This is a genomic window from Oceanisphaera avium (assembly GCF_002157875.1).
In the GTDB taxonomy this organism is placed as follows: Bacteria; Pseudomonadota; Gammaproteobacteria; order Enterobacterales; family Aeromonadaceae; genus Oceanimonas; species Oceanimonas avium.
The window spans coordinates 2,813,186-2,870,856 of the sequence record NZ_CP021376.1; the positions used below are offsets into that span (position 1 = coordinate 2,813,186).

At 47.8% G+C, this 57,671-nt stretch carries 54 protein-coding genes and 1 pseudogene (2 of these 55 running past the window's edge); 39 read left to right on the plus strand and 16 right to left on the minus strand.

The features are described 5' to 3' along the window. From CBP12_RS13800 to CBP12_RS13070, 17 genes and pseudogenes are all read left to right on the plus strand, one after another. On the plus strand, positions 1–712 hold the 3' portion of the coding sequence (locus tag CBP12_RS13800) for an SPOR domain-containing protein (RefSeq protein ID WP_232455086.1). Its footprint begins 68 nt before the window's first position; the window shows 712 of its 780 coding nt (coding positions 69–780); the start codon falls outside the window, past its left edge; its stop codon occupies positions 710–712. 61 nt (positions 713–773) lie between these two features. Then, positions 774–1,604, plus strand: a complete 831-nt coding sequence (locus tag CBP12_RS13000) for a Dam family site-specific DNA-(adenine-N6)-methyltransferase (RefSeq protein ID WP_086965072.1) — start codon at positions 774–776, stop codon at positions 1,602–1,604. Between the two features lie 114 nt (positions 1,605–1,718). After that, positions 1,719–2,393 carry a ribulose-phosphate 3-epimerase gene (gene rpe / locus CBP12_RS13005; protein WP_086965074.1) on the plus strand — a complete coding sequence of 225 codons (675 nt, stop codon included), beginning with the start codon at positions 1,719–1,721 and terminating at the stop codon, positions 2,391–2,393. Next, positions 2,386–3,087, plus strand: a complete 702-nt coding sequence (locus tag CBP12_RS13010; RefSeq protein WP_086965076.1) for a phosphoglycolate phosphatase — start codon at positions 2,386–2,388, stop codon at positions 3,085–3,087. The genes rpe and CBP12_RS13010 overlap by 8 nt, the downstream gene beginning before the upstream one ends. A gap of 94 nt (positions 3,088–3,181) precedes the next feature. Beyond that, the gene (gene trpS, locus CBP12_RS13015) at positions 3,182–4,213 is read left to right on the plus strand and encodes a tryptophan--tRNA ligase (protein WP_086965078.1); all 1,032 of its coding nucleotides are present in this window, start codon (positions 3,182–3,184) and stop codon (positions 4,211–4,213) included. Between the two features lie 57 nt (positions 4,214–4,270). Continuing rightward, the gene (locus tag CBP12_RS13020) at positions 4,271–4,483 is read left to right on the plus strand and encodes a hypothetical protein (protein ID WP_086965080.1); all 213 of its coding nucleotides are present in this window, start codon (positions 4,271–4,273) and stop codon (positions 4,481–4,483) included. Positions 4,484–4,741: 258 nt separating this feature from the next. Then, a complete protein-coding gene (locus CBP12_RS13025) occupies positions 4,742–5,935 on the plus strand; it encodes a CehA/McbA family metallohydrolase domain-containing protein (protein ID WP_086965082.1) in 1,194 nt (397 codons plus the stop codon). A 267-nt stretch (positions 5,936–6,202) separates the two neighbouring features. Beyond that, positions 6,203–6,667 carry a bacterioferritin gene (bfr, locus tag CBP12_RS13030; RefSeq protein ID WP_086965084.1) on the plus strand — a complete coding sequence of 155 codons (465 nt, stop codon included), beginning with the start codon at positions 6,203–6,205 and terminating at the stop codon, positions 6,665–6,667. A 12-nt stretch (positions 6,668–6,679) separates the two neighbouring features. Further along, positions 6,680–7,147 (plus strand): bacterioferritin, encoded by a 468-nt coding sequence (bfr, locus tag CBP12_RS13035; RefSeq protein WP_086965086.1) that lies wholly within the window; start codon positions 6,680–6,682, stop codon positions 7,145–7,147. Between the two features lie 271 nt (positions 7,148–7,418). After that, positions 7,419–8,542, plus strand: a pseudogene (locus CBP12_RS13040) (S-(hydroxymethyl)glutathione dehydrogenase/class III alcohol dehydrogenase). Positions 8,543–8,591: 49 nt separating this feature from the next. After that, a complete protein-coding gene (gene fghA / locus CBP12_RS13045) occupies positions 8,592–9,425 on the plus strand; it encodes an S-formylglutathione hydrolase (RefSeq protein WP_086965088.1) in 834 nt (277 codons plus the stop codon). Between the two features lie 285 nt (positions 9,426–9,710). Then, on the plus strand, positions 9,711–11,729 hold the full coding sequence (locus CBP12_RS13050; RefSeq protein WP_086965594.1) for a UvrD-helicase domain-containing protein: 2,019 nt from the start codon (positions 9,711–9,713) through the stop codon (positions 11,727–11,729). A gap of 165 nt (positions 11,730–11,894) precedes the next feature. Continuing rightward, positions 11,895–13,334 carry a sodium-dependent transporter gene (locus CBP12_RS13055; RefSeq protein WP_232455087.1) on the plus strand — a complete coding sequence of 480 codons (1,440 nt, stop codon included), beginning with the start codon at positions 11,895–11,897 and terminating at the stop codon, positions 13,332–13,334. A gap of 187 nt (positions 13,335–13,521) precedes the next feature. Beyond that, positions 13,522–14,928, plus strand: coding sequence for a cytochrome ubiquinol oxidase subunit I (locus CBP12_RS13060; protein WP_086965090.1), 1,407 nt, complete (start codon positions 13,522–13,524; stop codon positions 14,926–14,928). A gap of 1 nt (position 14,929) precedes the next feature. Beyond that, positions 14,930–15,919, plus strand: coding sequence for a cytochrome d ubiquinol oxidase subunit II (gene cydB / locus CBP12_RS13065; protein ID WP_086965092.1), 990 nt, complete (start codon positions 14,930–14,932; stop codon positions 15,917–15,919). Beyond that, complete coding sequence (locus CBP12_RS13475; protein ID WP_198341820.1) at positions 15,903–16,040, plus strand: hypothetical protein; 138 nt, start codon at positions 15,903–15,905, stop codon at positions 16,038–16,040. The genes cydB and CBP12_RS13475 overlap by 17 nt, the downstream gene beginning before the upstream one ends. A 218-nt stretch (positions 16,041–16,258) precedes the next feature. Beyond that, entirely contained in the window at positions 16,259–17,248 is a 990-nt protein-coding gene (locus CBP12_RS13070) for an META domain-containing protein (RefSeq protein ID WP_086965095.1), read from the plus strand. 70 nt (positions 17,249–17,318) lie between these two features. Here CBP12_RS13070 and CBP12_RS13075 read toward each other — a convergent pair whose 3' ends face one another. From CBP12_RS13075 to CBP12_RS13085, 3 genes are all read right to left on the minus strand, one after another. Further along, positions 17,319–17,654 carry a 4a-hydroxytetrahydrobiopterin dehydratase gene (locus CBP12_RS13075; protein ID WP_086965097.1) on the minus strand — a complete coding sequence of 112 codons (336 nt, stop codon included), beginning with the start codon at positions 17,652–17,654 and terminating at the stop codon, positions 17,319–17,321. 164 nt (positions 17,655–17,818) lie between these two features. Continuing rightward, positions 17,819–19,039: a nicotinate phosphoribosyltransferase gene (gene pncB, locus CBP12_RS13080; RefSeq protein ID WP_086965099.1), complete on the minus strand. Its 1,221-nt coding sequence runs from the start codon at positions 19,037–19,039 to the stop codon at positions 17,819–17,821. A 12-nt stretch (positions 19,040–19,051) separates the two neighbouring features. After that, positions 19,052–19,690, minus strand: coding sequence for an isochorismatase family protein (locus CBP12_RS13085; RefSeq protein ID WP_086965101.1), 639 nt, complete (start codon positions 19,688–19,690; stop codon positions 19,052–19,054). 291 nt (positions 19,691–19,981) lie between these two features. On the opposite strand from CBP12_RS13085, the gene CBP12_RS13090 reads away from it, so the two are divergent. Beyond that, entirely contained in the window at positions 19,982–20,323 is a 342-nt protein-coding gene (locus CBP12_RS13090; RefSeq protein ID WP_086965103.1) for a DUF2750 domain-containing protein, read from the plus strand. Between the two features lie 324 nt (positions 20,324–20,647). Continuing rightward, positions 20,648–21,577: a cell division protein ZapE gene (zapE, locus tag CBP12_RS13095; protein ID WP_232455088.1), complete on the plus strand. Its 930-nt coding sequence runs from the start codon at positions 20,648–20,650 to the stop codon at positions 21,575–21,577. An 8-nt stretch (positions 21,578–21,585) separates the two neighbouring features. Here the strand turns inward: zapE and CBP12_RS13100 are convergent, their stop codons facing one another. Next, a complete protein-coding gene (locus CBP12_RS13100; protein ID WP_086965105.1) occupies positions 21,586–22,056 on the minus strand; it encodes a DeoR family transcriptional regulator in 471 nt (156 codons plus the stop codon). 223 nt (positions 22,057–22,279) lie between these two features. Here CBP12_RS13100 and CBP12_RS13105 point away from each other — a divergent pair, with 223 nt between their 5' ends. The 7 genes from CBP12_RS13105 to astD all read left to right on the plus strand — a co-directional run bounded on the left by CBP12_RS13105 (position 22,280) and on the right by astD (position 33,017). Then, a complete protein-coding gene (locus CBP12_RS13105; RefSeq protein ID WP_232455089.1) occupies positions 22,280–23,338 on the plus strand; it encodes an efflux RND transporter periplasmic adaptor subunit in 1,059 nt (352 codons plus the stop codon). Between the two features lie 198 nt (positions 23,339–23,536). Beyond that, positions 23,537–26,584 carry an efflux RND transporter permease subunit gene (locus CBP12_RS13110; RefSeq protein ID WP_086965110.1) on the plus strand — a complete coding sequence of 1,016 codons (3,048 nt, stop codon included), beginning with the start codon at positions 23,537–23,539 and terminating at the stop codon, positions 26,582–26,584. A 414-nt stretch (positions 26,585–26,998) separates the two neighbouring features. Next, complete coding sequence (locus CBP12_RS13115) at positions 26,999–27,952, plus strand: NAD(P)-dependent oxidoreductase (protein WP_086965112.1); 954 nt, start codon at positions 26,999–27,001, stop codon at positions 27,950–27,952. 315 nt (positions 27,953–28,267) lie between these two features. Beyond that, the gene (locus CBP12_RS13120) at positions 28,268–28,879 is read left to right on the plus strand and encodes an anthranilate synthase component II (RefSeq protein WP_086965114.1); all 612 of its coding nucleotides are present in this window, start codon (positions 28,268–28,270) and stop codon (positions 28,877–28,879) included. 270 nt (positions 28,880–29,149) lie between these two features. Next, the gene (locus CBP12_RS13125) at positions 29,150–30,364 is read left to right on the plus strand and encodes an aspartate aminotransferase family protein (protein ID WP_086965116.1); all 1,215 of its coding nucleotides are present in this window, start codon (positions 29,150–29,152) and stop codon (positions 30,362–30,364) included. 96 nt (positions 30,365–30,460) lie between these two features. Beyond that, complete coding sequence (gene astA / locus CBP12_RS13130) at positions 30,461–31,507, plus strand: arginine N-succinyltransferase (protein WP_086965118.1); 1,047 nt, start codon at positions 30,461–30,463, stop codon at positions 31,505–31,507. Between the two features lie 40 nt (positions 31,508–31,547). Then, the gene (gene astD / locus CBP12_RS13135; protein ID WP_086965120.1) at positions 31,548–33,017 is read left to right on the plus strand and encodes a succinylglutamate-semialdehyde dehydrogenase; all 1,470 of its coding nucleotides are present in this window, start codon (positions 31,548–31,550) and stop codon (positions 33,015–33,017) included. 78 nt (positions 33,018–33,095) lie between these two features. Here the strand turns inward: astD and CBP12_RS13140 are convergent, their stop codons facing one another. Beyond that, positions 33,096–35,102 carry a TonB-dependent copper receptor gene (locus CBP12_RS13140; protein WP_086965122.1) on the minus strand — a complete coding sequence of 669 codons (2,007 nt, stop codon included), beginning with the start codon at positions 35,100–35,102 and terminating at the stop codon, positions 33,096–33,098. Positions 35,103–35,305: 203 nt separating this feature from the next. Here CBP12_RS13140 and CBP12_RS13145 point away from each other — a divergent pair, with 203 nt between their 5' ends. From CBP12_RS13145 to CBP12_RS13175, 7 genes are all read left to right on the plus strand, one after another. Then, a complete protein-coding gene (locus CBP12_RS13145) occupies positions 35,306–36,640 on the plus strand; it encodes a histidine kinase (RefSeq protein ID WP_086965125.1) in 1,335 nt (444 codons plus the stop codon). A gap of 3 nt (positions 36,641–36,643) precedes the next feature. Then, positions 36,644–37,201 carry a response regulator transcription factor gene (locus CBP12_RS13150; protein WP_086965127.1) on the plus strand — a complete coding sequence of 186 codons (558 nt, stop codon included), beginning with the start codon at positions 36,644–36,646 and terminating at the stop codon, positions 37,199–37,201. A gap of 128 nt (positions 37,202–37,329) precedes the next feature. Continuing rightward, entirely contained in the window at positions 37,330–38,202 is an 873-nt protein-coding gene (locus CBP12_RS13155) for an NAD(P)-dependent oxidoreductase (protein ID WP_086965129.1), read from the plus strand. A 355-nt stretch (positions 38,203–38,557) separates the two neighbouring features. After that, positions 38,558–38,830: a nucleoid-associated protein HU-alpha gene (gene hupA, locus CBP12_RS13160; RefSeq protein WP_086965131.1), complete on the plus strand. Its 273-nt coding sequence runs from the start codon at positions 38,558–38,560 to the stop codon at positions 38,828–38,830. Positions 38,831–38,953: 123 nt separating this feature from the next. Then, a complete protein-coding gene (locus CBP12_RS13165) occupies positions 38,954–39,379 on the plus strand; it encodes a hypothetical protein (protein WP_086965133.1) in 426 nt (141 codons plus the stop codon). A gap of 48 nt (positions 39,380–39,427) precedes the next feature. Then, a complete protein-coding gene (locus CBP12_RS13170) occupies positions 39,428–39,784 on the plus strand; it encodes a sirohydrochlorin chelatase (RefSeq protein ID WP_086965136.1) in 357 nt (118 codons plus the stop codon). 129 nt (positions 39,785–39,913) lie between these two features. Beyond that, a complete protein-coding gene (locus CBP12_RS13175) occupies positions 39,914–41,629 on the plus strand; it encodes a thiamine pyrophosphate-dependent enzyme (RefSeq protein ID WP_198341822.1) in 1,716 nt (571 codons plus the stop codon). 56 nt (positions 41,630–41,685) lie between these two features. Here the strand turns inward: CBP12_RS13175 and CBP12_RS13180 are convergent, their stop codons facing one another. The 3 genes from CBP12_RS13180 to purH form a co-directional block, all read right to left on the minus strand. Continuing rightward, positions 41,686–42,078: a COG4315 family predicted lipoprotein gene (locus CBP12_RS13180; protein WP_086965140.1), complete on the minus strand. Its 393-nt coding sequence runs from the start codon at positions 42,076–42,078 to the stop codon at positions 41,686–41,688. 160 nt (positions 42,079–42,238) lie between these two features. Beyond that, on the minus strand, positions 42,239–43,531 hold the full coding sequence (purD, locus tag CBP12_RS13185) for a phosphoribosylamine--glycine ligase (protein ID WP_086965142.1): 1,293 nt from the start codon (positions 43,529–43,531) through the stop codon (positions 42,239–42,241). A gap of 77 nt (positions 43,532–43,608) precedes the next feature. Continuing rightward, positions 43,609–45,192, minus strand: a complete 1,584-nt coding sequence (gene purH, locus CBP12_RS13190) for a bifunctional phosphoribosylaminoimidazolecarboxamide formyltransferase/IMP cyclohydrolase (protein ID WP_086965144.1) — start codon at positions 45,190–45,192, stop codon at positions 43,609–43,611. Positions 45,193–45,486: 294 nt separating this feature from the next. Here purH and CBP12_RS13195 point away from each other — a divergent pair, with 294 nt between their 5' ends. The 4 genes from CBP12_RS13195 (at position 45,487) to CBP12_RS13210 (ending at position 50,332) form a co-directional block, all read left to right on the plus strand. Then, positions 45,487–46,788: a purine/pyrimidine permease gene (locus CBP12_RS13195; RefSeq protein WP_086965146.1), complete on the plus strand. Its 1,302-nt coding sequence runs from the start codon at positions 45,487–45,489 to the stop codon at positions 46,786–46,788. Positions 46,789–46,838: 50 nt separating this feature from the next. Next, positions 46,839–47,042, plus strand: coding sequence for a heavy-metal-associated domain-containing protein (locus CBP12_RS13200; protein WP_086965148.1), 204 nt, complete (start codon positions 46,839–46,841; stop codon positions 47,040–47,042). A gap of 23 nt (positions 47,043–47,065) precedes the next feature. Further along, positions 47,066–47,545 (plus strand): Cu(I)-responsive transcriptional regulator, encoded by a 480-nt coding sequence (cueR, locus tag CBP12_RS13205; protein WP_232455090.1) that lies wholly within the window; start codon positions 47,066–47,068, stop codon positions 47,543–47,545. A gap of 303 nt (positions 47,546–47,848) precedes the next feature. Next, on the plus strand, positions 47,849–50,332 hold the full coding sequence (locus CBP12_RS13210; protein ID WP_086965150.1) for a heavy metal translocating P-type ATPase: 2,484 nt from the start codon (positions 47,849–47,851) through the stop codon (positions 50,330–50,332). 78 nt (positions 50,333–50,410) lie between these two features. Here the strand turns inward: CBP12_RS13210 and chrA are convergent, their stop codons facing one another. Further along, positions 50,411–51,547 carry a chromate efflux transporter gene (gene chrA / locus CBP12_RS13215; protein WP_086965601.1) on the minus strand — a complete coding sequence of 379 codons (1,137 nt, stop codon included), beginning with the start codon at positions 51,545–51,547 and terminating at the stop codon, positions 50,411–50,413. A 209-nt stretch (positions 51,548–51,756) separates the two neighbouring features. Here chrA and CBP12_RS13220 point away from each other — a divergent pair, with 209 nt between their 5' ends. Further along, on the plus strand, positions 51,757–51,921 hold the full coding sequence (locus CBP12_RS13220; RefSeq protein ID WP_232455091.1) for an entericidin A/B family lipoprotein: 165 nt from the start codon (positions 51,757–51,759) through the stop codon (positions 51,919–51,921). 114 nt (positions 51,922–52,035) lie between these two features. On the opposite strand, the gene CBP12_RS13225 is transcribed toward CBP12_RS13220, so the two are convergent. The 3 genes from CBP12_RS13225 to hmpA all read right to left on the minus strand — a co-directional run bounded on the left by CBP12_RS13225 (position 52,036) and on the right by hmpA (position 54,695). Next, complete coding sequence (locus CBP12_RS13225) at positions 52,036–52,410, minus strand: glutathione S-transferase N-terminal domain-containing protein (RefSeq protein WP_086965152.1); 375 nt, start codon at positions 52,408–52,410, stop codon at positions 52,036–52,038. A 133-nt stretch (positions 52,411–52,543) separates the two neighbouring features. Further along, the gene (locus CBP12_RS13230) at positions 52,544–53,374 is read right to left on the minus strand and encodes an HpcH/HpaI aldolase/citrate lyase family protein (protein WP_086965154.1); all 831 of its coding nucleotides are present in this window, start codon (positions 53,372–53,374) and stop codon (positions 52,544–52,546) included. 124 nt (positions 53,375–53,498) lie between these two features. Then, on the minus strand, positions 53,499–54,695 hold the full coding sequence (hmpA, locus tag CBP12_RS13235) for an NO-inducible flavohemoprotein (protein ID WP_086965156.1): 1,197 nt from the start codon (positions 54,693–54,695) through the stop codon (positions 53,499–53,501). Between the two features lie 250 nt (positions 54,696–54,945). Here hmpA and CBP12_RS13240 point away from each other — a divergent pair, with 250 nt between their 5' ends. Then, positions 54,946–55,551, plus strand: coding sequence for a DUF4202 domain-containing protein (locus CBP12_RS13240; RefSeq protein ID WP_086965158.1), 606 nt, complete (start codon positions 54,946–54,948; stop codon positions 55,549–55,551). 60 nt (positions 55,552–55,611) lie between these two features. On the opposite strand, the gene CBP12_RS13245 is transcribed toward CBP12_RS13240, so the two are convergent. The 4 genes from CBP12_RS13245 to ettA all read right to left on the minus strand — a co-directional run. Further along, the gene (locus tag CBP12_RS13245) at positions 55,612–55,929 is read right to left on the minus strand and encodes an AzlD family protein (protein WP_086965160.1); all 318 of its coding nucleotides are present in this window, start codon (positions 55,927–55,929) and stop codon (positions 55,612–55,614) included. Next, a complete protein-coding gene (locus CBP12_RS13250; protein ID WP_232455092.1) occupies positions 55,926–56,687 on the minus strand; it encodes an AzlC family ABC transporter permease in 762 nt (253 codons plus the stop codon). The genes CBP12_RS13245 and CBP12_RS13250 overlap by 4 nt, the downstream gene beginning before the upstream one ends. Before the next feature lie 140 nt (positions 56,688–56,827). Beyond that, on the minus strand, positions 56,828–57,346 hold the full coding sequence (locus tag CBP12_RS13255; RefSeq protein ID WP_086965163.1) for a porin family protein: 519 nt from the start codon (positions 57,344–57,346) through the stop codon (positions 56,828–56,830). Between the two features lie 165 nt (positions 57,347–57,511). Further along, positions 57,512–57,671, minus strand: the end of a protein-coding gene (gene ettA, locus CBP12_RS13260) for an energy-dependent translational throttle protein EttA (protein WP_086965165.1). It continues 1,508 nt past the right edge of the window; only the last 160 of its 1,668 coding nucleotides appear in the window; its start codon lies off the right edge, out of view; its stop codon occupies positions 57,512–57,514.

The window sequence follows — 57,671 nt, forward strand, 5'->3', positions numbered from 1 at the left end:
TGTGGTGGTGTTATTAATTGTGATTGTAAGTTTAACGCCAGGCACAGATAAGCCTGAGCAGCTGCCCGCCACGCCAGAGCAAGTAAATACTTTGCCTAACGCCGTGCCCAATCAGCCTGCGATAACGGCTGAGCCCAACTCTGAAACGCCAGCTAATACTGAAGACGTTGTGCAAGACTGGCCAGCGGTCGCCCTTCCAGAGTCGCCCACCATAGCTGCCACAGATACCCAAACCTTAGATGACAGTGATAAAGAGCGGGTGGTTATTGAAGATGATGTAGTGTCGCAACTTATGGAGCGAGAGTCAGACGCTTCTGCTGCTGTGCCCGCGCCACCCGCTCCCAAAGCACCTGCCCCCAGTAAAGAACACGCTCAGCCAGTCGCCCCTAAAGCGAGTCCAAAGGCTGCGACTGCTGCTCACTTAGGTAGTGTGGAAAACTTAAAGCAACGATCAGCCCAGCGTTATACTTTACAATTATTAGCGGGGCGTAATAAGGCCGTGTTAGAGGCGTTAGTTAGCCAGCATAAACTGGATCCGGCTTGGATTTACCCTCGTACCATAGATGGTCAGCCGTGGTTTATTTTGGTGCAAGGGGATTACGTTTCTGCCAAGCATGCAAGAGACGCCATTAAAGATTTCGCGCCAGAAATACAAGCCGCTAAGCCTTGGCCCAAGCCCTTTGGCCAAGTGCAAAAAGAAATCCAGCCCTAGTCATGAGAGGGGCTAATGGTTACAATGCGCGCCCTTTATTGGTTCGGTTTTAGTGGTAAAAATGACAAAGACGCGGGCGTTTTTAAAATGGGCTGGTGGCAAATACGGCCTAGTAGAGAATATTAATGCCCGCCTGCCTGAGGCTCGCCAATTAGTAGAGCCCTTTATGGGCGCAGGCTCCGTCTTTCTTAACTCAAATTTTGAGTCTTACTTACTGGCTGATATTAACGCCGATCTTATCCATCTGTATAACCTATTAAAAAGCCAACCTGATATTTTTATTCGAGAAGCGGCGCAGTTATTTGTACCGATGAATAATGATAAAAGCGCTTATTACGACTTTCGGATTGCTTTTAATCAAGAGCGCGATCAATTTCGCCGCGCATTATTATTTTTATATTTAAATCGCCACGGTTATAACGGTTTATGCCGCTATAACAAAAGTGGTGGTTTTAATGTGCCTTTTGGCGCCTATAAAAAACCGTATTTTCCCGAGCGAGAGTTGTGGTTTTTTGCCGAAAAAGCACAATTAGCCACTTTTGTGTGTAAAAGCTACGCAGAGATGTTTGCTAGTGCCAGCGCTGAGCAAGTTTTTTACTGCGATCCGCCTTATGCCCCTTTATCCAGCAGTGCCAGCTTTACTACCTATGCCGCAAATGGTTTTACGTTAGATGATCAAGCGATATTGGCGCGCTTGGCGCGGGAAACCGCGGCCCAAGGGGTGCCAGTATTAGTCAGCAATCACGACATCCCCTTAACTCGAGAGCTGTATCGCGGTGCTGATCTACAGGTGGTGTCGGTTAAGCGCACCATTAGTCGCCATGCTCATACCCGTAAACGAGTGGATGAACTGCTCGCCTTATTTACGCCCACAAATTCTGTGCAAACCTAAAAAGAACGCGCTTCTCAAACGCCATCTTCCCCGCCTGCGGGGTACGACAGAGCTTGGTGCTAACGCGTAATTTAAGATAGAATTAGGGCGTTTTTGTGTCTAAAGGGAACGCCCATGAGCGAATATCTGATTGCCCCCTCAATATTATCGGCTAACTTTGCCCGCCTAGGCGAAGAGGTCGATAATGTGCTGCAAGCGGGTGCCGATGTGGTGCACTTTGATGTGATGGACAATCACTATGTGCCTAATCTCACTATCGGGCCTATGGTCTGCCAAGCGCTGCGCGATCACGGCATTACGGCTCCCATAGATGTGCACTTAATGGTAAAACCCGTGGATGCCCTAGTCCCACAGTTTGCTAAGGCGGGCGCGTCTATTATCACCTTTCATCCTGAAGCCTCTGAGCACATAGATAGAACCTTAGGGCTTATTAAAGAGCACGGCTGCCAAGCAGGCTTAGTCTTTAACCCCGCCACTCCCTTAAGTTATTTAGATTATGTGCTAGATAAAGTGGACGTTATTTTACTGATGTCGGTCAATCCTGGTTTTGGCGGTCAGTCTTTTATTAGCGGGACGTTAGATAAGTTGCGCCAAGTTCGTCGTCTTATTGATGACAGTGGGCGCAATATTCGCTTAGAAATTGATGGTGGCGTAAAGGTTGATAATATTCGCGCCATTGCCGAAGCGGGCGCCGATATGTTTGTGGCAGGCTCGGCGATTTTTGGCCAAAGCGATTATAAAGCGGTGATTGCACAAATGCGCCGTGAGCTGGCACGCGTTAATGAATAAAGCTCGTTTACCTATTCACTTGGTGCAATTTGATCTAGATGGCACCTTGATCGACAGCCTGCCTCAGCTGTGGCAAGCGATTAATATCATGCGCTCGCAGCTAGGCTTTAGTGAGGTGTCGGCCCAGACAGTCCAATTATGGATTGGTAATGGCGCCGATATCTTAGTACAGCGCGCGCTCGCTGATGCTCAGCAAACGCCACCTAAAGCCAGCCTAATTAAAGAAGGGCGAGTATTATTTGCTGACGCTTACCAAAGTGTGGCACACCAAGAAATCCGTTTATTTCCCGGAGTAATAGAGACCTTAAACGCGCTAAAAGCCGCAGGGCTAACGCTTGCCTTAGTCACTAATAAGCCCTTTCGATTTGTACCCGATATTTTAGCGGCTACCCAGTTAGTACCGTTTTTTTCTCATGCTTTAGGCGGTGATAGTTTAGCGCAAAAAAAACCCGATCCCGCGCCTTTATTACATACCTGTCAGGCGCTTAATATTTTGCCCAGCCACAGCATTATGGTCGGCGACTCAGAAAACGATGTGTTGGCGGCTAAGGCGGCCGGCATGCAAGTTGCGGGTTTGACCTATGGCTATAACTACGGAAAATCTATCGCTACCAGCCAACCTGACTGGGTGCTAGATGATATTCGAGGCTTAATCGAGTTAGTGAAAAATCCGCACCCCTTAAATAAAAATTAGCGCAAGAGCCCATGTCGCTGCTGATTAGCTAGGTGGTTAAAGCGGCGCTAATGATTAACTCTTAATATTAAAAATGCTTACAAGGAATAGCTCAATGGTTGAACAGCAAGCACAGGCTTTTGCTAAACCCGTCGTTTTTAGTGGTGCCCAGCCTTCTGGCCAACTGACGATAGGTAATTATATGGGGGCACTTCGCCACTGGGTAAAGATGCAACAAGACTACGACTGCTTATATTGCATCGTGGATATGCATGCTATTACTGTGCGCCAAGACCCTAAAGCATTGCGCGCCGCTTGCTTAGATGCCGCCGCTCTCTATTTAGCAATTGGCCTTGATCCTGAGCAAAGTACTATTTTTATTCAATCTCATGTGCCAGAGCATGCTGAATTAGCTTGGGTATTAAATTGTTATACTCAATTTGGCGAGCTCTCGCGCATGACGCAATTTAAAGACAAGTCTAGCCGCCATGCGCAAAATATTAATGCCGGCTTATTTACTTATCCCGCGCTAATGGCTGCTGACATTTTACTTTATCAAACAAGCCAAGTGCCGGTGGGCGACGATCAAAAGCAGCATTTAGAGCTAGCACGCGATGTGGCCTTTCGTTTTAACCAACTCTACGGCGATATATTTAGGGTACCTGAGCCATTTATTGCCACCGATGGCGCCCGTATTATGAGCTTGCAAGAGCCGACCAAGAAAATGTCTAAGTCGGATGAAAATTTAAATAACTTTATCGGTTTGCTCGAAGCCCCGAAAGTGATTACTAAAAAGCTTAAACGCGCGGTAACCGACTCTGAAGAGCCGGCGGTGGTGCGATTTGATACCGCGACTAAGCCTGGGGTATCTAATTTGCTTACTTTAATGTCGGGTGCGACAGGACAAAGCATTAAAGAGTTAGAGCACCACTTTACGGGCAAGATGTATGGCCACTTAAAGACAGAAACAGCGGATGCGGTGTTAGGGATGCTCACGCCTATACAAGCGCGCTTTCATGAACTACGGTCAGATGAAGTCGCATTAGGTGAAATATTAGCGCGAGGCAGTGATAAAGCGCGTGCTAAAGCTGCGCGTACTTTGGAAAATGTATATGATGTATTAGGTTTCGTTCCCAGAAATCGCTAATGGTGAGGGGAGTAATTAGGCTCCCTTAACACTACCTATTTGGATCTATACCCTTTGATGACTGAAAACCCGCCTCTTGAGAGCGACTTAATCGATAAATTTTATTGGTTACGTAAGTTTCGCATGGCTAAAAATGAAAAGACCTTGGAGCTTATGGTCTCCAAGGCCATAGATGACTATTTCACTCAAGTGCCAGTCGTGGCTGCTATTTACTTAGCCGAGTGCCAGCGTGAGCGTGAACTAAGCCAAGGTCGCTTTTTGAGCCATTAAGCTCGCTCGCGCTAATAAGACCAAATGCCTTTGGCGTCTTATTGTGTCGTGCCTTGCTGTTAGCGATTTAAAAAGCAAAGCCAGATAAACAGCACTAGACTAAACTCGTTTTGGCTTAAATAAGCCCCCTGCTAACCAGTGATGCGCTAAATGCTAGCCTGGGCTTAGCCAAATATGAGACTGCACAAAACTTGAGTTCTGATTAATTCCTGTCAAAATTCTCACTTTATTATTGTTCCTTAATTCAAGGTTTTTACTATGCGCTTTTATAAAACAGGCCTCACTTTATTGGCCGCTATGGCGTTAACCGCTTGCTCTTCTAAGTCCAATGACATCGCCAGTAAAATTGATGTTAGCCATGGTCCCACTCATATAGTGGATGGGAATGCAAAAGGCGCAGATGACATTACTGTAACTACCCCTTATTTTGCTTTTGCGCTCTCGCAAGGCGCGCTAGTGGATCTCGCTATGGTAAAAGAAGGGGCGTACACCAAAGACTTAGTAAAGTCGGTGGACTTTGTCCCTGGCAGCGGTGATTTTAAATATCAAAACACCAAGATAGTTAAACAAACTGCGGATGAACTAGTTATAGAAGTGACCCGCAGTTGGAATAATCAAGAAGTAGTGAGTCGCTATGAGGTGAGCAAAGACTACCCAGGCGTAAAATTAACCACTACCTTACCCGATGCAGTTGACGACCCATTATTTGCTGGTTATCAGTTAGAGCGTAACCAAGCGATAGATAATAGTGATGTGGCCAATTATAACGACATGACGCGTATGGTGCGTAATCACTGGAGCTCTGCTCAGTTACAGAATAATTTAAATACCTTATATGAAACCGATGATCTGCGCCGCTCTTATAGTGGTAAAAATCGCGAGTTCAGCGCTTGGTTAAGTGCGGGCTCCTTAGGCAGCTTAGAAAGCGAGCAGCAGTTTTATACCAGCAGTAGCCCTCAAGCGGAACTGGGTCTGTTTGATTTAAAGCCCATCGATGGCAATTTTGAAAACTACCTCTCAGTGATGCGCCAACGTTGGGACAGAGGAGAGCGTGTTTATCTGAATGCCGGTCCTTTACTTAAAAATGCCAAGCAACACAGCGGAAAAGTATATGCCTATACGCCTAAAGGTCGTATTACAGCCGACTTCGCCCGCGCTGCTGCCCGAGGCCATAGCTTTGTCAGCTTTGGTCCCGAGGTGTATCCATTAACCACTAACTTTGGCGGTGAAGCTGAGCCGTTTAGTAAAACAGAAGTTGAGTTTCGCTCGGATCTTGGCCTAGCTAAAGCGGAAATTTGGTTAGATGGCGTACAAGTGGCCGGTTGGAAAATTAACGGCGCTAAGCTGTTTAGAACCGGCGTGCCGGTACCGCCTAACCGCACTTGGATGCAGTGGATTGTAGAAGACGTACAAGGCAATAAAGCTTATTCCAATCCTATTTGGGTGAAATAACTCAGTTTAGCCTTAAGCTGTGTGCTATAAGCACTAAGTTAACTCTTATAAAAAGCCGCGATTTTTCGCGGTTTTTTTATGCCAGCGTTTAAGCAAAAGACGTGTGACGTTAAGCGTTAAAAGAGTAAGCTAAAAGAGGTTTGCTAATTACATTCATTCTCATTGCGACTACGTTATCCAAGTAAAATCAAACACTTATCTAGGTGCTGGTTTGTAAACTACGCCATTAACGACTATGCTTAGCCAACAATTTAAGAGGAGGATATTATGAAAGGCGATAAAAAAGTCATTGAGTACCTAAATCAGGTATTGAGCATAGAGCTCACCTCCATTAATCAGTATTTTTTGCATGCCCGCATGTTTAAAAACTGGGGGTTGCACCAGCTTGATGAGCGCGAATATAAAAAGTCCATTAAAGACATGAAGCAGGCCGATAAGCTGATTGAGCGGATATTATTTCTAGAAGGCCTGCCTAATCTGCAGCACTTGAACCGGTTGCGTATTGGGGAAAATGCCCAAGAAATGCTGCACTGCGATCAACTGCAAGTGCAAGAGCAACTGGGAGTATTAAAAGAGGCTATCGCTTATTGCGAGTCCATCCAAGAATACGTATCGCGCGCGTTATTATGCGAAATTGAAGAATATGAAGAACAGCATTTAGACTGGATAGAGACCCAACTAGACTTAATTACTGCGGTTGGCCTTGAGAACTACCTGCAATCGCAAATGTAAGGGGAGATGAATATGAAAGGCAATGTCAAAATTATAGACGCGCTAAATGATTTATTAGCGGGTGAGCTAAGCTCAATGGATCAGTACTTTATTCACTCTCGTATGTATGAAGACTGGGGTTTTCAAAAGCTGTATGAGCGAATTGATCATGAGTTTGATGATGAAAAAGGTCATGCATCTTTGATTATCGAGCGTATTTTATTTTTAGGCGGCACGCCCAATATGGTGGCGCGCGCACCGCTGAATATCGGTAAAGATGTGCCCAGCATGCTGCAAAGTGATCTGGACTTAGAGCTCAAAGTTATTGTGGACTTGCGCAACGTCATGGCGCTATGTGAGCAAGAGCGAGACTATCAAACCCGAGATATGTTACAAGTGCTGTTAGATGACACCGAAAATGATCACACGCACTGGTTAGAGCAACAAGTGGGTCTGATTAATAAAGTGGGCTTACAGAACTACCTGCAATCGCAGATGTAAAAGCAGCAAACAACTAAAAATAAAAAACCGCAAAATGTGCGGTTTTTTTTACGACTAAATGACTTTGTTATAAACGCAGACGATTTTATTGTTACCATTCAGTAAAAATCATTTCCTTATTAGGCCATTGTTCCTTGAAAATGCTGTAATACAATGACAGCCACCAGCGTTACTGTGCTTAAGGAGCTAGGCTTCTTTAAGCTGCGATTAGTAGCCTACTACCTTCTTTGCTTATCCTTTTATTGTTATCGACTCATAACTGGAGTGAACTATGGACATGATTAAAACACGTGCCGCCGTTGCTTGGGCTGCAGGCCAACCACTGTCAATTGAAGAAGTGGATCTGATGCCCCCAAAAAAGGGGAAGTGTTAGTGCGTATCGTAGCGACGGGCGTTTGTCACACCGATGCTTTTACGTTATCCGGTGATGATCCAGAAGGTATTTTCCCAGCGATTTTAGGCCATGAAGGCGGTGGTATCGTAGAAGCCATTGGCGAGGGAGTCACTAGCCTAGCAGTCGGTGATCATGTGATCCCCTTATACACCGCCGAGTGCGGTGAATGTAAATTTTGTACTTCTGGTAAAACCAACCTTTGCCAAGCAGTACGCACTACCCAAGGCCAAGGTTTAATGCCAGATGGCACCACGCGCTTTTATAAAGACGGCCAGCCTATTTTTCATTATATGGGGTGTTCTACTTTTGCGGAGCGCACCGTCGTCCCTGAAATATCTTTAGCCAAAATTAATAAAGAAGCGCCACTTGAAAAAGTCTGTTTGCTTGGCTGTGGCGTGACCACAGGGCTAGGTGCAGTAAAACACACAGCTAAGGTACAAGCGGGCGATACTGTTGCGGTATTTGGCTTAGGCGGCATTGGCTTGGCAGTGATTATTGGTGCTGTGATGGCCAAAGCGAGCCGCATTATTGCTATCGACATTAATGAAGATAAATTTGAAGTGGCCAAACAACTGGGTGCTACAGACTGCATTAATCCCAATAACTTTGATAAACCGATACAAGAAGTCATCGTCGATATGACAGATGGTGGTGTCGATTTTTCTTTTGAGTGTATTGGTAACGTAAAAGTGATGCGCTCCGCCCTAGAAGCCTGTCATAAAGGCTGGGGTGAGTCGGTCATTATTGGGGTAGCAGGCGCGGGTCAAGAAATTTCTACCCGTCCTTTTCAGCTAGTGACGGGTCGCGTATGGCGCGGCTCTGCCTTTGGTGGCGTGAAAGGGCGTTCCCAGTTACCCGGTATTGTTGAGCAGTATTTAAATGGCGATTTTGAGCTGGATACTTTTATTACTCATACCATGGGCTTAGCAGATATTAACCATGCCTTTGAGCTTATGGAGCAGGGTAAGTCTATTCGCTCGGTTATCCACTACGATAAGTAACTGCCGAACTCAGCGCTTAGTGCTTTTCGTTATCTTTTAAGGAGCTCTTATGCAAATTGTGCAAGAACAAATTTGTTTTGGTGGTCGTCAAATTCGCTATCAGCACGACTCTAAAGTGCTTAATTGTAGCATGCAGTTTTCGGTGTTTTTGCCGCCCCAAGCTAAAGAGGGACCGGTGCCTGCGCTTTATTGGTTATCTGGTTTAACTTGTACCGATGAAAACTTCTCTAGCAAAGCCGGTGCCCAGCGCGTGGCTGCTGAGTTAGGGTTAGCGCTGATTATTCCTGATACTAGCCCCAGAGGCGAGGGCGTAGCTGATGATGAACAAGGCGCCTACGATCTAGGCTTGGGGGCAGGCTTTTACGTCAATGCCACTCAAGCGCCTTGGCATCAACACTACCAAATGTATGATTATGTCTTGCATGAGCTACCCAACTTGGTCGAAGCGCAGCTGCCGCTCACTGATAAGCGCGCCATTAGTGGTCATTCTATGGGCGGCCACGGCGCACTGGTGTTGGCGCTAAGAAATCCCGAGCGCTTTGTGTCGATATCGGCCTTTGCGCCCATTAGCAATCCCAGTGATTGCCCTTGGGGACATAAAGCGTTAGGCGCTTATTTAGGCTCAGATCGCCAAATGTGGGCGCATTATGACGCCAGCTTACTGTTAATGAGTAAAGGCTGCTCGCTCCCCATCTTAGTGGATCAAGGCGCTGCTGATAACTTCTTAACAGAACAGCTTAAACCTCATGCGCTTGAACAAGCGGCTCAGCAAGCCCAGGCGCAATTGACCTTACGTATGCAGCCTGGCTACGATCATAGCTATTACTTTATCGCTAGTTTTATTGAAGATCATCTACGCTTTCATGCGGCGCATTTACGCTAAGCCTACGTTTTATAATTTTAAAGCCGCACTTGCGGCTTTTTTTATGCCTATTAAGTAATAACATGCACTACTACTTAAAAATCTCTCAACTTAAAAGACGATAGGTCTGCAGGTAGGTTTTTTATTTATTAAGCACACGCTTACCTGTTAATAACAGCAAACGCATAACCCCTTAATTCTGATATATTAGCGCATAAATAATGCTTAGCTTGGTTCGTAAATAATCTGGATGCAGCGGGTGTTACTTAAATTAATATGCCTATCAAAGGCAGTGTTGAGGCTTTTATGCAGATGTTTCGGGCGCACTGGTTGGCCCCTTGGTTTAATCATCCTTTCTTAGGTTGTGAGATAACACCAGATGGACTGTTGCTGCATCTTAAAAAAGAACGCCACTCCTTAGCCTGGGCTAAGCTGACTGCGCCTGCTCGTTTAGCTCAAGGGCGCAGATTATATCGAGTGCGCTTATATTGTGCTCAAGGGGAGATAGAGCTAGGTTGGTTGCCAGAGGCCACGGCGCATGCCTTGCATAGCGCACTCAACTTAGCTTGGTTTCGTTTTCAAGCCACCCGCGTGCTACCTTTAGCCGAGTCCTGTTTAGCTATTTTAGAGCGAGGATATTTACGCCACTCTCGTTGGCAGCACTTACAAGCCGAGACTAAAAAATTAGCTCATCTTAATTGGTCCAATTTAACGCTGCCTAAAGGGCTCAGTGATCGAGAAGCGGCCGCGTTTGAGCTTATGGCCAGTTTAAGCCGTGCCGATGAAGATTGGCGTGAGCAATGCTGTAGCGATTATTGTCAGCAAATGCTGAATGATTATGCCGACTTATTTAATAGCCTTGAAGCCCACCCATTAACGCAGGCCCAGCGCCTCGCCTGTGTCATAGATGAAGACCATAACCTAGTCCTCGCCGGTGCGGGCTGTGGTAAAACCAGTGTGATGATGGCGCGCGCTGCTTTTTTAGTAGCGTCAAACCAAGCGGATCCCCAAGAGCTGTTGTTACTGGCATTTGGTAACGAGGCCGCCAATGAAATGACTCAGCGCTTAGCCCACTGTGTCTACACCCAAGAGGTGCAAGCCAGTACTTTTCACGCTCTAGGCTTAATGATACTACGTCAAGTCCAGGATCAGGCGCCCATACTTAGCCCTCTTGCGCAACAAGAGCGCAGCCGCTTACAAGCGATGGCTGGGTGGCTGGCCCAACTGTGTGCAGAAGATGCAGATTATAAACAAGGCTTAGATACTTGGTTGCGCCAACACCGCTTTCAAGTTCTGCCCCAACCTGATTACCTACGTGTGGCCAGAGAGTGGGCGCCAATAGTGGCCGCACTTAAGCTCAATGGTGAGCCAGATGCTGATGACTTAACGCCTGAGCTTAACGCGCAGCTGCAATTAGTGCTGCCACTGTTACATCGTTATCAACAAACCTTGGCTGAACAAGAGCACATAGATTTTGACGACATGATAGAGCAGGCCACAGAACTAGTGCGCCAAGGGCGATTTTCGCCGCCATGGCGTTATATCTTAGTGGATGAATTTCAAGATATATCGCCTCCGCGCGCCGCACTGTTACAAGCGCTGCGTGATGCTGCCCACGAGCTCTCCTTATTTTGTGTCGGCGATGATTGGCAAGCTATCTATCGTTTTAGCGGCGCCGATGTAGGCTTAACGCTTAATTTTGCCGAGCACTTTGGTGCCACACGCGTGACCAAATTGGATAAAACGTTTCGCTTTAATAATCAAATTGAGCAAGTAGCCAGTCGCTTTGTCCAGCAAAATCCCGAACAACTCCCAAAAACACTGAATACTCATCATAAAAGCGCCTCGCCAAACGTGCATGTGCTACCCGTTGCGCCAAACAGCCAAATAGATGCTATTAGCCGTCTGCTCGCACAAATAGCAGGTGAAGGAGAGGCAGCGTCTTGTTATCTGTTAGCGCGGTTTCGGTTTACTCTGCCCGACGAGGCACAACTGAGTGCATGGCGAAAGCGCTTTCCCAACCTGGCGCTGCACACGCAAACACTACATGGTGCAAAAGGCAAAGAAGCCGATCATGTCATTTTACTCGGCTTAAGCCGGGGAAAATATGGGTTTCCACCTGAGCAAAATACCACGGCTCTGTTAGATAGCTTACTGGCCAGCGCAGAAACTTTTCCTTATGCAGAAGAGCGGCGCTTGTTATATGTAGGCTTAACCCGGGCGCGCCAACAAGTGTTTTTATTGGCAGATCAGCAAATTCCTTCCTCGTTTATAAAAGAGCTCACCGGAGGCGGCTACCCAGGGGTAAGTAAATGGGCGCGCTAAGCGGCTTAAATTTTCCTATCGGCGCCGTTAATGGCAAAATAGCCGTTCATGCTGTCAGCTGGCTTTTTTGCCGAGCAATCGCTGACTTTTTTAATTCGTGGCCTTTAAACTGCGAACTTTTCGAGCGTATTTACGCTTAGCTCAGTAACAGGAGTGGCTACGTCCGTGCCTAACCATCAGCAATTAGCGTCAACGTCATCTGCGGGTATGCCTACCACTTTATGGTCAAGCCGTTTTGTATTTATTATGGCGGCCGTGGGCTCGGCGGTGGGCTTGGGCAATATTTGGAAGTTTCCTTATATTACCGGTGAAAATGGCGGCGGTGCTTTTGTCTTAGTGTATTTAGCCTGTATTGCCATTATTGGCTTACCCTTGATGATGTCAGAAGTTATGTTGGGGCGGCGTGGCCGAAAAAGCCCAATTGGCACCATGGCCGCGGTAGCAAATGATGAAGGGCGTAGTAAACAGTGGGTGGGGGTGGGTATTATGGCGACGCTGGCCGCCTTTATCATTTTGTCATTTTATAGTGTGATTGCCGGCTGGACCATGCCCTATATTCTCTCGGCGCTAAAGGGAGAATTTAGTGACATTAGTGCCGATAACTCAGGCGCTCTGTTTGGTCAGCTGCTAGCCTCACCTGGCCAGTTATTAGTTTGGCACTCTGCTTTTATGGTGATGACGGTATTAGTATCGGCAGGTGGCGTACGCCATGGCCTAGAGCGCGCCGTTACTAAGTTAATGCCGGCTTTATTTGTGCTGTTATTGATCTTGGTGGGCTATGCCAGCACGACCGGACATTTTGCACAGACCTTAACTTTTTTATTTAAGCCTGACTTTACGGCGCTCACCGCTGAGGGGGTATTAACCGCCTTAGGCCATGCCTTTTTCACTTTGAGCTTAGCCAGTGGCGCCATGATGGCCTATGGCGCTTACTTACCGCAACACGTCTCTATTGCGCGCACAGCAGTGGTGGTCGCCATCATGGACACAGGCGTGGCGTTATTAGCCGGCTTGGCTATTTTCCCGATTGTGTTTGCTAATGGCTTAGCCGCCGGCGAAGGGCCGGGTCTTATCTTTGTGACACTGCCGGTTGCCTTTGGCCAAATGCCTGGCGGTGGCTTTTTTGCGACTTTATTTTTTGTGTTACTGCTGTTTGCCGCTTGGACCTCCTCCATCTCTATGTTGGAGTCTTTGGTTAGCTACTTAAATGAAAAAGGTATTAGCCGAGTTAAGGCCGCCATCGGTGGCGGTATTGCGGCGTGGTTGCTCGGTATCACCACCGTTCTATCTCTTAATGTGTGGAGTGAGGTTACGCCGCTGGCCATGTTTTCGCGTTTTGAAAGTAAAACGCTATTCGACCTTTATGATTATTTAACTGCCAATATTATGATGCCGCTCGGCGCCTTGTTCATCGCTTTATTTGTCGGTTGGAAAATGCAAGCAACCCATTCTCGTACCGAGCTAGGCGCTTGGCATAAGGTGTGGTTCCCGATTGTGCGCTATCTTACTCCTCTCGCTTTATTAACCGTGTTTGCCTTTAATATTTGGGGTTTAGCGGGGCTAGAAGCCGCTTGGCACTGGTTAACAGCCAGCGGGCAGGGGTGATTTAGGGGCGTTTAGTTAGCACGCAATCGAGCAAACACTCAGAGAACTATTGTTAACACCCTTTATTTAGGTGTAATTTAAAAGGCCGTTTATTGTTCTACTCTTAACTAACTATGACGAGATTAACTCGCTATCCTGAGTCAGTCACCCCCGCAGGTGAGTGCTGTCCCACCCCCAAGGAGACATTATGGACTTAGATGCCGCTATGTTGTCGCGGATCCAATTCGCTTTTACCATCAGTTTCCACATTATATTTCCAGCCATTACCATAGGGTTAGCCACGGCCATCGCTATTTGGGAAGGTTTGTGGCTTAAAACACGAAATCCGGTTTACTTTCAACTCGCCAAATTTTGGATCAAACCCTTTGCCATCACCTTTGGTATGGGGGTGGTCAGTGGCATTGTCTTATCTTACGAATTTGGCACTAACTTTTCTAAATTCTCTGAGCTAGTAGGGCCAGTTCTAGGGCCGTTATTGGCTTATGAAGTGCTGACCGCCTTTTTCTTAGAAGCCGGCTTTCTGGGTATTATGCTGTTTGGCTGGCAGCGAGTAGGAGAAAAACTGCATTACTTCGCCACTTGTGTGGTGGCCATCGGCACTTGGATATCGTCATTTTGGATTATTGCCGCTAACTCTTGGATGCAAACGCCTGCTGGGCACAAAATCGTTGATGGTCGCTTTGAAGTGGATAGCTGGTTTGAGGTGATTTTTAACCCCTCTATGCCTTATCGTCTTAGCCATATGCTGCTGGCGGCCATGCTGACTGCGACCTTTTTAATTGGTGGCGTAAGTGCTTGGTATCTTCGCAAAGGGCGCGATACTGAATTTGCTAAAAAAGGTCTGTCTATGGCTTTATGGGCCGCACTGATATTGGCGCCTTTGCAGTTAGTCGTGGGTGATTTTCATGGTATTAACGTTAAAGAGCACCAGCCGGTGAAAGTGGCGGCCATGGAAGGTATTTGGCCAGAAACAGAAGCCAGTGTGCCGTTATTACTGTTTGCGCTGCCCGATATGGAGCAAGAAAAAAACCACTTTGAAATTAAAGTACCCAAGGTGGCTTCTTTAATCTTAACCCACTCCCTAGACGGCGAAGTGCAAGGCTTAAAGTCAGTTGCAGCTGAAGACAGGCCTTATGCGCCATTAGTATTCTTTTCGTTTCGGGTGATGGTGGGCTTAGGTGTATTAATGATAGTGGCCGCGCTGTGGGGATTATGGCTGCGTCGGCGCCAGCCCCAATTTAATAATAAAGTCTTTTTATTGTTAATGAATATGATGATCCCCGCTGGGGTGATTTGTACCTTAGCCGGATGGTGGGTGGCCGAAGTGGGGCGCCAACCTTGGTTAGTTCATGGGCTAGTGCGTACCATGGAAGTGGTCACTCCTTTGCCTGCCGAGCGGGTGATGTTTTCACTGACGTTGTTTGTGCTCACTTACAGTGCCTTATTAGTGGTTTATTTATATTTTATGGCCAAGTTAGTACGAAAAGGCCCCCCCAATTTAGCGCGTTTAGAACAACACATGATGGATGTAAATGCGCCTAGCTTCGCACTGGAGTGGGTGAAAAAACTACAGCATGAAGTGGTGGAGGATTAATATGGACTTGGCGCTGTTTTATTATTTATTACTGGGCTTTGCCGTTCTCATTTATGTGGTACTGGATGGCTTTGATTTAGGCTTAGGTATCTTATATCCCTGGTTTAAAAGCCAAAATGAACGTGACCACATGATGCGCTCTATCTCTCATGTGTGGGATGGTAATGAGACATGGTTAGTATTTGGCGGGGTAGTGTTATTTGCAGCTTTTCCCGCCGCCTACGCGGGCATACTGTCGACTATGTATATCCCCATTTTTTTAATGCTGATAGGGCTTATCTTTCGCGGCGTGGCCTTTGAGTATCGCTTTAAATCTAAGCGCTCTAAACCGCTATGGGACAAAGCGTTTTTCTTAGGCTCAGCGGTAGCCACTTTTTGCCAAGGCACCATTTTGGGCGCTGTGGTACAGGGTGTTGAGGCCGGCGAACAAGGTGCATTGGACTGGCTCTCTCCCTTTAGTATTTTTACCGGTATCTCGCTGATGGTGGCGTATGCACTCTTAGCTTGTTGTTATTTAGTGATGAAAAGCCGCGGTAAAATCGTGGCGCGCTCCGCTCATTTAGGGCGCAAGCTAGTGGTGGCCTTGATGGTGATTTTGGTGATTGTCAGCCTATGGACCTTAATCGCCAATGAAGAAGTGCGCGCTCGCTGGTTAGATGGCATGAACTTTTTCTATCTGCTGCCACTGCCACTATTAAGTGCGTTATTTGGTTGGCTACTATATCGAGACTTAGACGGCGAACCCCATGAAACGCGTCCTTTTTGGTTTGCAGTGGGCCTGTTTATTATGGGCTTTGCGGGATTAGTGGTGGGTTTATTCCCCTTTCTTATTCCCCATCAGCTCACCTTATGGCAAGCCAGTGCGCCGGACTCCAGTTTAGTGTTTTTATTACCGGGCATCTTTATCTTCTTGCCCTTAATTGGCGGTTATACTTTATGGGGCTATCGGATCTTCTCCGGTAAGGTAGAAGATTTTGAAGAAGGATATTAAGTCTCCTCGCGCTAAAAAAAATGCTAAAAGCTGGTTATGGTTTGCTCTGCTTTATATAGCAGGAGTGGTGGCGCTCACTGTGATTGGCGCACTCCTTAAAGGGCTGTTATTAGCGCTATAAATGCTTAACTAAAAAAGACCTCTCTGAGGTCTTTTTTATTGGCTTATCCATAATCGAAAGGCGCTGGCAGTTAATGTCGCATCAATAGCCTTTGCTCAGTGTTGTTAGCGAGTTTTTACTTTATATCGCGTACATTATAAAAAATGGAGCAGATAACCAAGACTTTGTGGTTGAACTCTTATGGCTGAGGATTTAGCGCTAACCTAATTGAGGTAATAATGAAATCATTCACATCTTTCGCATGGCTGTCTGCAGCGGCGGTTACCGTTATTAGTGGTTGTGCAGACCCTAATGCTGCTAGCGAGCAACATCAGCTTACGGGTAGTTTGTCTTATTTATCTCGTATTGCACTGGCACCTGAAAGTGTGGCCCAGGTGCGTATTAAAGACACCAGTGTGGCTAACGGTAAGGTAATTGCCGAGCAAAAAATAGACCTAGATAAGCAACAGTTACCCATTCCTTTTACGCTTGAATTAAAAAATCATAAGTTAGATGCGGGCACTTATAGCTTAAGCGCGCTGATTAAAGAACAAGGCCAAGTGACGTGGCGCAGCTCGCCCATCGGGGTTACGGGAAAGCCCAGTGATATCGCCCTCGGTAACCTAGAGTTGCATCAAGTGCATGAAGGCGAATTTAATGGCTTAATGCAATGTGGCGAGCAACGTATTCATTTAGCCTTTAGTGAGGAGCACCTAGATTTGCGGGTAGGCGAGCAGCGCTTCAACTTAGAGCAAGTGAGAGCCGCGTCTGGCGCTCGTTACCAAGCCAGCGATGATGCTAATACTGAGCTTTGGAATAAAGGCGCTAATGCGCAACTGAAGATAAAAGGTAACGCCTATCCAGAGTGCGTCTCCACAACGCAAGCGCTGTTACAAGGCGGTGAGTGGCAAGTCGTAGACCTTAATGGCGAAGACATGCGGGTGCCCAGTGAGGCCGAGCAAGTAGGCGAGGGCACACTTAATTTTAGTGATGATGGCCGAGTATTTGGCCAAGCCTTTTGTAATAACCTCACTGGTAGCTATCAGCTAACAGGAGATAAGCTAAGTACTTCCCAGTTGGCGGGGACTATGATGCTGTGCGCCGATGCTCAAATGCAAAGTGAACGCACTATGTTAGAGATACTGGGGCAAGCACAGCGCATTGAGTTTAGCGACAGTGGTGAGCTGATTATCTTTGCTAAGGATGGTCGCACTATCACGGCTAAATAAGTACGACTAAAAATAGGCCATTAAACACGGCCAGCCGCTGGTCGTGTGGTTAGTATGGTAACCGATATTATTAAAATAATTTATCGGTGCGCGCTGCCATAATAAAGTCATTATAATGTAAGCCCTTAATGGCATGAGTCCACCAAGTCACGGTCACTTTACCCCATTCCAGCGTAAGAGCAGGATGATGAAACTCACGCTCGGCAAGCTCAGCCACTTTATTACTAAAAGCCCACGCTTGCTTAAAGTTTTTAAAATGAAAAACGCGCTCTAATTGGCGCTCGCCATCTCGAGTTAAACAATGCCACTGCGGTAAAGACTGCATTAAGGTCAGCTGTTGCTCGTCACTCACCTGTGGCGCGCCAGCTTTACAGGCGGTGCAGTCTTGTTGAGCAAGCTCTGTCATATTGACTCCGTTAAGAAAAATAGCCCAAACACCCAGCTAAAAAACCGGTGTTTATGTTAAGGTCGTCAAACTCAGGCACTCGAAAAGATAGCGATATGCTTTGCGCCGAGCGCGGTACGAAGAAGCTAAACCCGTGCCGGCTTTACCTTTAGCTTGGCGCTTTTTTATAAAATATCCACCTCAAATACCTGTGCCAAATAGGCCATATACCCTTCATCGTCGCTCATGGCTTTGCCTGGGCTGTCTGATAATTTAGCCACTGCTTGGCCATTACAGCTGGTCATTTTAAGCACGATATTAATAGGAGTCTCGCTCATAATATCGTTAGTTAAGTGGGTGCCAATGCCAAAGGCGGGCTTACAACGCTTTCGAAAACGCGTATGCAAGTCCAGCGCACTGTGCATGGTGAGGCCATCACTGTAGACCAAGGTTTTACTACGTGGATCAATGTTGAGCTTTTGATAATGAGCCAAGGCCTTTTCTGTCCACTCGACTGGATCTCCCGAGTCTTGGCGCAAGCCATCAAATAACTTAGCAAAGTAAAGATCAAAGTCGCGTAAGAACGCATCCATGCCCACCACATCGGTGAGCGCAATTCCAAGCTGGCCGCGATACTCATGGACCCACGCTTCTAGTGCCATTTTTTGACTATCAATTAGCCGGGGGCCCAGAGCTTGAAAAGCTTGCATAAATTCATGAGCCAAGGTGCCCACGGGTTTTAAATTAAGGCGTCGCGCTAAGTCTAAATTACTGGTGCCAGAAAACTGCTCTGGCAGCTCTTGAGCGAGTGTTTGTACGACTTCTTGTTGCCAATTACGAGAATAACGCCGGCGAGTACCAAAGTCAGAAAAGCGAAAGTCGGCATACTCAGGTTGGCTGCGCACCAAATCAATTTTTTCATGCAAGCGCGCGCGTGCCCCTTTTAAATCTGGCTGCGGATTATGCTTTCGACAATACACTTCGCTAATAATCGACAATAATGGCACTTCAAATAAAATGGTATGTAACCAAGGGCCTTGGATCTTTAAGATTAACTCTCCCTCGTTACCACTTAGGTAAATAAAGCGCTGGTCGAGGCGAAACAAGCGTAAAAAATGAATAAAGTCGGGTTTGATATAATCCAGCTTTCCTAAATAGTTGAGCTCGTCTTCGGTGAGCCGCAACTGACATAGATGCGCAATTTCTTGTTCTATTTCGACTAAACACTCACTAAAGTCAAGTTGTTTATTGCGACTACGAAAGTGGTATTCCACTTCGGCGGCGGGATGCTGATGCAAGACGGTTTGCATCATAGTGAATTTATATAAGTCGGTATCGAGCAACGACTGGATGACATACTCGTGTCCAGAGCTTGATAATTGGTTTGCGCCTTTTTCATCAGTCATGTTTGGCTCCTGCTATTGGGTGAGCGCGGCGGCATTAGCTATTAATTGTGCCCCCGCTTGTGTCATTTCCTCTAATGCCTGAGCCGTTGAGTCTGGCGCTACGCCACGGGTGGCAGCAAGATTAACGATAACTTTAAAACCGGCTTTCAGTAGCTGCAAAGTGGTATGGCGCACACAGTAATCGGTCGCTAAGCCGCCTATTAATACGGTGGTCACTTGCTTCGCTTGTAAAAACTCAATAACGCCGGTGCTCATGCGTTCAGCCAAGTCGTGATAGCAAGCGCCATAGGGATGCATATCTGGCTCCACGCCTTTCCACACAAAAAAATCGTAGTCTGCTGGATGAGGTAGCTCGCTTAATAACTCAAAGCCTTTAGTGCCGGGCACCGCATGGCTGGGCCAGCGAATATCCATGTTTTTTCCGGCAATGGCAGAGAAGGGTGGCGCTTGTTCATGACTAATCCATAACGCATGGGGCGAGTGCGCATCTTTAGAGCCAATCCGATAAGCCCCAAACTGCGCTTGAGCATTAAGCTCTGGGCCTAAGGTATCACCTTCACTCACCGGCAGTTCGTCAGGGCAAGCAGGGGTAAAGGTGTATTGCGCATCCACATCGAAACTGGCGACATAGTGTTTAGCGGGCAGTTGCATTCCTTCTCTCCTGTAACATAAGCTTGGCAGTCGTTGTTAACTTTTATACTTAGCTAACACTGCGGCGCGCGCTCTAAATAAAGCACTATATAGTTTAGCGCGAGTTAGTAAGTGAACAATCACTGATAATGTCTACCGTATCATTAAATAAGCTACTCTGGTTTAGCGAATGACACTTTTGACATTTGGCCAAGCCCTATTACTATTGTTTTGATTGAGTCTAGGGGAGATTTGCTTCAGTATCGCCCCATCTGGGGTATCTTCCCCGTTATCAGCCCTAAGGTGAACAACATGAGCGATAGCCACCAGCAAGATTATCAGCGTTTTCTCGACGAAGTTACCGCCAACCATGTGATGTGGGGCGTGCGTTTTGGCGAGGAGTGGGTCGTTTGTGACTCATCAGAGTTTGAAGATACCGAAGTGATGCCGGTGTGGTCTACTGAGGCCGAAGCTAAGGCGCAGTGTATCGACGAATGGGCTGAGTATATTCCGTTTGAAATTAGCCTAGCGGAGTTTTTAGAAGTTTGGGTTGAAGATATGTCTGAAGATGGCGTGCGCATCGGTCCTAACTGGGATGAAGACTTAGACGGGGTGGAGCTCGATGTTCTTGAGTTAGTGAAAGCGCTCGCTTAACGCCTAATCGCACTAAATTAAGGCCTGTTCGGGTGATCGAGCAGGCTTTTTTATTTAATAGTGATGACAGAGTGCACCATTTTCGCCCGCTTCTCCTTTGCTCTGTAAGATGAAAGCCAATGTATTACGATAATGGAGCAGCCATGCCACTGGTATCACCTCGTCAATTTTATCAACACGCGCTCGCCCAAGGTTTTAGCGATGACGGCGCACAACACCTCGCCGTGGAAGGCTTAGAGCTATGTTACCAGCAGTTATTAGCAGGCAAGTCGCCGGTGCAGGGGTCTATTTATGGGGACGGTAGGGCGGGGAAAGACATGGTTAATGGATGGCTTCTATCACAGTGTGCAAGCGCTAGGCATACCTTGTAAACGGCTGCATTTTCATCATTTTATGCGCTGGGTACATCGGCGACTCTTTGAGCTGACTGGCCATGCGGCGCCATTAACGCAGTTAGCCGCCGATCTTGCCGATGATATTCGCGTCTTATGTTTAGATGAGCTTTTTATTAGTGATATTGGTGACGCCATGTTGGTTGGGCCACTATTACAGCTGTTGTTCGCCCAGCAAATGGTGGTCGTGATTACTTCTAATCAAGCGCCAGAGCAGCTATACGAAAATGGCTTTAACCGCGCGCGTTTATTAGCCGCCATTGCCGATATTAAAAGCCATTTGGTGGTATGCAATATCAACGGTCACCAAGATCATCGTTTGCAGCCAGGAGCCATGCAGTCTCGCTATTGGGTACAACAGCCTCAACAATTAGCTAAGGTGTTTAACACGCTTACCCTTGAGGATGGCGCGCACCTGCCATTAACGCTTGGGCATCGCTCCATCAACACCTTAGGCTTTCGCCAACAGGTGCTCTGGTGTCGTTATCAAGATTTATGTGAAGTGCCACTAAGTAGTAGTGATTTTATTGCATTGTGCGATCACAGCCGCGCCATTTTACTCAGTGACGTACCCAAGCTTAGCGACACCGTGCGCCAACGGGCCATAGCGCGCGGCACCGAAGATGGCGCAACCCAAGTGCACACGGGTGATAGAGTGTTGCCGACCTTATCGCGCCAAGACGATGGTGTGCGCCGCTTTATTGCTTTAGTCGATGAGTGTTACGACCGTCAAATACCACTTTACTTGAGTGCGGCCGTACCGTTAGAGGAGTTATATGCAAGTGGCGCACTGAGCTTTGCATTTCGGCGCACGCTCAGTCGCTTGCAAGAAATGCAGTTTGTGCGCTTTGGGCCAGCTTAGCTTTTAACTTAGAGCGCTTTTGGTGGGCTAGCCTCACGACTGGCGGCTAAATAGGCGTCCCCTAAAGCGGCAAGGTATTGCAGGCTCGCTTCGGTAGAGGTTGATAATTCGCTGGTCGCGTTATTGGTAACGCTAAGCATGCCTTGTTCATCACGTACTACCAAACCTAGCGTCATTAGCTTTTGGATTTTACGACGCACGGTTTCTCGCGCTATGCCACTACACTCAGCAACCGATTGAATATTAATCGCTTGAGCTTGAGTCACCTCTTTGCCGCTATCCATAAACTCCTGATAGGTCATGGCCGTGCTGTGGCGAGCGGGCAGAGTACGTGAGCCAATAATTGCCATAATCAGCATGAGGTCCAGATCACCGTAAAATTGTTTGCGTAACACAATTAATAGCTCACACAGCTCTTCCACGTGAGCCGGAAAAACATGACCAAAGTGAGTGGTAACTTGTTGATAATGAGTAGACATGGTTAAACCCAGCGTAATAAAGAGAAGCAGCGCCCATTTTGGGCATAAGGATCATTGTTCGCAAGCCATCTTTCACCGAGACTGTTAAGTTAAGCATATAAATAACCAATTTAGCCTAGTTTAAGCGCAATTAGCTGCACAGTTAGTCGCGTAGCTAGTCGCATAGTTAGCTTCGTTATGAGTTTGTTTATCGCACTGCATGGTGGATAAAGGGAGAGTAAGTTTGAAAAAATATCTGAGGTTATGGCTGGCGGTAGGACTAGTTAGCGCACTAAGTGGTTGCGGTGAGCCAGAGCCTGAGGCGCAAGCTGAAGCCGTGATCCGCCCAGTGCCAATGATGAAAGTGACAGCCAGTCATGGCCTGTCAGGTTTGCGCTTTCCTGGGCGAGTACGGGCAGTACAACGCGCAGAGTTGGCCTTTAATTTGCCTGGCCGGATGATTGAACTACCGGTTAAAGAGGGCCAGCGCATCGAGAAAGGGGCGCTGGTGGCTCGCCTCGATGATGAAACCGTTAAGCTGCAATTAGCCTCCGCTCAAGCCCAATATAACAAGGCTAGCACCGATTATAACCGGGTTAATAAAATCTGGCAGCAGAGTAAAGCGGTAGCCAAAGCTGAGGTCGATCAAAAGCGCACCGCTATGGAAGTAGCGCGCGCTAGCTTTTTAGCCGCTAAAAAAGACGTGGCAGATACCCGTTTATTGGCGCCTTTTGCCGGTGTTGTGACTAAACGCCAAGTTGAGAATTTCAGTAATGTGCAAGCCAAACAAACCATCGTTAGCCTGCAAGATCCTAATGAGTTGGAGATAGTAATTAATGTCTCGGAACGCATCGTGCGCGCTGAGCCTAAATCCGTAGCGGGAGTGGCGGTGTTTGCCGATTTTCCCAATACCCCGCTGCCGGTGAGCTTAAAGTCTTTTTCCTCACAAGCTGATGCCCAAACCCAAAGTTATGAAGTGGTGCTAGCGCTTGCGCCAGGCTTTAGCCTAAAAGTGCTGCCGGGGATGTCGGTAGAAGTACAGCCCCAAGCCGATGCCAGCGACGTACAATTAGCAAAAATATGGGTGCCATTAACGGCCATCTTGTCCAACGCTAAAGATGAGACTCAAGTTTGGCTATTTGATGAGCAAAGTCAGCGAGTGAGTGCCCACAACATAACCTTAGGCCAAGTACAAGATACCGAGGTGCAAGTGTTAAGTGGCTTAAGTGGTGGCGAGCATATTGTGACCGCCGGTGTTAGTCAGCTGCGTGAGGGCATGCAGGTGCGCCCGCTTGCGCGTTAAGGACACTGCCCGGCGCCTAACACCAAGCTGAACAATGAGCGGTGTTTATGTGTATGCCGTCATCCTGGGTCAGGTCCGGTAAGCCGGCAAAGGGCATAATGCCAACCTGTGCTGGGTTTATATTTAGCTCGGCGCTTAGCGCTATTAATACTCGACGTGTTAGCGACACCAATAGTGAATAAATAAAAGGGCGAATACGTGAATATTGCCAACTATACCCTCACTAAGCGCACCATTGCTTGGCTGGTTTGTGTGCTGCTGTTAGTGGGCGGTTACATGAGCTACCAAAAGTTGGGTCGCTTTGAAGATCCCGAGTTTGTGATCCGCCAAGCGGTGATCTCCACCCCCTATCCCGGTGCATTGCCGAGTCAGGTGGCTGAGGAAGTAACGGACGTTATCGAGGATGCGGTACAACAACTGCAAGAGCTGAAAGAAGTCACCTCTATTTCGCGCATGGGCGACTCGTTAGTCAAAGTTGAAATTAATATGGAGTTTGCTCGCAGTCGCGCTGAGCTAGAGCAGGTGTGGGATAAGTTGCGGCGCAAGATAAACGACGCCCAGCGTCAGTTGCCGCCCGGCGCCGGGCCTTCCGTGGTAAACGATGACTTTGGCGATGTGTATGCGTTATTTTTTGCGGTTACCGGTGACGGTTATAGCCTGCAACAAATCAAAGATTATATTGACGATCTGGAGCGCGAGCTGTTGCTGGTGCCCGGCGTGGCGCGCATTGCCACCTTAGGTGCGCCGCAAGAGGCGATATTTTTGGAGATTTCTGCCAGTAAAGCCAGTCAGCTTGGCATACCGCTGGACAATATCTATCACGTGCTTAAGCAGCAAAATGTTATCACCGATGCGGGTAATTTGCGCATTGGCCCGCAACGAATTTATTTTAGTCCTGAAGGTCAGGCCGACTCTGTTGATGCCCTAGGCAATATTGCGTTGGCCTCAGCAGACGGGGAGCAGGTGATCTTCTTAAAAGACGTGGCCACTATTAGCCGTTCTGAAGTTGAGCCGCCTCGTGCCTTAATGGCTATCGATGGTCGACCGGCCATTGGGTTGGGCATTTCGCAAGTGGCTGGCGGCAACGTGGTGGACATGGGGGATGCAGTTAAAGCGCGCTTAGCCGAGCTAGACTCCCAGCGTCCACTCGGCATAGAGCTGGAGGTAGTGTCGTATCAATCGGACTCGGTACGCGAGTCTGTCGATGGCTTTGTGACGAACTTAGTCGCAGCGGTGGCCATAGTGGTGCTGGTATTAATCCTGTTTATGGGTTGGCGCAGTGGCATTGTGGTAGGAGGCGTATTAGTGCTGACCGTGGCCGGAACCTTAATTGCTATGTTGCTCGATAATATCGCAATGCAACGAGTGTCGTTAGGGGCGCTGATTATTGCGCTTGGCATGTTGGTGGATAACGCCATCGTGGTGACAGATGGCATCTTAGTGCGCATGCAAAAAGGCGAACGGGCTGAGTCGGCAGCGGTGGCGGTGGTAAAAAGCACGCAATGGCCGCTGTTGGGCGGTACTTTAGTGGGTATTTTGGCTTTTAGTGCCATTGGTTTATCACCCACCGATATGGGCGAATATGCAGGCTCACTATTTTGGGTGATCCTATACTCTATGATGCTGAGCTGGTTGTTTGCCGTCACCTTAACGCCCTTGTTATGCGTGTCATTGTTAAAGGTTAACGTCACCGATGCCAGTACCGCAAAAGAATCAGGTATCTTACGCCGTTATCGCAGCGTATTGCAGGCGGCATTAGGTAAGCGCTTGCTTAGCGGTGGTATTTTGTTGGCTTTACTCGCCAGTGCCATAGTGGGCTTTAACTGGGTACAGGTGGGCTTTATGCCTGAGTCGGCGCGCCCGCAGTTTGTGATCGATATGAACTTAGCCCAAGGCAGTGATATTACCGAGACGGAAAAAGAGTTGGCAGAGATGGCTGACTATGTAAAAGACAAAGCCAGTGTAACGCAAGTCACCAGCTTTGTGGGGCAGGGGGGCTTGCGTTTTATGCTGACTTATAGCCCGGAAGATCCTAACACTAGTTATGGTCAGTTATTGGTGGATGTAGACGATGCTAAGGGCATTAGTGCACTGGTGAATGAGCTGCAAGAAGAACTGACCGAACTGCATCCCCAAGCCGAGATCAAGGTATGGAAATTTATGCTAGGTCGCGGCGGCGGTAAAAAAATAGAAGCCGCCTTTATGGGGCCAGAGCCCAGTGTTCTACGCCAATTAGCCGAAGAAGCCAAAGCCATTATGGCTTCGGATCCAGAGGCGATCGCGGTACAAGATGATTGGCGCCAAAAAGTGCCGGTATTACATCCCGTGATCGATGAGGTGGCGGCTCGTCGCGCCGGCTTAGACATTACCGATATTAGCCAAGCCATTAATCGGGCCTTCACCGGCCAGCGTATTGGTGTCTATCGTGAGGCAGATAAACTGATCCCGATCATCGCTCGTTCGCCGCAAACAGAACGGGCGGCGGCACAAGATGTAGGCAACGTGCAAGTTTATAGCCCGACCGCGCAAGACTACTTGCCGGTGAGCCAGCTGGTGAAAGAGCTGAAGGTAGAGTGGAGTGATGCCATTATTCGCCGCGTCGATGGTTTTGCGACGATTAAAGCGCAGGTGGATCCGCTGCCGGGTGAGCAATCTACGCCGCTGTTTGAACGACTACGCCCAGCAGTAGAAGCGATCAAATTACCTCCAGGTTATAAACTGGAATGGCATGGCGAATATAAAGCATCTAATGAAGCCAATGAAGGCTTAGCTATCTCGGCGCCCTATGGCTTTAGCGCCATGATCTTAGCGGTGGTGGTGATGTTTAATGCGCTGCGCCAGCCGTTAGTGATTTGGTTAACCGCACCCTTAGCCATTATTGGTGTGACCGTCGGCTTAGTGTTGTTTCAGGTGCCCTTTGAATTTATGGCGATCCTTGGTTGTTTAAGTTTAATTGGCATGTTGGTGAAAAACTCCATCGTGCTGGTAGACCAAGCTGATGCCGAAATTCAAGAGGGCAAGGCGCGCTATCAAGCGGTGATTGATGCGGCAGTAAGTCGTGCTAGGCCGGTTTTCTTAGGCGCTTTTACTACTATCCTAGGGGTGGCTCCGCTGCTGATGGATCCCTTCTTTAAGAGTATGGCAGTGGTAATCATGTTTGGTCTTACTTTTGCCACGGCCTTAACGCTGGTAGTAGTGCCACTATTGTATGCGGTGTTCTTTAATATTCAGCCACAAGAGCAGTAAAGATCACCACATTTAAATAGTGAAACAACAAGCGCCCTATGGGCGCTTTTTTTTATAGATATATTATGTTATTACCTCTTGCTAGCAAGTGAACTTAATGCTGTTTTATTAATTTTTCTGATTATAAAAATTAATAGTGCTGATTAAAATAAATTCCCCTATGAGAAATAATTAACTGTTGTCGTGTTATTAGATAAACGGTTTGCCATTATTTAATTATTGATAAAAATATTATCAATAATGTTTTATTTAATATTTTTAGCATCATGCCTGTGGTGGAGCTGCTTGCTGCGGCTATCTTAGTAGCACAAAGGGCGAACAAAATCCGGATACAGAGGATTTCACCCTAGATAATGATATGATGCACCCGCTATGTTATTAATTGTAACGATAAATAGGGAGTAAAGGTTAAAAATGAAAATTGTTATCTTAGAATCGTTAGGCATCAGTGATAAAGAATTTAATATCATATCTGCTCCCTTAGTTGAAGGTGGCCATGAATTAGTCGCCTATAACGACGGAAAATTAGATAATGAGACCATTAAAGAAAGAATAAAAGACGCAGAAGTCATAGTGCTGGCTAATACGCCATTAAGCGGTGAGGTGATTGAGGCGGCAGAAAAATTAAAATATATCTCCATTGCCTTCACCGGATATAATCATATCGATCTAGAAAAGTGCCAAGAGAAGGGCATAAAAGTCTCTAATGCTGCAGGCTATAGCACCCACTCGGTTGCTGAGCTCACCTTTGGGCTAATCATTGCTTTATTGCGCAATATTGTCCCGCTTGATGAAGTACTTAGAACCGGTGGCACCAAAAGTGGCTATCGACAAATTGACCTTCATGGCAAAACCTTAGGTGTAGTAGGAACGGGCGACATAGGCAGTGCCGTCGCTAACCTGGGTTTGGCCTATGGTTGCCAAGTTATCGCTTACAATCGCAGCGTTAATACCGAGTTAATCGAGAAGGGCGTAGTCTATAAGTCGCTAGATGAAGTGTTAAAAGAAAGTGATATTGTCACGCTACATGTTCCCCTCACCGATGCCACCCAGCAATTAATTGATAAAGATAAACTGGCGTTAATGAAAGACAGTGCCTTATTAATTAATACGGCGGTGGGCCCCATTGTGGATAATAATGCGCTAGCCCAAGCGTTGCACAATAACGTAATCGCTGGCGCCGGCCTAGACAGAGTAGAGATGGAGCCGCCGGTTCCCGCAGACCATCCTATTCTGGGAGCGCCCAATACGGTGTTAGTGCCCCATATCGGCTTTGCTACAGAGGAAGCCATGGTCAGAAGAGCCAAGATTACCTTTAACAATATTGTTAACTGGGAAAAAGGTGCTCAAGAGAACACCGTTGTTTAAAGCTCTCGATAAACCTACCTTAATGGTAGGTTTATTTTAGGTAGGTAAAACGCTTATTGATTGACTTACTCCGCTCTTAAGTGACCTCTACTAAATCGGTTTTAAGGCGCGTCCCTGTAAAAACCGTCCGTTATTAGTATTTTTGGGTCAGCCTAATCACTTTTTGTGTGCTTATCTCATCTGCTGTTATTTTTCGTCAAACCCTTGGCAAGTCATGGGCAGTCGTGAGTGGCTGGTGTAAAGTGGCGCACTACTCATTGTGCCCTTGTGATACAAACTTTGGTTTGATTTTTAAATTAGATAGATAGGCTGACTATGCTGCTGATGCTCGATAACTATGACTCTTTTACTTATAACCTAGTGCAGTATTTTGCTGAGTTAGGTCAAGAGGTAATGGTACGGCGCAACGATGAAATAAGTGTGGCAGAGATTGCTCAGTTACAACCTGCGGGCTTAGTGATCTCTCCTGGCCCCTGCACACCGAATGAGGCCGGCATTTCACTGGCGGCCATTAAAGAATTTGCTCCTCAATTACCTATCTTAGGGGTGTGCTTAGGCCACCAAGCGATAGCGCAAGCCTTTGGTGGCAAGGTGGTGCGAGCACGCCAAGTGATGCACGGTAAAACCTCAGCCATTGCGCATTGTCATCAAGGGTTATTTAAGGGGCTGCCTTGTCCACTTACCGTGACCCGCTATCATTCCCTTATTGTAGAAGCTGAAAGTCTGCCTGAGTGCTTTAGCGTCACTGCTTGGAGTCAAACGGACAAAGGTGAGCGCGATGAGATCATGGCCATGCAACATAAGACTTTGCCTATTCATAGCGTGCAATTTCATCCAGAAAGCATTATGTCCGAGTGCGGCCATCAGTTATTAGCTAATTTTCTGTCTCTGCTAGCGGCTCCTGCTTCTGCTCTCGCATCGCTCTAAGAGCGGGCGTTTTGCGGCGCAATTTATCTAAAAATTAAGACAATTTATTGCTGCACTTTTTAGAAATTTTATGCAGTATAGGTAAGATGCTTAAGTGAGTTAAAGTAATTTAATTGATTTATTATGCAAAGTTTATGATTAAGTAGTTTTTCGGATTGGTGTTGCTTTGGTGAGATTTCGCTCCAACTCGTAACTTGCTAGTCATAAAGTTCTTATATTCACCTATATTTAACATTTGTCGCCAGTGAGGGCGCAATGTGAGGAGTAAAGATGTCTGAAATGTCCGTCACCCGCGAATTATTCGACCAAGTTATGGTGCCTAATTATGCTCCCGCTTCTATGATTCCGGTGCGAGGATTAGGCGCGCGGGTGTGGGATCAGGAACATCGCGAATATATCGATTTTGCCGGTGGCATTGCGGTTAGCTGTTTAGGCCACTGTCATCCTGTATTAGTAGGAGCCTTGCGCGAGCAAAGTGAAAAGTTATGGCATGTTAGTAATGTGCTTACTAATGAACCTGCGCTGCGCTTAGCGAGTAAAATGGTGGCTGCCACCTTCGCCGATAAAGCCTATTTTTGTAACTCCGGCGCCGAGGCCAATGAAGCGGCCTTTAAATTGGCCCGTCGCTATGCACTTGAGCATTTTGGCGAGCATAAGTCGCAAATTATCGCCTTTAATCAAGGTTTTCATGGCCGTACTTTTTTTACCGTCACCGTCGGTGGCCAAGCCGTTTACTCCGATGGCTTTGGTCCTAAGCCGTCGGCCATTGATCATGTGGATTATAATGACTTAAGCGCATTAGAAGCCATTATGTCAGATAACACCTGTGCCGTGGTGATGGAGCCATTACAAGGCGAGGGCGGCATTATTAGCCCAGATGTAGAATACATTAAAGCGGTGCGCGCACTGTGTGATAAATATAATGCCTTGTTGATTTTTGATGAAGTACAAACCGGAGTAGGGCGCACCGGCGCTTTATATGCATATATGGAATTAGGCGTGGCTCCCGATATTTTAACTAGCGCTAAATCATTAGGGGGCGGCTTTCCTATTGGTGCCATGTTAACGACCAGTGCCATTGCCGCCTCTCTTAAGCCCGGTACCCACGGCTCTACCTATGGCGGTAACCCGCTGGCCTGTGCGGTAGCCGAAGCGGCGTTTGACACAGTCAATACCAGTGCCGTACTGAATGGCGTGAAAGAGCGTGAGGCTTGGTATCGTGAGGGGCTGGCAGCGATCAATGATAAGTATCAGTGCTTTAGTGAAGTGCGTGGTAAGGGATTATTGTTAGGTGCGGTATTAAATAAGCAGTATCAAGGCCAAGCTAAAGCCTTTTTAGATGCCGCCCTTGAAGAGCAACTGATGGTATTAGTCGCGGGCGCTAACGTGGTACGTTTTGCCCCTTCTTTAGTGATTAGCCAAGAAGATGTGACCGAGGGCTTAGCTCGCTTTGAGCGTGCCGTGGCCAAGGTTGTGCAAGGCTAAGTTCTGTGACTAGTGACTAGGGATAGTCTTTCAGCTTAATACCAAAGCGAGACACCCGTCTCGCTTTATCAACCCTCGCTTATTAAGGAGTCTGGTATGTTAGTGATACGACCTATCGCGCAACAAGACTTTCCTACCCTTAAGCAATTCGCTATTGAGTCGGGCCATGGTTTTACTTCCCTGCCTGTTAATGATGCCCTCTTACAACGAAAAATAGATAGCTCATTAGCAGCCTTTAGTGAAGTGAGCATGACAAAACGTGAGGGCTTATATTTTTTTGTAGCCGAGGACAGTGAGACCAGCAAGGTGGTAGGCACTTGTGCCATCGATGCGGCTGTCGGTTTATCGGCCCCTTTTTATAATTATTTGCTCGGTAAGCAAGTTCATAGCTCGGCGCGCTTAGGCATTTATAATGTGGTTGAAACCCTGACTCTTACTAACGATTACACCGGTGTGAGTGAGCTATGTACGCTTTTTTTACAAGAGTCGGCGCGACACGGTCGCAATGGGCGCTTGTTATCTAAGAGCCGTTTTCTTTTTTTAGCTGAATTTTCCACATTATTTGACCACCGTATCTTAGCCGAAATGCGCGGCGTATCCGATGCTAACGGTAATAGTCCGTTTTGGAGCTGGTTACAAGAACACTTCTTTACCATGGACTTTCCTACGGTGGATTATCTCAGTGGCATTGGCCAGCAAGACTTTATTGCTGACTTAATGCCTAAATTTCCTATTTACGCCAATTTATTGTCTAAAGAAGCGCGCGCCGTGATTGGCCATACCCACAGCAATACCCAGCCTGCACTGCGCTTTTTAGAAGAAGAGGGCTTTAGCTGGCGTGGCTATGTCGATATTTTTGATGCTGGGCCCAGTGTGGAATGTGAGCTGTCGCAAATTCATTCTATTCGCAATAGTCGCCATGCTTGGGTAGCTATTAATGACGAGGGTCTATGTGATGTGCACAGTGCTGATTATTACTTGATCAGTAATACCCAGTTTGCCGATTTTAGAGCCACCTTAGCTCAATTAAGTTTATCTGACTCGCCCACCACTACTGGGCTTCCCACAGTGACGTTAAGTGAAAAAGTGGCGCGCTTATTAAAAGTACAAGCAGGCGATAAGGTGCGCATCGTTAAGATATAAGGCGCTAATAAGGAGATATTGAATGACACATCCCCTACAGATGTCAGAGGGCGTTCACTATATTAATGGTCAATGGTTAGCCGGTGAGGGTGAGCACTTTAGCTCAGTCGATGCCGCTAAAAATAGTGAAGTATGGCAAGGAGAAGCCGCCAGCTTTAGCCAAGTTAATGCCGCCGTGCTTGCGGCTCACCAGGCTAAAACCGCGTGGGCTGAGCAAAGCCTCGCTGAGCGCTTAACTATCATTTATCGCTTTGGCGAGTTACTGACTAAGGCCAAAGAAGAGCTGGCCTACACCATTGCCCAAGAAACAGGCAAACCCTTATGGGAAAGTGCTACTGAAGTGGCCGCCATGATGGGTAAAATTGCGCTTTCTGAACAAGCTTATAAAGAGCGTACCGGCTACCAAGAAACGGCGATTGGCCAAGATAAGGCGGTGCTACGCCATAAACCTCATGGTGTGGTGGCGGTATTTGGCCCTTATAATTTTCCAGGACATTTGCCTAATGGTCACATAGTCCCCGCCTTAATGGCCGGTAATACGGTGGTCTTTAAGCCCTCTGAGTTAACTCCTAAGGTGGCACAACTAACGGTGGCGCTATGGCAGCAGGCTGGCTTGCCGGCGGGTGTGTTAAATTTAGTACAAGGCGAGGTAGCCACCGCTAAAGCACTGGCGGCGCACCAAGATATTAATGGCTTGTTTTTTACTGGCTCATCCCACACCGGACAACTATTACATGAACAATTAGCCGGCCAACCCAGTAAAATATTGGCGCTGGAGATGGGCGGTAATAATCCACTCGTGGTGGCTGAAGTGGCTAATATCGATGCCGCCGTATATACCATTATCCAGTCGGCCTTTATTAGTGCTGGTCAGCGTTGTACCTGTGCGCGGCGTTTATTATTACCTAAAGGTGAAGCGGGCGATGCTATTTTAGCGCGCTTAATTGCTGTGACTAAGGCGTTAAAAGTCGGTGTGTACGACGCCGAGCCGCAGCCTTTTATGGGCGCTTTAGTGTCAGTGGCAGCCGCAAAAGCCATGATAGCGGCACAAGCGCATTTATTAGCGCTAGGCGCACAGTCATTATTGATGCTCAAATCGTTGCAAGCGAACACCGGCTTGGTATCGCCTGGCATTATCGAAGTGAGCAATATCAGTGATTTGCCTGATGAAGAATATTTTGGTCCGCTGTTACAGGTGAGTCGCTATGATGACTTGGCACAGGCGGTGATGATGGCTAACCATACTCGTTATGGCTTAGCGGCAGGTTTATTGTCGGATCAGCAAGCAGATTGGGAGTATTTTTTCCGTCATATTCGTGCTGGCATCGTTAACTGGAATAAACCGCTTACCGGTGCCTCTGGTGCGGCACCCTTTGGTGGCGTGGGCGATAGCGGTAATCACAGAGCCAGCGCCTATTACGCCGCCGATTACTGCGCTTATCCGGTGGCATCCATGGAAGAAGATACCGTCAGCATGCCAAGCACCTTAGCGCCAGGGCTGCATTTTTAAGGGTGAGCGCGCGGATAATATTCTTTAACGCTAAAAAAAGGAGCCTAAGTTGGCTCCTTTTGCTGAGTAAGCAAATGATTAAAACGTCAGTTGCACATCGGCCCACCATTGCCGGCCAGGTTCATTAATACGCGCGATTTGCGGATTAATGCCGGCGATATCGGCATCTTGTTTATTAATAAATTCGCTGTATTGCTTATCAAAAATATTATCCACACCGGCAGTGAGTTTTAGCGCGGGTGTGAGTTGCCATCCGCCATTCACCGAAAATACCGTAAAGCCGGAAGCGGCGCCTAAGTCTTGGCCGATAATATTGCCTTGCCCCTCTGCAAAGCGCGATTGCTTAGCTACGTTGCGTATTAACAGTGCCGCTTCTTGAATACCGTTGTCGTAGACTAAGCTAGTGTTCAGCTCCAGTGGTGGCGTTTGACCTAATCCCACGCCATCCGAGTGGTTTTGACCATAGGTATAGGCCAAGTTGCTGCTTAGGCTCCAATCGGGAACAAACTGCCACGCCACTTCCAGCTCTCCACCAGCGCGGCGTGCATTAATGTTACGGGCTCTAGCGGGGTCTAAGTTATCCACTAAAATAAAGTCATCTATGTAGCTGGCAAATAATGAGGCTGAGCCGCTGAGTTTGCCTGCTTTATATAAGACGCCAGTATCAATTTGATAGTTGGTTTCACTGTTTAATTGACTGTTACGGTTACGTTCCCAAAAATCTGGTGCGCGCTCGGCTTGGCCATAACCGCCATACCAGGTCCAAGCTTGTTGGCTGTGCTCAAAGCGCAGGAAACCCGCCTGCAGCTGATAGTCTTGTTCTTTAAGAGTATTACTGGCGGGCATTTTTTCAAAACGAGCTTGAGTATGATCGAGACGTAGCCCGCTAATGAGTCGTTGTTCGGGGTTAAGTTGCCAGTTATCTTCAATAAAAAAGCCCACATTCCTAAAAGACTGAGTGTCTTGATACGCCTTAGTTTGATAGCTATTGGCGGCGTTGGCACTCATGCCCATGGCCATGCGTGAGCTGTGATTATCCGCCAGCCAGTCTACGCCGACCTTAGTGATGTGCTCGCCTAAACTGAGCTCGGCCATAGCGCGGGCGGTGTCGGTACTACGCTTGGGGTTCATGGCGCTAAACATACCACTATTATGATCCCGCAAGTTGTAATTATCCATCACATGATCGATTAAGCTATGACCATATTGCAGCTGCAGTGTGCTTAACCAATGAGTAATGGCATAACGCTCGGCCTTTACACTCCAAGCATCACGGTCAAATTGACTGCCGTCCATGCTTCGGTCGGCATAAGCGGCTTCACCTCGGCTGCGATCCAGCGACACTTCTAACAGGCTCAGTTCATCGGGAGTTAAGCCTAACTGCAGACTTTGGCTGTTTTTATCGTAAGCCGAATGCACTTTGTACCCCGCACCGTCTTTATAGTCATGAGCTTGGTTTTGATTACCATTAAGACGCAGATAGCCAAATTGGTTACCGGCATCTAGCGCTACAAAGCCATCTAAGCGATCTTGACTGCCTGTGGTTAAGCCGGTTTCCAAATTAAATTCTGGCTCAGCGTAATAGCTGGGGTTTCGTAAAAACTGAATCGACCCCGCTACTAAACCTGGGCCTTGAGTCACGGTTTGTGGGCCTTTAGTAATCACCACTTCGTCATAGGAGCGGGGAAATAAATAGGCAGTGGGCGGATCCATGCGCCCACCACAGCCTCCCAATACATAATTGTTGTCGCTGGTAATGCTTAAGCGTGATCCACCTAAACCCCGAAACAGTGGGTCGCCGGCCATGCCGCCTTTGCGGGTGATACTCATATTAGGCACGGTTTTTAATAAACCGGCCCCATCGGCGGTAGGGATCGGCTGCACTGGCGATTTAGGATCTAGACTAATACGATTAGGTTGCGTCAGTGGTGAGCCGGTAACGATAATAGTGGCCATTTGCGAGCTGGATAGAGCGATTTGTTGCTGAACTGACTCATCAGTTTGAGCCTGCAGCTGAGTCGAATGGCTGCCAAGCAGCGGCAGAGTAAGAGAGAATAGCGCAAGCCTAGGATGTTTGGTTATCATAGCCATCGCCTCAATGAAGGTGATTAAACCAAATACGAGGTGGACTTATACGCTTAGGCTCAGCCAATACGGCTGAGCAAAGCCTCACTTGGATAAGACAGCGAGGGTAGCAGCTCCTCGTTTGGTCACAATGTGACAAATTGTCGCAGCTTATGCTCCTTAGCCTGATAAGCTGGCAGAGATAATTTAATCAAGGAACCCCTATGCCAAGGCTGCCCCTCCCTCTCTTTCTTAGTGCACTCCAACAAGTTGAATTAGGCAGTTGGCCCATGGTTGGGCCCTTAACTTTTGTGCTGAGCGTGCGCTGGTTATTTTTTATTGCCTTAAGCTGCGCCTTATTATTTACCGATTGGGTGTTACTACCGATTTTAAGCTGGGAGTTGCTGGGGCTGTTACTGTTGCTGTTACTTAGTAATGGCGTGATCACGGCTCTAGGATACTACCGTCGCCACCTTGCTTATTTGAAAGAAGTGGCATTGGTGAGTGATATTATATTGCTTACCGCCATTATCTATTTTAGTGGTGGCGCCATGAATCCTGCCGTGGCTTTGTATTTATTTCCGCTATTAATCGCTGCCATTACTTGCCGAGCGGCTTTTGCTTGGGGCTGTGTAGCCAGCACCATGCTCAGTTATTTAGGCTTGTTTTATTGGTTTAAACCCATGATCAGCGATCTTCATGTGGCTCATGGCGCGCCTACGGAGTCGGGCTTATTTAACTTACATTTGTTGGGGATGTGGTTAACTTTTAGTTTATCTGCCGTCTTGATCACAGGTACTGTTTCTTGGTTAATGCGCTTATTGGCGACTAAAGAGCAATTATTACAGCAGGCTTATCAAAAGCAGCAAGAGCAGGAGCAATTTTTACTACTGGGCTTGGAGTCGGCAAGTCTTGCTCATCAGTTCTCTACCCCGCTGAGTAATTTATTTTTGTTGAGCGAAGAATTAAGCTGTGAGCCGCACTTAAGTGCACAGGGGCAGCAGCATTTAACGCTGTTACATCAACAGCTGGAGTTGTGTCGCCAAGTGCTATGGCAGTTAAAGCACCAAGCTGAGTCGCGACTGAAGCCCGTTTATTTTTATCAACAGCTGCGGGTGTATTTGGCTCGCTGGACTAACTTGCGCCCCGATGCCGAATTAGCTTGGCAAGCAAACGATGCTGACTGTGATATTTGTGTTTGGTTAGATAATTTATTTTGGTCAGCATTATTGAATATCTTAGATAATGCCGCCGATGCAGGAAATAACAAGGTGGAGTTAGTGACTCGTATTGAGCACCATGAGCTGCAGCCGCAACTGTATTTAGATATTTATAATCGCCAAGGGCATTTAAGTGATGAACAACTTGCCCAAGCGGGCCTCAATCAGCAAGACTCAGAAAAAACCACAGGGCTTGGCATGGGGGTGTGGCTGGCACATGCTACTTTTTCGCGGCTTAAGGGCAGTTTAACGCTGCGTAATAATCCCGCGGGGGTGTACATGCCCATATTCAGTTGCCGCTGTGCATCGCTGAGCCTGCTGATAGGAACAAGGGAATGAGTCATGAGTGAACAACAGCCTAACAGCCAAAATGCAGCGTCTTTTTTATTAATCGATGATAATGCTACCTTTGGCCAGCTGTTAATGCGTGGCTTTGCGCGGCGTGATCTTAATTTACTGTGGGTGCCAGATAGCGCTAGCGCATTGGCCACCACGGCTCCTTTGCAAGGTATTATCTTAGACTTAAATTTAGATGGCGAAAGCGGTTTACAATTGTTGCCTGCGCTATTGGCGCGCTTTCCTAAGGTGCCTATTGTGGTATTAACGGGTTATGCCAGCATTAGTACGGCGGTGAGTGCAGTAAAATTGGGAGCGTCGCAATATTTACCCAAGCCTGCAGATGTGGATACGCTACTGGCGGCCTTTGGTCCTTGGGAGCTTGAGCCACAAGAGGCGCTTGCTTGGGTGGCATTTCAGCCCTCGGTGCGCAAGCAATCTTGGGAGTATGTACAGTTTGTGCTGCAACAGCATGAAGGCAACATTTCTGCTGCTGCACGTGCGCTCAATATGCACCGGCGTACGCTACAGCGGATTTTACAAAAAAAACCGGTATCTCAGTAAAAAGCAGATGTTATTAACCCGTTTTGCATGTCTCTTGCAACCCCCAAGCGTACCCGCCTAATAGACAGTGTTAGCGTTATTAGTTTCAGCTAGGTGCGATATTTTATTTCAATTTAGGAGTGAGAGTAATGAAGTTGGCATTTATTGGCTTAGGCGTAATGGGCTTTCCAATGGCGGCGCATTTACAACAAGCCGGCCATCAAGTGTGTGTTTATAACCGCAGCTTAGAAAAAGCGCAGGCTTGGGCACAAGCGCAAGGTGGCACCTTTGCCGATACGCCAGCGGCGGCGGCCAAAGAGGCAGACATAGTGATGGTGTGTGTGGGCAATGACGATGACGTACGCTCCGTAGTCTACGGCGAGGAGGGTGTGTTTGCCGGTATGAAAAAAGGTGCCCTATTAGTGGATCACACCACCACCTCGGCGAGCTTGGCAGAAGAGCTGTCGGCGGCGGCACAAAAGCTGGGCTTGCGCTTTATTGATGCGCCGGTATCAGGTGGGCAACTAGGGGCAGAAAATGGCGCCTTAACCATTATGATCGGCGGCGATGAAAATGAGGTTAATGAAGCGGCTCCCGTCCTTAGCGCTTATGGTAAGAAAGTTACCCGTTTAGGGCCGGTAGGGGCAGGACAGCGTTGTAAGATGGTGAATCAAATTTGTGTTATCGGCGCGGTGCAAGGCATTGCCGAGGGCTTGATGATTGCAAATAAAGCTGGGCTTGATATACCGACTCTGATTGACGTATTAGCCGGCGGCGCCGCGCAAAGCTGGCAGCTAGAAAATCGTGCGCAAACTATGAGTGATGATAAGTTTGATTTTGGTTTTGCCGCACAATGGATGCATAAAGACTTAGGTATTTGTTTAGATGAAGCCAAGCAGCAAGGCTTAAGCTTGCCGCTGACTGAGCAAGTGTACCAAGTCTATGAGCAGTTACTCGCTCAAGGTTTTGGCCGTTACGACTCTAGTGTGGTGATTAAAGACTTAGTCGCTAAGGCTAAATAAACTCGTCTGGGGGTATTAAGGGGCGCGTAAAGTCGAAAATTGACGGATTTGAATGACACAGCGCATAATTTTGAGCACAGGTTGGCCTGTTCCCTAGTAGCTTATTGTTCGCTCAGTTATGCTGACAGAGGTGCTTATGCAACGCTTAGCCACTGCTTTTTAATTAATTGGCGAGCCCTATCTAGCCCTTATGTCAGCAGCTAGGACGTGATAGCAGGGAATTATGTGACGTTTTTAGTAAGAACTGCACAAAACAACGGCACTTGATGTTAGCCCTTGATACAAAGGCTTTGCTTGAGGCCTAAATTTGAATAGAGTGGGCAACCACTTAATGCCAAGTGAGAAAGGATCCCTTATGAATAAGACTCAGCTTGTAGAAGCAATTGCCGCTAAGGCAGATTTAAATAAGGCACAGGCCAAGGCTGCGCTGGAAGAAGTACTTAGTGGAATTACCCAAAGCCTCAAAGAAGGTGACCCAGTGCAACTGGTGGGCTTTGGTACCTTTAAAGTGAACCATCGTGCTGCGCGCACCGGTCGTAACCCACAAACCGGCGCAGAAATTCAGATTGCGGCGGCGAATGTGCCTGCTTTTGTAGCAGGCAAAGCGTTAAAAGACGCGATTAAGTAAGTTTCTTAAACCCGACTTAGGTCGGGTTTTTTTATGGTTTTACTCCTCGTTACTTACGACTTGCCCCTCTTCATATAAGCTTGTTATAACTAATCCTTGCCTGTTTCCTTTGTAGGAGGCGCTATGGAAGCCAATACCGTTCGACAAATGACCACACCTTGGTCGGGTGCTTGTGGTTTAACCACAGGACTAATGGTGACAGAGGTTTACCAAGATGTGTGGACCGGTAAGCTGCGACTCTCTATGGGTATGCCCGTACAAGTTAATACGCCGCCACTGGTAGTTTATCAGCTGCAATTTGATCATATTTTTGGCTATCGCGTGCTAGAAGGCGCTGAAACGCTAGATTTTATGGCTGACGAAGATGATAGTGACTCCGATATTCAAATTTATTTAGTTACGCCTTCGCGATTTTTAATTTGGTTTCATCAGCAAAGCCAAGGGGTGTATTTAGACGAGGATATTCAACATTATCGTATTGCTAGCTGGGATTACTGCGTTGATGTGCTTGCTGGGCAAGTACCACAGATATTGCACCAGCAAGTTTAGTAAACAATGATATTTTTAGTCAGATTGTCTTTAAGAGGGTAAGAGTAGATGAAAGGCTTTATTTTAGTGGCACATGGCAGCCGTCGTGAGCTTGCTAATCAAGAAATAGCAGATTTTTCTGCGAGTGTGACTCATGCCTTAGGTGAGCGATTTGACATTATGGGGCATGCTTTTTGGGAGTTAGCCGAGCCGTCTTTAGCGCAGGCCATTGATAGCCAAGTGGCAGCAGGGGCCAGTGATATCAAGATTTTTCCCTACTTTTTAGCGCAAGGGCGCCATGTAGTGGAAGACTTACCCTCGGTGGTACATGAAAAGCGCGAGCAATATCCACAGCTTACCTTAACGTTATTACCCCACTTAGGCGCGTTGCCAAACTTTGCTAAGTGGCTAGCTGAACAACTATAAATAAAAGAGCCCTTAGGGGCTCTTTTTACCATTAAGCGCTGATTAGTCAGAACAATCCCGAGAATGACAGAGATACTTTAGGAGTAAAACAGTGCGCTAAGAAGGCGCCTTATTAACCCACAGGAGAAAATGATGAGTGCTAACGTTGCAGAAGTCATGGTAGAGGTCTTGTTAGAAGCCGGTGCTAAGCGCTGTTATGGCGTGGTTGGCGATACTATTAACCACCTCACCGACGCCATTCGGCGAAGCGACATGGAATGGGTGCACGTTCGCCATGAAGAGGTGGGAGGCTTTGCCGCCGGCGGCGAAGCCTGCATGACTCATCATTTAAGTGTGTGCGCCGGCACCTGTGGACCAGGCAGTTTGCACTTTGTAAATGGACTGTTTGAGTCGCACCGCAATGGTGCACCTGTGGTGTTTATTGCCTCCCAAGTGTCTACCGCTGATATGGGCGTAGGATTTCCACAAGATGTGGATCAGCAAAAAATCTTCGAACAATACAGTGTGTTTTGTGAAACCTTGGTCAACCCTGAGCAAGCACAACGTCTCACGGCGATTGCCGCTCAAAAAGCACTGGCTCTCGGGGGAGTGGCGGTAATTATTGTACCCGGAGATATTTTCACCCAAAAACCCGACACTGCTTTGCCGTGGCGCAGTCATGTTTTTAATCCTCGGGTGCTGCCCAGTGAGGCTGAATTAGAGGCGGTGGCCGAGCGTATTAACAAGGGTAAAAAAGTCGCTATTTATGCCGGCTTTGGTTGTCATAATGCCCGCGAGCAAGTGCTGGCAGTGGCAAAAAAGTTAAATGCTCCTGTGGCCTGGACCTCAAGGGCGAAGGACTTTATCGAATATGATAATCCCTATGGTGTGGGCATGACCGGTGTCTTTGGCCTTGAGGGCGGTTTTCATGCGCTCACTAAATGCGATACCTTATTGTTGCTAGGTTGCAGTTTTGCTTGGACCCAGTTTTATCCCGAGGAGGCCACTATTATTCAAGTGGATATAGATCCTGGAAAAATTGGCCTGCGCCATCCCATAGAGTTAGGGGTAGTGGGCAGTGTGCGTGACACCTGCGCGACACTCGTGGATAAACTGGAAGCTAAGCCAGATACAGCCTGGTTAGATAAATGTCGTCACTTATACCAAGACGCCCTTGATAAAGCCTGCCAGCACTCTGATAAAGATACTTTAATTCATCCTCAAGAGCTGACCTATGCGCTAGATCAGATGGCTGCTAAAGACGCCGTTTTTACTGCCGATGGCGGTAGTCCTATGGTCTGGATGCTGCGCCATATTTTTAGTCATGAACACCGCCGTACCTTAGGCAGTTTATTACATGGCACTATGGCCAATGCCTATCCTCAAGCGTTGGGCATTGCCAAGGCGTACCCTCAGCGCCAAGTTATTGCTATGTGTGGTGATGGCGGCCTTAGCATGTTGCTTGGGGATTTATTGACCCTAGTCCAAGAAAATATCCCGGTAAAAATCATTGTCTTTAATAACGCATCATTAGGTTTTGTAGAGCTTGAGCAAAAGGTCGAGGGCTTATTATCTGCTTTTACCGACTTGGTTAATCCTGACTTTGGCGCTATGGCCCAAACCTTGGGCATGTGGGGGCGAAAAATAGAATATAAGCATGAGCTTGAGCAGGGCTTAAGGGAATTATTAGCCCAAGACGGGCCCGCGTTATTAGATGTAAAAGTGAATCCAGTAGAGCTGGTTATGCCGCCAAAAATTGAGGCCGGTCAGGTGGCGGGCACGACCTTATATTCGGCTAAAGCCGTGTTAAGTGGGCGAATGGACGAAGTCGTTAAGCTGGTTAAAAATAATTTTTTAAGTCCTTAACGAAAACGCCGCCCTTAGTGTTGATAGCGGGCGGCGGTGCTTTAGAAGTGTAGTGGTTAAGGGGTGGCTAAATGCCACACATCAAACTTACCATCCCCTGAGATATCGCCGGGGGATTTATCCTCTTTCCATAAATATAAAGGCTGGTCTTGATAGCTCCACTGTAAGCTATCGTCGGCGCGTTTAATAATGTCGTAATCGCCGTCGGCTTTATCTTCTTTACTTGCGGCAAGTGGCGGCCAATTCTCGGCACACTTATCGTTACAGTTACTTACCCCTGCCTCGTCTTTATCAAACACATATAAGCTCATGCCGGCATCGTTGGTAAGGATCTCGCCCTCATCGCTATCACTGGTTTGGATAGGAGCGGCCATCAGCGGCGCACTCAGCACAACACTCAGGCCTAAGCTCAGTAAGGATTGTCGAAATACCTTGTGGCTAGTCGTCATAAAACCTCCTTGATGTAAGCATTTGAAATAACTCACGCTCTTTAGACAAAGCGCGATCGCACTTACAAGCGTAGATGACAGTTCTACATTCTGCTTAAAAGCGCGTATCAGTATCTCTGCTATAAAAAAAGCCGCCTAAGAGGCGGCTTACAAGGTGCGGTTATTGCTTAGCCTGTTCTCGCTCAATAGCGCGATAGGCAATATCGTGGCGATAAAACAGCCCTTGCCCTTTAATTTGACGAGCCACCTGATAGGCATTGGCTTGGGCTTGGGTTACGGTATTGCCAAGCGCGGTAGCACATAATACTCGTCCACCTGAGGTCACCAAGTTTCCCACTTGCATCGCAGTACCTGCGTGAAATGTTTTAGTGAGTGCAGTTTCGGCGGGAATATCGGTGATCACATCAAATTTACGATAGTTATCAGCCGGGTAGCCACCTGCAGCTAACACCACACCGACCGCAGGTCGCGGGTCAAACTCGGCGCTAACGGTGTTCAGCTTACCCTGACAGCCGGCTAAGCACAGCTCAACTAAGTCAGATTGTAAGCGCATTAGGATGGGCTGAGTTTCTGGGTCGCCAAAGCGACAGTTAAACTCAATGACTTTAGGCTGACCCGTGTTATCGATCATTAGCCCCGCATATAAGAAGCCTTTGTAGGTATTACCCTCAGCAGCCATGCCCCGCACGGTGGGCATAATAACTTGTTCCATGATGCGAGCATGAATTTCATCGGTCACCACCGGTGCTGGGCTATAAGCACCCATGCCGCCGGTATTAGGGCCGGTGTCGCCGTCGCCAACGCACTTATGGTCTTGGCTGGTGGCCATGGCCAATACGTGCTCACCATCGACCATGACGATAAAAGAGGCTTCTTCGCCTTCTAAAAATTCCTCAATCACCACGCGATTGCCCGCTTCACCAAAGGCGTTGCCCGATAACATATCGCGCACCGCGGTTTCGGCCTCGCTCAATGTCATGGCGACAATCACGCCTTTACCGGCCGCTAAACCATCGGCTTTTACCACGATAGGTGCGCCTTTTTCTCGCAGGTAAGCGATTGCGGGCTCCACTTCGGTAAAGTTTTGATACTGGGCACTGGGAATACGCTGGCGCGCTAAAAAATCTTTACTAAAGGCCTTTGAGCCTTCCAACTGTGCGGCGTCGGCACTGGGGCCAAAGATGGTTAAGTGTTCGGCTTCAAAAGCATCCACTACACCGGCGACTAACGGCGCTTCTGGGCCAACGATAGTGAGGCCAACTTGCTCTTGCTTAGCAAACGCCAATAAGCCTTGAATATCGGTAGCGCTAAGGTCGACGTTAGTTAAATTTGGCTCAGATGCGGTGCCTGCGTTACCAGGCGCCACAAACACCTGAGTCACCTGTTTTGATTGCGCCGCTTTCCAAGCTAATGCGTGCTCACGACCGCCACCACCTATGATTAATACTTTCATCAATGTTGCTCCTCAAAATTAGTAAAGCACTTGATAGTCGCTAGGGATCTTGTTTGCGGTTAAGCCCTAGCTTCTCATCAATGGCGAAAGTGGCGCATGCCGGTAAAGACCATGGTCATGCCATGCTCGTCGGCGGCTTGGATCACTTCTTCGTCACGCATAGAGCCACCAGGCTGAATAACACAGCTAATACCGGCGGCAGCAGCGGCATCTATGCCATCGCGAAACGGGAAAAAAGCGTCGGAGGCCATTACTGAACCAGCTACTTGTAAGCCTTCATCGGCCGCTTTTATACCTGCGACTTTAGCGGAGTAAACGCGGCTCATTTGGCCGGCACCTACGCCTATGGTTTGTGCGCCTTTGGCGTAAACGATAGCGTTAGATTTCACGTACTTGGCGACTTTCCAGCAGAATAATAAATCTTCTAATTCGGCGGCGGTGGGTTGGCGTTTGCTGACCACTTTTAAGTCATCTAAGCCAATATTACCTTGGTCGCGGTCTTGTACTAAAATGCCGCCATTGACGCGTTTAATATCTAAGGTATTGGTTTTGCTTGTCCACTGGCCACAGACTAATAAACGCACGTTTTTCTTCTCAGCCACTATGGCTTGTGCCGCATCGGATACGCTAGGCGCAATAATGACTTCCACAAACTGGCGATCCACTATGGCTTTTGCGGTGTCAGCATCCAGTTCGCGGTTAAAGGCGATAATGCCGCCAAAGGCTGAGGTGGGGTCGGTTTGAAAGGCGCGCTCATAGGCTTGCAGCAGGCTATCACCCAGTGCCACGCCACAGGGGTTGGCGTGCTTAACAATGACACAGGCAGGTGCCGAAAATTCTTTTACACACTCGAGTGCGGCATCGGTGTCGGCAATATTATTAAATGATAATTCTTTGCCTTGCAGCTGAGTCGCGCTGGCCACCGAGGCTTCATCAAGGATATTTTCTACATAAAAAGCGGCATTCTGGTGGCTATTTTCACCGTAGCGTAAATCCTGCTTTTTAGTGAATTGATAATTAATGGTGCGTGGAAACGCCGAGCCTTCACTGACGCCATGGTAAGCCGGAACCATGGTGCCAAAGTAGTTGGCAATCATGCCATCATATTGGGCGGTGTGCTCAAAGGCGGCGATGGCTAAATCAAAGCGGGTGGCTTGAGTTAGGCTGTTATTACCCGCATCCATTTCACTGAGTAAGCGTGCATAATCTTGGCTGTTAACCACTATCGCGACATCGTTGTGATTTTTAGCAGCGGCACGTACCATAGTCGGTCCGCCAATATCGATATTTTCAATGGCATCTTCTAAGGTGCAATCGGCATTAGCGACGGTATTAGCAAAGGGATAAAGATTAACAACCACCATGTCGATAGGTGCAATCTGGTGCTCGGCCATAATGGTGTCATCTGTACCACGACGCCCCAAGATGCCGCCGTGTACTTTAGGGTGCAAGGTTTTAACTCGGCCATCCATCATTTCAGGAAAGCCTGTATAATCAGACACCTCAGTAACGGGGAGGCCATTCTCAGCCAAAAGTCGGGCGGTGCCTCCGGTTGATAATAATTCAACACCGCGAGCATGTAAGCCTTGGGCAAAATCGATAATGCCGGCTTTGTCAGACACGCTCAGAAGAGCACGGCGAATGGGGCGAGCAGTTTCCATGATTTTTCAATCCTTTACGATCGTTTGGGGGGTTTGGTAAAAGCGACGCTTAGCATCGCCTTTACCAAACCGCCTGCGCCGTCAGGGCGATACTCTAGTGCGCTAGCACCAAGAAGGCGGCGTATTCTACTGTATTTTGCCTAAGCTTGCCCCCTATTTTATTTTGGGATCAAGAGATTGCTCCTTATTAAGGACAGATTATTTTGGGGGCAGCGAGGTGCTTGGTAAGGCATAAGCGAGTTATTTTTTACGTTCGCGAAAGCGAGCCATTATTTTTTTAGTGGGAGTTTAGTTATGCAATCTCGTTTTGGCTGGGGCTTGAGTGTCAGCCAGTGGTTTATTTTTTTATTAGCTAATGCCTTAGCCTTGCCCATTATTTTAGGGCAAGCCTTTGGCTTAGATAGCGCTGAGATTGCCGGTTTAATGCAACGTACTTTGTTATTAGTGGGCTTAAGCTCGTTAGTACAAATCACTCTTGGCCACCGGTATCCGGTGGCAGATGGCCCCGCTGGCTCGTGGGCTATCGTCTTTGTGGTCATGGCGTATATCGGCCGAGATCAAGGCCATGAAGGCGGCGAGATATTGCGCTTACTGGCCGGCGGCGTATTAGTCGCGGGCGTCATTATGTTAGTACTGGGCATTGCTCGCCAAACCCATCGCTTATTGTTTTTATTTACGCCCTTAGTCACGGGCTGCTTTATGCTGCTGTTAGTGATCCAGCTTTCTGGGGTCTTTGTGCGCGGTATGGTTACCGACCCTCAATCTGGCGTGATGACGATACCGGTGGCCCTAATAGGGTTAATGGTGTTTACGGGGGGCTTACTGTGTTCTTTTAGTCGCCATGCGTTAGTGCGTACCTATGCGGTATTAATGGGGATTGTGTTTGGTTGGGGCGCCTTTGCGCTGTTTGGCTTAAACGCCGCGAGTACCCCCAGTCACGACGCTATGATACAGCTACCTGACTTATTTGCTTTTGGTGCGCCTAAGCTAGATTTAGGCATGTTGGTGGTGGCGGTATTATTTTCTCTGCTGTTAATATCTAATCAAGTGGCAGCGGTGACCGCTATTTCTACGGTCGTGAAAGGCCCTCAACCCAGCATGAAGGAGGCACTTAATCGCAGCAGCTTTGCCTCGGGAATTAGTCATATTATGGCCGGCGGTTTGTCGACGATTGCGGTAGTGCCTCTACCGATTACGGCCGGCTTTATCCAATTAACGGGAGATCAAAGGCGGGCGCCGTTTATTTTGGCGTGTGTTTTACTGGCAGTAGTCAGCTTATTTCCAGCGGCGGTGGATTTTTTATCGCTCTTGCCCGCCCCGGTGGCAAACGCGGCCTTGCTCGCAGCCTTTATTAAACTGGTATTACTGGCCTTTCAATTACTCACTAAGTATCCCCTAGATCAACGCTCCGGCACTATTTTAGGAGTGACGGTATTATTAGGTGTAGGCTGTATGTTCTTGCCATCAGAGCTGTATGCTCACTGGCCGGGTTTAGCGCAATATTTGCTGGGTAATGGCTTGCTTACGGGCACCTTAATCGCACTGGTGATGGAGCAGCTATGGCCTAAAAATAGTCAGCTAGATACCTTAGACTAAATTAAGTAAATTCTAGCCATCAATAACCTAACTGATTAAAGGAAAGTGACATGATTGAATTTACCATTCCAGATATGACCTGCGGCCACTGTGTGAGTGCCATCAGTGAAGCGTTAACGGCCGTTGATGAAAACTGTGAGATTGAGTTTGACTTACTTAATCATCAAATCACGGTGAATAGTCATAACACGCCTCAGCAGTTAATTAATGCCCTGACTGAAGCAGGCTACCCACCTACCATTAGCGATAATTAACATGCAGTGAGGTGTGAGCGGCAATGAGTGAGGTAAAGCCCAGCCTGTCAGTGGCTTATATGTGCCTTACTCCTCACCCCTCATTATTATTTAGGGAGCAAGCCATGAACATAGGTGAGGCGGCGCGCTTAAGTGGTTTATCGGCCAAGATGATCCGCCATTATGAAGACATTCAGCTGTTAACGTCGGTAGCGCGTACTGAGGCGGGCTATCGGCAATACGATATGCAGCATATTGAGGTGCTCACCTTTATTCGCCAAGCGCGAGTATTAGGCTTTTCTATGGCCCAAATCCACGACTTACTCAGTCTTTGGCAAAACCCTAAGCGGGCCAGTCGTGCCGTTAAACAGGTAGCCCAGCAACATTTGGCAGAGGTGGAGCATAAGATGACCGAGCTTGCTGCCATGCAAACCACCTTAAAAAATATGATTTTTGCTTGCTCTGGCGATGAAAGCTCCCACTGCGCCATCCTAGAGCAGCTCTCGCAAAAAAATGATGCATAATCCCGCCAAGCCAAAGACTAATGATGGGGTTGCCACAAAACCCACAAAAAATTAAGCCGAGATAAGTTCGACGAGTGATAAACGCTTATTTATTACTAAACGTGTTTAGTATTGGTCTGTGCTTGGCATTAATGACTTAAGCTCCTTTCAAAATTGTTCCTTATTCTTTCCTGTATTTCTTGGCAAATAGTGTTACTTATTTAATGTCGCTCGGCGCTGCTCTGCACACCTTGACCTTACCCCCATGGTAAGCCTTAGGCTTGAGCTATGAATGCCACACCTGTCTTACTAAGGATCTTATCTATGGCGAGCCTTCACCTTTCTCAATCTGCTGAACAACAGCTGCAACTAGCTATTAGTGGCATGAGCTGTGCCTCTTGCGTACGTCGTGTCGAGCAAGCTTTGCTTAAGACCGCGGGCGTGTCGGCGGCCAGCGTTAATTTAGCCAGCGAAAAAGCTCAAGTGACGGCGAGCTTAGCTACTCCAGTGAGTAGCCTAATTGCAGCCATTAACAAGGCTGGCTATAAGGTGGCCACTCAAGAGTATGAGCTAACTATTATTAGCATGAGCTGTGCTTCTTGTGTAGGGCGAGTCGAAAAGGCGCTATTACGCCTGCCCGGCGTAATGACCGCTAGCGTTAATTTAGCCACAGAAAGTGCGCAGGTAAGCGTGTTGAGTGGCAATGTAGACGAAGCGCAGTTAGTGGCGGCCATTAAACAGGCGGGCTATGAAGCTACGCCCATCACTGCTGCTAGTGCTTCCCAGCGTGATGAAGATAATGAGCGCCGAGCAGTGGAGCAGCACCACCTTAAACGCGACTTTAGCTGGGCGCTGATGCTCACGCTGCCGGTATTTATTTTGGAAATGGGCAGTCATCTGATCCCCGGCATGGCGTCGTGGCTTGAGGCAACCTTAGGCCAAACACTGAACTGGAGTATTCAAGGGCTGCTCACTACCTTGGTGTTGCTAGGGCCTGGGCGACGTTTTTTAACCACGGGTATTCCTGCCTTATGGCGTCGAGCGCCAGATATGAACTCTTTGGTAGCCTTGGGTAGTTTATCGGCGTGGGGCTTTTCGATGTTGGTGTTATTTGCCAAAGATCTGTTGCCGCGGGCCAGTCAGCATGTCTATTTTGAGGCGGCGGCGGTGATCGTCACCTTGATCTTATTGGGCCGCTTCTTAGAAGCTAGAGCCAAAGGGCGCACCGGTGAGGCGATTCAAGGCTTAGTAAAGTTACAAGTAAAGAGCGCGCGCTTACAAAAAGACGGTCAAACCACAGAGGTGCCCTTAAATCAGGTGCAGGTGGGAGATTGCTTATTAGTACGCCCTGGGGAGCGAATTCCGCTAGATGGCACAGTGCAAACGGGACAGTCTTATGTGGATGAGTCTATGTTGACCGGCGAGCCGGTGCCGGTAGAAAAAACCGCTGGCGATGCGCTAGTGGGTGGCACTATTAATAAAAACGGCGCCTTAACGATGCTCACCACTAAGGTGGGGCAAGATACCTTATTAGCACAAATAATTCGTATGGTTGAACAAGCCCAAGGCGCTAAATTGCCCATTCAAGCCTTAGTCGATAAGGTGACCGCGGTGTTTGTGCCGATAGTGATGGCGGTGGCCGTGCTGACCTTTGTGGTCTGGTTATGGTTAGGGCCAAGTTTAAGTTATGCCTTAATTAATGGGGTGGCGGTGCTGATTATCGCCTGTCCTTGTGCCATGGGCTTAGCAACACCCACCTCCATTATGGTGGGCACTGGGCGCGCCGCCGAGTTAGGCGTGCTGTTTCGCAAAGGCCAAGCACTGCAAAGCTTACGTGATACCCAAGTGGTGGCGCTGGATAAAACGGGCACGCTCACTAAAGGTCAGCCTGAGCTTACCGACTTACAACTTAGCTCAGCGTTTGCAGACGCGGGTGATGACAGCGTGTTGGCGCTGGTTGCCGCAGTAGAGCAACACTCAGAGCATCCCATTGCCAAGGCCATAGTCGCAGCGGCCAAGGCGCGAGGACTCACTTTAGCAGAGCCCACAGATTTTCAGTCGCTATCGGGCTTGGGCGTAGTGGCTAACGTAGCCGGGCACAAGGTAGAAGTGGGCGCCGATCGCTACCTTAATCAATTAGGCTATGACTTAAGCGTATTTTTTGCTACTGGCGAACAGCTCGCCACTGAAGGTAAGAGCCCCTTGTATGCAGCGATAGATGGCAAGCTGGCAGCCATCATTGCGGTGGCAGATCCTATTAAAGAGGGCACACCCCAAGCCATTGATGCGTTGCATAAGTTGGGCTTAAGCGTGGCCATGATCACCGGTGATAATCGCCATACTGCCCAAGCTATTGCCAAGCAATTAGGCATAGATACCGTAAAAGCCGAGGTCTTGCCTGAGGGGAAGGTGGCGGCAGTGAAAGCCTTGCGTGAGCAATATGGTGCTGTGGCGTTTGTGGGAGATGGCATTAATGACGCGCCGGCGCTGGCCGAAGCCGAGGTAGGCTTAGCAATAGGCACGGGCACCGATATTGCCATTGAGGCCGCGGAAGTGGTGTTAATGAGTGGCGATTTACGTACTGTGCCTAACGCCTTAGCGATGAGTCATGCGACTTTGCGTAATATTCGCCAAAATTTGTTTTGGGCCTTTGCCTATAATGCCTGCTTAATTCCGGTGGCGGCCGGCATTTTGTATCCCGCCTTTGGCATTTTACTCTCGCCGATGCTGGCCGCCGGTGCTATGGCGTTATCCAGTGTGTTTGTAATAAGCAACGCTTTAAGATTAAAGCGCTTTAAGCCTCATTAAGGGTAAAGTGAGGAGTAGCCCAAACTTGCAAGCTTTGTGTTTATCTGCTCAGCGCTTTCTATTTTTTTCCTCATTCGCCTACAACCAAAATCCCAGCAGCATAAAGGCGGGAATTAATAGCAGTATGGGACAGCGTAAGGTACGCAGTGCTAATAAACCCAGTGCAGCGGCGGCTAATGCCGAGGCGCCACCGCTATTTATACTGCTGGTGAAAACGGGGTAATAAAGGGCTGAAAGTAATAGCCCCACTACAGCGGCATTAATGCCACGTATGGCGCCTGCCAAAGATGGGCGATCTGCTAGCGCCTGCCAACTATTTTGCAGCGCTAATACCAGTAAAAAGCCTGGTAAAAAAATGCCAAACGTGGCTACTACAGCGCCCACCACGGGGGCTGCAGAATAAAGCTCGGCGCCTAAAAAGCTTGCCATGCTAAACATAGGCCCAGGCATCGCTTGTGCCGCGCCATAACCAGTGAGAAAAGTCGAATTGGATAACGAGTCCGGCAAGCTATCTTGTAATAACGGTAATACCACATGGCCGCCACCAAATACTAAACTGCCTGCTTGGTAAAAATCGGCAAAAATAGCGGCGCTACCACTGAGGCTTAACAACGGCAATAGTAATAGTAGCGCACCAAAGGCCACCATAAATGGCCAGTTAATGGTAAGAGGAAGTGGCTGCTCTCTTGGCTCTGCTTTTAATAATACAGCGCCCAGTAAAGCGGCCATTATTAGTACCCCTACTTGGCTTATAAAACTGGGTACTAGCCATAATATAGCGGCACTGACCACGGCGATAATAAGCGTGCTTTGTTGGCGACAAAATTGCTTGCTCATGGATAAGACGGCATCGGCTACTACTACGAGCGCAAATAGTTTAAGGCCAGTGACGATGGCGAGCGCGGCGGGTTGATGAGTCCAAGCGCTACCAGCAAGCGCTAAACCCAGCATTAATAAAAAAGAGGGCAGCGTAAAACCCACAAAAGCGGCAATGGCGCCCCATAAGCCGCCACGCTGATATCCCAGTGCAAAACCTAATTGGCTAGAAGTAGGGCCGGGCAGTAATTGACACAGTGCGAGTGTAGAGGCAAACCTATCTTGAGGGATCCAACCCAATTTTTGGATAAAGTGGCGCTGAAAATAACCAATATGGGCCGCCGGACCACCAAAGCTAACGCACCCTAATTTAAGAAACTGCCAAAATATTGCTAGCATCATTTGCCTCTGACTCTACATTAATGGCCACTATCATAACCGCCTTAGGCTAGCTTCTCATGGCGTAATCGTACTTATTTTAATGTGCCCGCCATTTGCTTTTATTTAACTTGCGACAAAATGAGTCCTATTGTTTTCAATGGGACTCGTTATGCTCGGTAATTAGGTCTACACTGAAATTGTTGACTCACCCAAAGAAGGACTAAATTATGTTTTCACAAACCATGATGAAGAAATTAATGGCAGTCTTAATGGTCGCAGGCTTAGTAGGCGGCTTGGCAGGGTGCAACACAATTGCAGGCGCTGGCAAAGACGTAGAGCGTGGTGGAGAAGCCGTGCAAGATGCCGCGCACGATGTGCAGCATAGACACTAATTAATGAGCGATTTGGCTTTAGACTTTAATTAACTAAAAGCAAAACCAATAACCGCAACGAGGCGTAATTTTAAGATTACGCCTCGTTTTTATAAGCAAGCTAAGCATTACTGGTTATTTAATGTGGCCAAAGCGCTCGGTTAAGTAAGCAATAATGTCGTTTGACTCATACATCCAACGTACTTCCCCCTGCTCGGTAATACGCAAACAAGGTGACTTCACCCGACCGCCACCTGCCGCCAATTCCTCTCTATAAGGCGAGCCTGGCGTCACGTTACGTTTCTCGATAGGCAAATTCAGCTTGTGCATATTTCTGCGCACTTTAATACAAAACGGGCAGCGCGGCAGTTGATACAGTGCCAGCTCGCCACAGGCTGCATCTACTTCGGCTTGGCCGGATTCAGAGCGGCGCATTTTACTGGGGCGAGTAATAAAATCGCCCACCTGCCACACGCCACCAATTCCATTACGTAACAACTTAACCAGCATACAGGCTCCCTAACGTGAGCGGTTTTGCCGCTCGTTAAACAATAATTTATACCCTTAGGGAAAGAGTGTATCTGTAAATAGCCAGTGGAGGAAATGTGGCGTATAGCTTGGCAAGGCTATTTCCCCCACAGCGTTAGGGCAGCTGAGCCATAATACGTTTTGCTCGAGCCATAACAGGAATATCGACCATATTACCACTCACGGCGACCACCGCGCCTTTTTCTCGCTGCTCTGCGGCCAGTACCTGCTTGGCCCAAGAAATTTGCGCGCTAGTAGGCGTCAGTGCTTTATTGGCGGGGGCCACTTGAGCGGGGTGGATTAATAAAAAGCCACCAAAGCCTAAGCGCATCCCTTGGCGAGCATAATCGGTTAAGCCTTTTGCATCATATAAAGCGGTATAAACCGCATCAATGGGGGCGCCTAAGCCATGCACTCGTGAGCAGAGCACCAGTTGACTGCGAGCATATAAAAAAGCGGTTTCATCAAGCGGTTCACCTGCAGGTGGTGGGTAGTCCATGCCTAAATCAAAAGCGAGATCTAATTTGCCAAATAATAGGCGCGCCACGTTAGGCACTTGAGCCAATTCATTCAGGCGACTAAAAGCCAATGCAGATTCAATAAAAGGCAGTAGGGGTTTTTCGCTAAGGTGGGCCAGTTCGGTGAGGGCTTCAGGATTATCGACTTTAGGGACCACGATGCCAGCAACAGCAGGGGAGCGACACACGCTGGTATCTTGGCTAAACCAAGGGCTACCGGTGCCATTAATGCGAATGAGGACTGAATTGGCAGGCTGACTTTCTAGCCACTGACTTAAGGCGCTGCTGGCCGCGTCTTTTTCACTGGCCGGTACCGCGTCTTCTAAGTCGATAATAATGGCATCGGCCCCACTGGCTAATGCCTTATCAAAGCGCTCCGGCCGATTAGCAGGAACGAAGAGCAGTGTTTGTAGCGCATTAATGTCCATAAAAACCCCTGTGCCTTTGCGCCCCGCTCAAGGGCGGGGCGTAAAGTAATGATGGAGTCTTCTATTTAGACCAGTGCGCTAACTCTGTAAACCTTAACCACAATAGACTGGGATCTAGGTTGGATTATAGAGTTTCGTGAGGGCCAAACACTTCATAGTGCAAACGGTCATCACTCACACCCCAGCCCACTAAGGTTTCTTTAACCATGGCCATAAAGGGCAGCGGGCCACAGAAATAATAGTGGGTATTAGGGGTAGTAATACTGTCTTTTAGCTGATTGAGATTCATAAAACCTTCGCTATGATAATGCTCGGCGGCTTGGTCTTGCTCACCGGGGGTGCGATACCAAATATGCGTAGTTAAATTACTATTAGCTTGGCGCAAGGCCTGAATATCTTTTTGGAAAGCATGCTGGGTGCCATCTTCACAAGCATGTAACCAATGAATAGCTGCCGTGTGCTTATGCTTAATTAATTGATCTAACATTGCGCGCATGGGGGTTTGACCCACACCGCCTGAGATTAATACCACAGGGATTTCAGGACCCACTTCCATGAAAAAATCACCCGATGGCGGCAATACTTGTAAGCTATCGCCCACATGAACTTCATCGTGCATAAAGTTAGAAGCCACGCCATTGGGCTCACGTTTTACGGCAATACGGTAGGTTTTACCATTTGGTGCTTGGCAAAGTGAGTATTGGCGATATTCATTGTTTGCCAATTTGGGGCTCACTAAGTGTAAATTCAGATATTGGCCGGGCAAGAAGTCCATCACGGCACCGCCATCTTTTGGCTCTAATAAGAAGCTGGTGATCACGGCACTTTCTACTTGTTTATCTTTAACAATAAAGTCGCGATAACCGCGCCAGCCGCCGATCTTTTGCTCGCTTTGCTGATACAGCTGCTCTTCACGGCCAATAAATAAGCCCGCTAAAGCGCCGTAAGCTTGTGCCCAAGCATCAATAACTTCAGGCGTGGCGGCATCGGGCGCTAATTCTTTAATGGTTTCTAGTAAATGGTGACCCACAATATCGTACTGCGCTGGCGTAATAGCAAAGCCGGTGTGCTTTTGGGCAATTCGCTCTACGGCGCTGGCTAAGACGGCGGGGTTGTCGATATTTTTAGCATAAGCGAGCACGGCATTAAATAAAGCGGCGGGCTGGCGACCAGATACTTGATTACTAAGGTTGAATACGTCTTTCAGCTCGGGATTGTCACGAAACATACGCTGATAAAAATGCTGGGTGAGTGCAGTGTTAGCAGACTCCAGCAAAGGAACAGTACTTTTAACGATTTCTCGGGTGCGACTATCGAGCATGATTAACGCCTCTTAATGTGTATTTATAATGCAACTTAGGCGCTATTTTATAGTGTCATTTGATATGCATCAATATATAAATCATTTTTTTATGCTTAAGGCGTCATGTTCAGTCACAGTCGTCACTTGCTTTTATAGCCGTTAACGTAACAATGGTGAGTTAAAAAGGGTGCCTAACAAAGGGTATTTAATGAGGCAGTGGCGCTTACGCGGTGAGTTAAGGCTGCTTAAAAATGGATTAAGGAAAAAAATGACACAAGATACGACTAGTCGTTTAGCCCAAGTACTAGCGCTAATCGATGAAGAGAATAAGCAAGACCCTAATCAAGAACTAGCGCACGGCCAGAGCTGGCCTAAAGAATACTTATATGGCCTGCGCATGACTGAGCAACAAAGGGCTTTTGTGCCGAATGCCGATGAGTTGTTACAAATTGCTTGTCGGGCCCAACACATTAAACGCTGGAGCATAGCGCGCGCCAGTTACCCCATGAACAGAGCCGGTTATCATCAATGGCGCAGTGACTTAGGTGCCTTTCATGGTGAGTTAACGGCGCAGTTGATGGCCAAGGTGGGTTATAGCTTGGCTGAGCAAAGCACAGTGAAAAATTTATTATTAAAAAAGCAGCTTAAGCAAGACCCTCAAGCACAAGCACTAGAAGATGTTATTTGTTTAGTTTTTTTACGCTACTATTTGGCCGACTTTGCCCAACGCCACAGTGAAGAAAAGATAGTGAGTATTATCAAGAAAACCTGGCGGAAAATGTCTGCTTCTGGTCAAGCGGCGGCGCTAGAGTTGCCATTAAGTGACGAGGTGACTGCCCTGGTCGCCAAAGCCTTAGCCTGTAGTGAAGAGTAAAGGCAGGTCATAGTCCGCGGTAAATGCCGATTTTTTGCAATATGACGGGTGCGCCACACCTTACAGTAAAAAGAAATGGCGACTTAGGGCGGCGGCAATAATACCCGCAGTAATCGCCGGTAGCTGCTTTTTAAGTAACAGCATGGTGAGCGCCGTGGTCAATAAAGCGGCGCGGGCCCCAATATCTCCATGAATGGCCATGGGCGTTAAAATAGCCACCAGTACTGAGCCTGACATGGCGGTAATAAATTGATGTACTCGCTGATTAAAAGGGATAAATGACATCACAAAGACGCCGCCTAAGCGGGTCGCTAAGGTCACTATTGCCATTGCGAGAATAATTAATAAGGTACCGTTACCGGCAGTGGTGAGCGTCATGGAGAGTCCTGCTTAGGCTTTTCTAAATGAGAGGTAGGAGAGGCGCTGTTCTCCATCCAAATTGAGCCTAGTAAGCCGCCCGATAAGGCGCCTACTACCACATGACTATTAGCAGGTAGCCACCAATAGGCCAACATGGAGCAACTGCCGGCGACCAGCCAAATAACCAAAGTACGACTGTCTTTTCGCCCGCCCAATAACATGGCCAGCAAGAAACAACCCAGCACCATATCTAGGCCTATGCTCACTGGGTCTTCAATGGCACTGCCAAAATACAAACCAATACCGGTCCCTAACATCCAGCACGACCAAATGGCTAAACCACCACCAAAAAATAGCCCCAAGGCGCGCTCGCCTTTATAAAAACTTTGCATGGCCATGGCCCAGTTAGCATCGGAGGCAAATAGCATTAAGCCATAGCGCTTTAGCGGAGGTAAGTAGCGCAACCAAGGGTATAAAGTCGCGCCCATTAACAGGTGGCGCGCATTAATAGCAAATGTGGTGATGACTAAGGGCATGAGCGGTACTTGCAGCCCCCACATATCTAGGGCGGCAAATTGGGAGGTGCCGGCAAAAACTAGGGCACTCATCCAAGCAATTTCAACCTCGCTTAAACCGGTTTGCGCCGCCGCTAACCCAAAGGCTAAGCCGAAAGCGCCCACAAAAAAAGACAATGGTAGCAACTGTTTAAAGCCCAACCACGTCTCTGCGGCGCTAAATTTAGCCTGTGCGGCATAGGTGTCCATTGCAGTATTCACGCTCATGCATCTTAAGGGCTGCCAAGAATAGCATCATGGCCTACGGGGGGCGAATTTAAGGCGTAATGATAAAAAAACACCGCTTTATATTAAAATATAAAGCGGTGTTTTAAATGCTAATAAATGATTAGCAAACTAGCTTAGAAACGATAAGTCACACCCACGGCGAAACCGTCGATAGAAACATCATTTTTATCGTAGTAGCTCATGTATTCGATATTAAGATCGGTATTCGCATTTAAGTGAACATCTGTACCTAACCCGAAAGACACATCGCTGCCAGAGTTAGTGTAGGAGTTAAACGGGCCTGAGTATTTGATCTTAGTATGAGTGACGCCCAATACGGCATACGGGAAAAACACATCACCTAGTGGGATGCCACCGCGTACATAAGCACCATAAAACAAGTCTTGTTCGATTTTGGTACGGCCAATATTATCGTCGTCGATGCCTGTGCCTAAGCGCAGCTCACCCGAGAAGTTTTCAGAAAATTCAGTACCTAAACGGCCATACAGGCTCACTAGGTCGGCGCTGCCGCCGCGGTCTTCATCATATTTGCTTGCTAAAATATTACCGCCTACATAGTTGGCGGCCATGGCTTGTCCACCACAGGCTAGTGCAGCAACAGCGAGAGAAACAGTGGTTAATTTTTTAAACATTGCGCTTACTCTTTATTGTTAGTGTTGGATATTATTTTATTTAGTGTTGGATCTTCTGTCCAAACTGCGAGCAGCTTACCCCATGGCCAAGACAAGCCTTGTCGTTGGCAATGACTATTTAATAAAAAGCCCGCTCTGGGCGGGCTTTTAAACAAGGCAATTGACTTACTTTGTCACTCGCTTGTACTTAATACGCTTAGGTTGTACTGACTCGGCGCCATAGGTTTTCTTTTTCCAGTCTTCATATTCACTGAAGTTACCTTCAAAGAATTCGACTTTACCTTCATCTTGATAATCTAAAATATGAGTCGCAATACGGTCTAAA

Bases quoted from the DNA above. Each gene is read 5' to 3' on its own strand.
- CBP12_RS13060 (WP_086965090.1), top strand. From the start codon at position 13,522: ATGGACTTAGATGCCGCTATGTTGTCGCGGATCCAATTCGCTTTTACC.
- CBP12_RS13000 (WP_086965072.1), top strand. From the start codon at position 774: ATGACAAAGACGCGGGCGTTTTTAAAATGGGCTGGTGGCAAATACGGC.
- CBP12_RS13125 (WP_086965116.1), top strand. From the start codon at position 29,150: ATGTCTGAAATGTCCGTCACCCGCGAATTATTCGACCAAGTTATGGTG.
- cueR (WP_232455090.1), top strand. From the start codon at position 47,066: ATGAGTGAGGTAAAGCCCAGCCTGTCAGTGGCTTATATGTGCCTTACT.
- pncB (WP_086965099.1), bottom strand. From the start codon at position 19,039: ATGACTGATGAAAAAGGCGCAAACCAATTATCAAGCTCTGGACACGAG.
- hupA (WP_086965131.1), top strand. From the start codon at position 38,558: ATGAATAAGACTCAGCTTGTAGAAGCAATTGCCGCTAAGGCAGATTTA.
- CBP12_RS13090 (WP_086965103.1), top strand. From the start codon at position 19,982: ATGAGCGATAGCCACCAGCAAGATTATCAGCGTTTTCTCGACGAAGTT.
- bfr (WP_086965084.1), top strand. From the start codon at position 6,203: ATGAAAGGCGATAAAAAAGTCATTGAGTACCTAAATCAGGTATTGAGC.
- CBP12_RS13020 (WP_086965080.1), top strand. From the start codon at position 4,271: ATGACTGAAAACCCGCCTCTTGAGAGCGACTTAATCGATAAATTTTAT.
- trpS (WP_086965078.1), top strand. From the start codon at position 3,182: ATGGTTGAACAGCAAGCACAGGCTTTTGCTAAACCCGTCGTTTTTAGT.
- CBP12_RS13165 (WP_086965133.1), top strand. From the start codon at position 38,954: ATGGAAGCCAATACCGTTCGACAAATGACCACACCTTGGTCGGGTGCT.
- CBP12_RS13155 (WP_086965129.1), top strand. From the start codon at position 37,330: ATGAAGTTGGCATTTATTGGCTTAGGCGTAATGGGCTTTCCAATGGCG.
- bfr (WP_086965086.1), top strand. From the start codon at position 6,680: ATGAAAGGCAATGTCAAAATTATAGACGCGCTAAATGATTTATTAGCG.
- rpe (WP_086965074.1), top strand. From the start codon at position 1,719: ATGAGCGAATATCTGATTGCCCCCTCAATATTATCGGCTAACTTTGCC.
- CBP12_RS13210 (WP_086965150.1), top strand. From the start codon at position 47,849: ATGGCGAGCCTTCACCTTTCTCAATCTGCTGAACAACAGCTGCAACTA.
- CBP12_RS13145 (WP_086965125.1), top strand. From the start codon at position 35,306: ATGCCAAGGCTGCCCCTCCCTCTCTTTCTTAGTGCACTCCAACAAGTT.
- zapE (WP_232455088.1), top strand. From the start codon at position 20,648: ATGGATGGCTTCTATCACAGTGTGCAAGCGCTAGGCATACCTTGTAAA.
- CBP12_RS13120 (WP_086965114.1), top strand. From the start codon at position 28,268: ATGCTGCTGATGCTCGATAACTATGACTCTTTTACTTATAACCTAGTG.
- CBP12_RS13100 (WP_086965105.1), bottom strand. From the start codon at position 22,056: ATGTCTACTCATTATCAACAAGTTACCACTCACTTTGGTCATGTTTTT.
- purH (WP_086965144.1), bottom strand. From the start codon at position 45,192: ATGGAAACTGCTCGCCCCATTCGCCGTGCTCTTCTGAGCGTGTCTGAC.
- CBP12_RS13200 (WP_086965148.1), top strand. From the start codon at position 46,839: ATGATTGAATTTACCATTCCAGATATGACCTGCGGCCACTGTGTGAGT.
- CBP12_RS13180 (WP_086965140.1), bottom strand. From the start codon at position 42,078: ATGACGACTAGCCACAAGGTATTTCGACAATCCTTACTGAGCTTAGGC.
- CBP12_RS13245 (WP_086965160.1), bottom strand. From the start codon at position 55,929: ATGACGCTCACCACTGCCGGTAACGGTACCTTATTAATTATTCTCGCA.
- cydB (WP_086965092.1), top strand. From the start codon at position 14,930: ATGGACTTGGCGCTGTTTTATTATTTATTACTGGGCTTTGCCGTTCTC.
- purD (WP_086965142.1), bottom strand. From the start codon at position 43,531: ATGAAAGTATTAATCATAGGTGGTGGCGGTCGTGAGCACGCATTAGCT.
- CBP12_RS13140 (WP_086965122.1), bottom strand. From the start codon at position 35,102: ATGATAACCAAACATCCTAGGCTTGCGCTATTCTCTCTTACTCTGCCG.
- CBP12_RS13010 (WP_086965076.1), top strand. From the start codon at position 2,386: ATGAATAAAGCTCGTTTACCTATTCACTTGGTGCAATTTGATCTAGAT.
- CBP12_RS13225 (WP_086965152.1), bottom strand. From the start codon at position 52,410: ATGCTGGTTAAGTTGTTACGTAATGGAATTGGTGGCGTGTGGCAGGTG.
- fghA (WP_086965088.1), top strand. From the start codon at position 8,592: ATGCAAATTGTGCAAGAACAAATTTGTTTTGGTGGTCGTCAAATTCGC.
- CBP12_RS13220 (WP_232455091.1), top strand. From the start codon at position 51,757: ATGTTTTCACAAACCATGATGAAGAAATTAATGGCAGTCTTAATGGTC.
- CBP12_RS13255 (WP_086965163.1), bottom strand. From the start codon at position 57,346: ATGTTTAAAAAATTAACCACTGTTTCTCTCGCTGTTGCTGCACTAGCC.
- CBP12_RS13050 (WP_086965594.1), top strand. From the start codon at position 9,711: ATGCAGATGTTTCGGGCGCACTGGTTGGCCCCTTGGTTTAATCATCCT.
- CBP12_RS13025 (WP_086965082.1), top strand. From the start codon at position 4,742: ATGCGCTTTTATAAAACAGGCCTCACTTTATTGGCCGCTATGGCGTTA.
- CBP12_RS13195 (WP_086965146.1), top strand. From the start codon at position 45,487: ATGCAATCTCGTTTTGGCTGGGGCTTGAGTGTCAGCCAGTGGTTTATT.
- CBP12_RS13240 (WP_086965158.1), top strand. From the start codon at position 54,946: ATGACACAAGATACGACTAGTCGTTTAGCCCAAGTACTAGCGCTAATC.
- hmpA (WP_086965156.1), bottom strand. From the start codon at position 54,695: ATGCTCGATAGTCGCACCCGAGAAATCGTTAAAAGTACTGTTCCTTTG.
- astA (WP_086965118.1), top strand. From the start codon at position 30,461: ATGTTAGTGATACGACCTATCGCGCAACAAGACTTTCCTACCCTTAAG.
- CBP12_RS13070 (WP_086965095.1), top strand. From the start codon at position 16,259: ATGAAATCATTCACATCTTTCGCATGGCTGTCTGCAGCGGCGGTTACC.
- CBP12_RS13175 (WP_198341822.1), top strand. From the start codon at position 39,914: ATGATGAGTGCTAACGTTGCAGAAGTCATGGTAGAGGTCTTGTTAGAA.
- CBP12_RS13085 (WP_086965101.1), bottom strand. From the start codon at position 19,690: ATGCAACTGCCCGCTAAACACTATGTCGCCAGTTTCGATGTGGATGCG.
- CBP12_RS13170 (WP_086965136.1), top strand. From the start codon at position 39,428: ATGAAAGGCTTTATTTTAGTGGCACATGGCAGCCGTCGTGAGCTTGCT.
- CBP12_RS13230 (WP_086965154.1), bottom strand. From the start codon at position 53,374: ATGGACATTAATGCGCTACAAACACTGCTCTTCGTTCCTGCTAATCGG.
- astD (WP_086965120.1), top strand. From the start codon at position 31,548: ATGTCAGAGGGCGTTCACTATATTAATGGTCAATGGTTAGCCGGTGAG.
- chrA (WP_086965601.1), bottom strand. From the start codon at position 51,547: ATGCTAGCAATATTTTGGCAGTTTCTTAAATTAGGGTGCGTTAGCTTT.
- CBP12_RS13150 (WP_086965127.1), top strand. From the start codon at position 36,644: ATGAGTGAACAACAGCCTAACAGCCAAAATGCAGCGTCTTTTTTATTA.
- CBP12_RS13075 (WP_086965097.1), bottom strand. From the start codon at position 17,654: ATGACAGAGCTTGCTCAACAAGACTGCACCGCCTGTAAAGCTGGCGCG.
- CBP12_RS13115 (WP_086965112.1), top strand. From the start codon at position 26,999: ATGAAAATTGTTATCTTAGAATCGTTAGGCATCAGTGATAAAGAATTT.